Here is a 57,671-nt window from a genome sequence, read left to right on the forward strand (position 1 = left end):
TCGCCATCAACTACAAGGATCTGAGGATCTCTGACGCGCCTGATTTGCCTAGCAGGATACCGCCGGTGAAAACACCCTAGGCGACTTGGGATTAAGATGCTGGATGCCCAAGGATTTAGCTGGAGCTTGGCCATTCCATGCAGGGAAGCAGACCGGCTCGGTGATGCGGTTAAACAGCGCTTGAGCGATTTTTACCTGCTCTCGATCCTGCCGGGATATTTCAAAAAAGGTTTTGTCCACCATCACGCTGCTGCCGCTGCCGGCGAAAGCGCCCGCGTTCAACCCGGTGGAGAACCCCTGGCAATCATGAGGGAGAACTGGATCTCCAACCGGGTGTTCACGTCCTACACGGAGATCCTCGACCACTGCTGCGACGCCTGGAATAAGCTCGTCGACCAGCCTTGGGCCAGCCGCGCTTTCAAGGATGAAGCCAGCCGCCCGAAGCGAGATCTTGCTATTATGCCGTGTTGAAATCCGCGAGTGAGGGCAGGGGAGAATAGGAATATTTCATCTCTCCGCCGCAAGTAGAGATGCGGCCATGGCGTTGCTTGATGCGGCCATCAAGCAGATCACGGCGAAGCTGCATAAAGGCCGCAATATTGGATCGGGGCCTTTATGGATGAAAAGTACGGCTACGCCAAAGCGGAACGCAGATCCTGGATCAGGTCGTCAGCATCCTCGATACCGACGGAGAGGCGCACCAATCCATCGTCGATCCCAAGTTCCGCACGCACATGCGGCGGCACCGAAGCATGGGTCATGATGGCCGGGTGTTCGATCAGGCTCTCCACGCCACCAAGGCTCTCCGCAAGCGTGAAAAGCTGGCAGCGCTCCAGGAAGCGCGTTGCGCCATCGAGCCCGCCTTTGATGCGAGCCGTGATAATGCCGCCGAAGCCACGCATCTGGCGCTTTGCCAGTTCATGCTGAGGATGCGAGGCAAGGCCCGGATAGATCACACCATCCACTTGCGGGTGAGCCTCGAGAAACTCCGCAATCTTCAGGGCCGATGTGCAGTGCCGCTCCATGCGAAGAGACAGCGTCTTCAGGCCGCGTAGCGCCAGGAAACTGTCGAAGGGGCCGGAGATCGAACCGACGGCATTCTGAAGGAATGCGATCTTCTCGCGAACTTCCTGGTTCACGCCTACGATCACGACTCCGCCCACCATGTCGGAATGGCCGTTCAGGTACTTGGTTGTGGAATGCACAACGATGTCGAAGCCGAACTCCAACGGACGCTGCACCCAGGGGCTCGCGAAGGTATTGTCGGCGACCAGCAGCGTGCCGTGGCCGCGCGTTACCTGGGCGATGGCCTCCAGGTCGGCGAGCTTCAGGAGCGGATTGGTTGGCGTCTCGACCCAGACAAGGCGCGTGTTGGGGCGCAAGGCTGCCTTCACGGCATCCGGGTTGCCGAGATCGACATAGGTGATGTCGAGCCCAGCCGATTGCTTGCGTACTTTCTCGAAGAGCCGGCGCGTGCCGCCATAAAGATCGTCCGATGCGACGATGTGAGAGCCCTGTTCCAGCATGTCGAGCACTGTCGCGCTCGCAGCAAGGCCGGATGAGAAGGCGAAGGCGGCCGTGCCTCCTTCGAGATCCGCGATGCAGCGCTCGAAAGCCATGCGGGTCGGGTTCTGCGAGCGTGCGTATTCGAAGCCCTTGTGAACGCCGGGGCTCTCCTGCGCAAAAGTGGAGGTGGCGTAGATCGGCATCATCACCGCGCCCGTCGTAGGATCCGGTGTCTGGCCTGCATGGATGCAGCGGGTAGCGAAGGCGAGTTGGTTGCGGGCGTTCATTATGCCTGGATCCGGAAGTAGTTGATGAGGTCGATGCGGGTGGCGAGACCGACGAAGTTGTCGCCATCCATGATTACCGGCACGAGACCGGCGGCGAAGAGGGGCAAAAGTTCCTTGACCGGCGCCTGAGCAGAAACGGTCTGCAGGCGGGTCACCATGATTTCGCGCACGGGCTTGTTAAAGACGCTCTGCGGAGCATTCTCGGTTGCTACCAGCGCGTCGAGGATATCGCTCTCGTCGATGAGACCGACGACACGGCGATCCTCGATCACCGGCAGTTGCGAAATGTCGGAGGAGCGCATGCGCGCGAAGGCGGAACGAAGGGTCTCGTTCGGGGAGACGAAGATCGTTGCACCTTCACCGAACGGGTTGATCACCACGTCGCGTGCGGTGCCGGTCGGCTTACGATCAAGCCATCCTTCCTGCGCGATGAAGGCATCGTTGAACACCTTCGACAAATACTTGGCACCTGTGTCGCAGACGAGTGTCACCACGCGCTTCGGCTGGCTCTGCTCGCGGCAATAACGCAAGGCCGCGGCCAGCAATGTGCCGGAGGATGAACCGGCAAGAATACCTTCTTTACGCAGAAGTTCGCGAGCAGCGGAGAAGCTTTCCTTGTCGCCGATGGAATAGGCTTTCTTCACGAGAGAAAGATCGCAATTTGCGGGCACGAAATCCTCACCGATGCCTTCGACGGCCCAGGAGCCCGCCTCCGTCATCTCTCCAGTTTCCACGAGCGGGGCGAGAATGGAACCGGCAGGATCGGCGAGGACCATCGTGGTCTTTGGAGAGGCCTTCTTGAGATAGCGCCCGATGCCGGTCAGTGTGCCACCGGAGCCAACGCCGACGACGACGGCATCGACATCGCCTTCCATACCTTCGAGGATTTCAGGGCCTGTGCTCGCCTCATGAGCTGCCGGGTTCGCAGGGTTCTCGAACTGGTTGATATAGACGGCCCCAGGCGTCTGGGTCGTGATCTTCTGGGCGAGGTCCTGATAGTAATCGGGATGTCCCTTGCCGACATCCGAACGCGTGATGACCACTTCGGCGCCGAGGGCCTTTGCATGCAGCACCTTCTCGCGAGACATCTTGTCCGGAACGACGAGGAGGGTGCGATAGCCCTTGCTGGCGCCGACCAAAGCGAGCCCAACGCCCGTATTGCCGGCCGTGGCCTCCATGATGGTACCGCCGGGCTTCAGGCTGCCATTCTTTTCGGCGGCCTCGATCATGGCGCGGGCAGGGCGGTCCTTGATGGAGCCGCTCGGATTGGCGCTCTCAAGCTTCAGGAACAGCCTGCAGGGGCCGGTATCCAGGTGCGTCACCTCAAGGAGAGGCGTTCTGCCGATCAGGTCCAAGGCTCCACGTGCAGCCATTTTTCACGTTTTCCCATGTGAAATGATTTAATGCTTCTATATAGATGTGAAAAAGGCTCCTGCCTATAGGCGTCTCTAAGAATTCTCAGGGAAGTGCGCCTGTTCCTTGTCTCTCAATGCTGGAGAAAGGTTTCGGGGTCCGCTCTTGGACTATTCGGCTTTCCTGCGACTCTGGATTTCTTTCCGAACGACAGGCGCGACCTTCGTTCCGAACAGCTCAATGCTCCGCATGGTCTGGTCATAAGGCATGGTGCCGACGCTGAACTGGGCGAGGTAGCGGTCATGGCCGAAGATCTCATGCTGGAAGAGGATCTTATCGATGACTTCCAGTGGACTCCCGACAGCTGGCGCCACGAGGAGAGCGCATGGCTTCGAAATGTTCACGCGTCGTCGGGCCGCAGCCGCGCTCTTGCCCGAGCTTCGACATCACATCGGCATAGGGCGGGAAGAATTCATCGGCCGCCTGCCGCGATGTGGGCGCCACATAGGCATGAGTGTTGATGCCGACCTTGAGGCGCCGGCGATCATGCCCAGCCCGTCGCGCTGCTTCGCGATGAAGTGAGACGAGAGGGGCGAAGCGTTCCGGCTCGCCGCCAATGATGGCGATTGCAAGTGGAAGCCCAAGCACGCCTGCACGCACCACCGATTGCGATGTGCCGCCTCCTGCGATCCAGATCGGCAGAGGGTTCAGGACAGGACGCGGATAGACAGGCTGGTCGTGAAGCGGCTCACGATGCTCGCCCGACTAGGTGACGCGCTCCTGATCTCAGACCGTACGGAGCAGATCGAGCTTTTCCGCAATGAGCGCGTCGTAATCTTTCGGATCATAACCGAGGAGCGGTAACGACTCGATGAATGAGCCGCGACCTGCCATGATCTCTGCGCGTGCGCCAGACAGAAGATCGAGCCTCGCGAAGCTCTGGAATACACGCACGGAATCGTCGGAGCTCAACACCGTCACGGCGCTGATCAGGCGAATGTGCCCAGCTCCATGGCGACCTCTTCAGGCAATCGGTTCACTTGCTTCGAGCGTATCGGGCCGCTCCTTTATCGGCGATAACCTGAAGCTTCTCGGCAAATGGCAACTTAGGCCCGACAGGCACGATGCCATTCGGATTGAGAGCCTTGATGGAATAATAGCCTCTCTTGATGTGATCGATGCTGACCGTGGCAGCGATGCCTGGGATATCCAGCATGCGATCGAGATAAGTGGAGAGGTGCGGATAGTCCGCGATGCGCCGCAGGTTGCACTTGAACAACCCATGATAGGCTGCATCGAAGCGAATGAGGGTGACGAAGAGTCGGATATCTGTTTCCGTCAGGCGATCACCAAAGAGAAAGACGCGGTCCGACAGAAGACCTTCCAGCCTGTCCAGCGTGGTGAAGACCTGGTGGAAGGCTTCTTCGTAAGCCTCCTGCGTTGTTGCAAAGCCTGCGCGGTAAACGCCATTGTTCAGGCCTGGATAGATGATGTCGTTGAGCGCATCGATGCTGACCCGCAGATCTTCTGGGTAAAGATCGTATGTGTCGTTCGCGAGGCTGCCGAAGCCCGAGTTGAACATGCGGACGATGTCGGCGGATTCATTGTTCACGATGGTCTGCCGTTCCTTATCCCAGAGCACCGGCACCGTCGCACGACCTGTGAAGGTAGGATCGGCCTTTGTGTAGATCTCGTGGATGTAGGTTGCTTCGTTCATCGCATCCTGGGTTGCGCCACCACCCTCGCCGAAACGCCAGCCCTGATCGGTAAGCGCCGGCTCGACAATGGAAACAGAGATGGCGTTCTCCAGACCTTTCAAGGTGCGGGCGATGAGGGTGCGTGAGGCCCAGGGGCAGATCAGCGCGACATAAAGATGATAGCGCCCGGCCTCGGCCTTGAAGCCGGCTTCACCGGTGGGGCCCACGCTGCCGTCAGGCGTGATCCAGTTGCGGAAGCTTGATGTCTGCCGCACGAAGCCGCCTTTGGCATCCTTGGCCTGTACAGGGTGCCATTCAGCCGACCATTTCCCATTCACGAGCATTGCAAAATCCTTGAGAGACCCAGAGCCGTCCTGCTGTGAACGGGGGCCCTGGGAGTGGTTCAGGCTCATCTATACCTCACCTTCTGAGTTGATAATCCTGGCTCTCCGGATAAGACTTCATCTTTAGGGAGTGAGATGCATGCTTGATCGGGTCACCGGAATGCAGATTTTCGTGCGGGTGGCCGCTCTTGGCAGCCTGTCAGCTGCGGCCAGATCCCTTGGCATCTCTCAGACAATGGCGACAAAGCATGTAGGAGCTATTGAGGAGCGGCTTGGCGTCAAGCTCCTTCACCGGACGACCCGGCGTCTCACCCTCACCGAGGCGGGGCGGCGTTATCTTGAGAGCGCCGAGCGCATCCTTGCTGAGGTGGAGGAGGCGGAAGCCGCGGCTTCCGCCGAGCGGGTCGAGGTGAGGGGCATGCTGCGGGTGAATGCTCCGCTGTCCTTCGGCTTTCGCGAGGTCGCGCCTCTCATGGCCGAATTCTCCCGGCTCCATCCCGCCGTAACGATCGATCTCGGATTGAACGACCGCTTCGTCGATCTGATCGAGGAGGGATGGGATGTGGCCGTGCGGATCGGGCGCTTGCGGGATTCCACCATGATCGCACGCAGGATTGCCCCCTGCCGGCTCGTGGTCTGCGGATCTCCGGCTTACTTTCGAGAAAAGGGGGCGCCGAAAACCGTGGCGGATCTCACGGAGCACAATTGCCTCGGCTACACCCTTTCCCGTGCTCTTGGGCCGGACGAATGGGCGTTTGACTTCGAGGGGAGGATAAAGATCCCGATCAAGGGCAACCTTCGCGTCAACAATGGTGATGCTCTTGTGGCCGCTGCTGTTGCGGGACAGGGCCTTATCTATGAGCCCACCTTTGTCGTCAGCGACGAATTGCGGGCAGGGCGGCTTATGGCCCTGAGCCTCGACTATCCGCCGCTCGAGCTGCCGGGGGTTTTCGCGGTTTATCCGGCTAACCGTCATCCGCCGGCCAAGGTACGAGCTTTCGTGGATTTCCTGGCACAACGGTTCGGACCCAACCCACCATGGGATCGTGGGCTCAGGCTGCCGGGCTGACCTCCGAGCGAATAGCTCTCGCTCTGATATTTCATGTCTCCTACACCATCAGATTAACCTTGTTCGGTAAGGGCTGGAAGAAGTCCCATAACCACCACTCGCATCTTGGAACTTATTATGGAGCGCCTACGTTATGGATGGTCGGCTTCCGTCCAGAGGTGGAGAGAGCACCCGTCGGTTTGCCGCACTGCAAGGGGTGCCGGGCTGTTCGCCCGGATCGTGTTACGGGGGGCTTCATGCCACAAGTCGAATCTGCCACATCGCAGCTTGATCCCAGGCTGCTGCTCAAAGTCTTGCGTGCTTTCCGGAAAGGGGACTTTTCGGTTCGCCTGCCAACCGACATGACTGGAGTCGATGGCGAGATTGCAGAAGCTTTCAACGATATTGCCGATTTGAACCAGGGCCTCGCCAGAGAACTCGATCGCGTGGCGAAGGTGGTCGGTAAGGAAGGCCGCATTAGCGAGCGTGGTCGCCTCGATGGAGCGACAGGCTGCTGGAGCGATTGCATTACTTCTGTGAATTCCATGATCGGCGACATCGTTCAGCCGACCATCGAAGTGGCCCGCGTGATCGGTGCCGTGGCTAAGGGCGACCTCAGCCAGACCATTGAACTTGAAACGGAAGGACGTCCACTGCGTGGTGAGTTCCTGCGCATTGGCAAGGTGGTCAACACCATGGTGGGCCAGCTCGGCAGCTTCGCCTCCGAAGTGACCCGCGTGGCACGCGAGGTGGGATCGGAAGGTAAACTCGGCGGTCAGGCCAAGGTGAAGGGCGTTGCCGGCACGTGGAAGGACCTCACCGACAACGTGAATCTCATGGCGGCGAACCTCACCGGCCAGGTGCGTAACATTGCCGAGGTGACCACGGCTGTCGCTATGGGTGACCTGTCCAAGAAGATCACTGTCGATGTGAAGGGCGAGATTCTCGAGCTGAAGAACACCATCAACACCATGGTGGACCAGCTCAATTCGTTTGCGGGCGAAGTGACCCGTGTGGCGCGCGAAGTGGGAACGGAAGGCAAGCTCGGCGGACAAGCGGAAGTGCGCGGCGTCGGTGGTGTCTGGAAGGATCTCACCGAAAATGTGAATATGATGGCCGCGAACCTCACCGGCCAGGTGCGTAACATTGCTGAGGTGACCACCGCCGTTGCCCGAGGTGATCTCTCCAAGAAGATCACCGTTGATGTGAAGGGCGAAATTCTGGCGTTGAAATCCACGATCAACACGATGGTGGACCAGCTCAACTCCTTTGCATCGGAAGTGACGCGCGTTGCGAAGGAAGTGGGTTCCGAGGGTAAGCTCGGTGGTCAGGCGCAGGTGGAGGGCGTCGGCGGTGTCTGGCGCGATCTCACTGAGAACGTGAACATGATGGCCGCGAACCTGACGGGTCAGGTGCGTAACATCGCTGAGGTGACCACGGCGGTTGCGAATGGCGACCTGTCCAAGAAGATCACCGTGGAGGTCAGGGGCGAAATTCTCGAGCTGAAGAACACCATCAACACGATGGTGGATCAGCTCAACTCCTTCGCCTCGGAAGTGACGCGCGTCGCACGCGAGGTGGGATCGGAAGGCAAGCTCGGCGGGCAAGCGCAGGTGCGTGGCGTTGCCGGCACGTGGAAGGACCTGACCGACAACGTGAACCTCATGGCCGCAAACCTCACCGGCCAGGTGCGTAACATCGCTGAGGTGACCACGGCGGTTGCGAATGGCGACCTGTCCAAGAAGATCACCGTGGAGGTGCGGGGTGAGATCCTCGAGCTGAAGAACACCATCAACACGATGGTGGATCAGCTCAATTCGTTTGCAGGCGAAGTGACCCGTGTGGCCCGTGAGGTGGGATCGGAAGGCAAGCTCGGTGGCCAGGCTCGCGTGGAAGGCGTTGCCGGCACGTGGAAGGACCTGACCGACAACGTGAACCTCATGGCGGCGAACCTGACGGGTCAGGTGCGTAACATTGCCGAGGTGACCACGGCTGTCGCCATGGGTGACCTGTCCAAGAAGATCACCGTGGAGGTGCGAGGCGAGATTCTCGAGCTGAAGAACACCATCAATACCATGGTGGACCAGCTCAATTCGTTCGCCTCGGAAGTGACGCGCGTCGCGAAGGAAGTGGGATCGGAAGGCAAGCTCGGTGGGCAAGCCCAGGTGCGCGGCGTGGCCGGCACGTGGAAGGATCTCACCGACAACGTGAACATGATGGCCGCGAACCTGACGGGTCAGGTGCGCAACATCGCTGAGGTGACCACCGCCGTCGCTATGGGCGACCTGTCCAAGAAGATCACTGTGGCGGTCGAAGGCGAGATTCTCGAGCTGAAGAACACCATCAACACCATGGTGGACCAGCTCAATTCGTTTGCGGGCGAGGTGACCCGTGTGGCGCGCGAAGTGGGAACGGAGGGCAAGCTCGGCGGACAAGCCCAGGTGCGCGGCGTGGGTGGTGTCTGGAAGGATCTCACCGACAACGTGAACATGATGGCCGCGAACCTGACGGGTCAGGTGCGTAACATTGCCGAGGTGACCACCGCCGTCGCAAACGGTGACCTGTCAAAGAAGATCACCGTGGATGTCCGCGGCGAGATCTTGGAGTTGAAATCCACGATCAACACGATGGTGGACCAACTCAACTCCTTCGCCTCGGAAGTGACGCGCGTGGCACGCGAGGTGGGTATCGAGGGTAAGCTCGGTGGTCAGGCGCAAGTGCGCGGCGTGGCCGGCACCTGGAAAGACCTGACCGACAACGTGAACATGATGGCGAACAACCTCACCGGTCAGGTGCGCGGTATCGCGAGCGTCGTGACCGCGGTTGCAGAAGGTGATCTCAAGCGCAAGCTCACTGTGGATGCCAAGGGCGAAATCGCAGCGCTCGCTGATACCATCAACGAAATGATCGATACGCTCGCCACCTTTGCAGATCAGGTCACGAACGTGGCGCGTGAGGTGGGTGTCGAAGGCAAGCTGGGTGGCCAGGCAAGGGTGCCGGGTGCAGCGGGCCTGTGGCGCGACCTGACCGACAACGTGAACCAGCTCGCTGCCAATCTCACTACGCAGGTGCGCGCCATTGCGGACGTGGCGACCGCCGTGACGAAGGGCGACCTGACCCGGTCGATTTCGGTGGAGGCATCCGGAGAGCTTGCATCGCTCAAGGACAACGTCAACGAGATGATCCGCAACTTGCGCGATACGACGCTCAAGAATGCGGAACAGGATTGGCTCAAGACCAACCTCGCCAAGTTCACTCGCATGCTGCAGGGCGAGCGTGATCTCACCACGGTGTCCAACATGATCCTGTCGGAGATCGCGCCGCTGGTGAATGCGCAGCATGGTGTGTTCTATACGGTTGACGCGGACGGCGGCGAGCCGATGCTCGAACTCGTTGCTTCTTACGCTTTTACCGAGCGCAAGCATCTCAACAATCGCTTCCGTCTCAAGGAAGGTCTTGTTGGGCAGGTTGCCTATGAGAAGAAACGCATTCTCGTCACCAATGCTCCAGGCGATTACATCACTATCAGCTCCGCATTGGGCGAGGCTCCGCCACTCAACATCATCGTTCTGCCGGTGTTGTTCGAACAGGAGGTGAAGGCTGTCATCGAACTCGCCTCGTTCAGCCGCTTCTCGGAGACGCATCAGTCGTTCCTCGATCAGCTGACCGAGTCGATCGGTATCGTTCTCAACACCATTGCCGCCAACATGCGGACGGAAGGCCTGCTCAAGCAATCGCAGCTCCTTACGATCGAGCTGCAGAGCCAGCAGGAGGAGTTGAAGAACACGAATGATCGTCTGGAGCAGCAGGCAGCAACCCTCCGTCAGTCGGAAGAACTTCTGCGCCAGCAGCAGGAGGCGCTTCAGAAGTCCAATGAGGAGCTTGAGGACAAGGCCCGCTTGCTTGAACTGCAGAAGCAGGAGGTCGAGGCCAAGAACCGCGAGGTTTCTGTCGCCAAGACTGCGCTGGAGGAGAAAGCCGAGCAACTGTCGCTGACTTCGCGCTACAAATCCCAGTTCCTGGCCAATATGAGCCATGAGCTGCGTACACCGCTCAACTCGCTCCTGATCTTGTCGAAGCTCCTCACGGAGAACCCGGAGGGCAATCTCAGCGACAAGCAGAAGGAGTTTGCCAAGACGATCCACGCGGCCGGCTCGGACCTGCTTGCCCTGATCAATGACATCCTCGATCTGTCGAAGATCGAGTCTGGCACGGTGAGCCTCGAAGTCACGAATGTGAGCTTCAAGGATCTCGTAACTCACATGGATCGCACCTTCCGCCAGATCGCCGAGGAGCGGAAGCTCGACTTCCATATCGATGTCGATTCGAAGCTTCCATCCATGATCAGGACGGACTCGAAGCGGCTGCAGCAAGTCCTGCGCAACCTCCTGTCAAATGCCTTTAAGTTCACCGAAAAAGGTGGCGTAAGACTGCGCATCGGCTCGGCTGAAGGTTCACCATTGCGGGCAGGTAGCCAGTGGATCTCGATCGCCGTCACGGATACCGGCATCGGTATTCCGGAGGACAAGCAGCGCATCATCTTCGAGGCGTTCCAGCAGGCGGATGGCACGACGAGCCGCAAATATGGCGGTACGGGTCTCGGCCTTTCGATTAGCCGCGAAATTGCACGTCTGCTCGGTGGCGAGATCGTAGTGTCGAGTGCGCCGGGACAGGGCTCGACCTTCACCTTGTTCCTGCCGCTGGAACCACCTGCGAACCACGGTGTTCAAACATTCACCTCGAGCCCGCGCCCTAATGGAGGCGGCACGACTGGTGCTGCAGAAGACACCTCGTCCACCATCCTGCGTCAGCCGTCGGCACCAATGGCGCTTTCGGCTTCCCTCGATGACAGGCATGCCATCGTATCGGGCGACCGAGTCGTTCTGATCATCGAGGATGATGCAATGTTTGCGTCCGTTCTCCTTGAGCTTGCACGCGAGCAGGGCTTCAAGGGACTGATCGCCATGGATGGTGCTTCGGCTCTTGCGTTGGCGCATCGGTACAAGCCTCATGCAATCACGCTTGATATCGGTCTGCCCGATATGGATGGCTGGGCGTTGCTTGATCTTCTCAAGCACGATCCGAGGACACGTCACGTGCCTATCCACGTGATCTCGGTGGATGATCAGAAGAAGCGCGGTCTCAAGGCAGGCGCCTTCGGCTTCCTTGAGAAGCCAGTCGACCGGGAATCCCTGATGACGGCGTTGAACCGCACCAAGGATTTCATTGATCGGCCTGTCAAAAAACTGATCCTCGTCGAGGATGATGATAACCAACGGATGAGTATGTCCGAGCTCATGAAAGGTGAGGAGGTGGACATCACCGCCGTCGCTACGGCGGAGGAGGCCCTTGAGACCATCCAGGCACGCAAATTTGATTGTGCCGTGGTGGATCTCGGCTTGCCGGATCTTCCGGGGGCAGAGCTCATCGAACGAATCCGCAAGACCAAGGGGGGCGAGGATCTCCCGATCGTCATCTATACCGGACAGGATCTGAGCCGTGCGGAAGAGCGCCGTCTGGAGCAGATGGCCGCAACGGTGATCCTGAAAGGCGAGGGGTCTTCCGAGCGGCTTCTCAACGATACGGCCTTGTTCCTACATCGCTCGATCAGTGCGATCCCGGAGGAGAGCCAGATCATCGTTGAGCCGAAAGGAGAGGCCGCTCTCGAGGGCCGCAAGGTACTTATCATTGACGATGACATGCGCAACATCTTCTCGCTGACGAGCGCTCTCGAGCAATATGGCCTCAGCGTCATCTTTGCGGAGAATGGTCTTGAGGGCATCGAGAAGCTGCGTGAGACACCTGACGTGGACATCGCCCTTGTCGATATCATGATGCCAGAGATGGATGGTTACGAGACGATGCGGGAAATCCGGAAGGATCCTCGCTATCGAGATCTTCCGCTCATTGCCGTCACGGCGAAGGCCATGAAGGGTGACAGGGAAAAGTGTCTGGAAGCGGGCGCGACCGATTATGTCTCGAAACCTGTGGACATCGATCAACTTCTCGCCGTCTTGCGCGTTCAACTGAGTCGAAGCACCTATGTGCCTGAGGGGAGGACACACTCCAATGGTGCAGCAGAGACCGGTCTGAGGACATGATAGAACATATTGGGCAGCGCGGGCCGGAACCCGACCTGAGGCCTCAGGTTGTGGCACGCGCCATGTCTAGCCCTGTGCCAGCAAAGATTCTGGTGGTCGATGACGACCCCCGGAATCTGATTGCTGTCGAGGAGATCCTCAGGGCGCCTGGAATAGAGATCATCACGGCAGATTCTGGTGAGGCTGCCTTGCGGCAGGTTCTGAAGCATGACTTCGCGGTCATCCTTCTCGACGTGCAGATGCCCCGCCTCGACGGTTATGAAGTTGCGGGTCTCATCCGCAACCGGCCCCGCTCGTCACGTGTCCCCATCCTATTCCTGACGGCCTTCAACAAGGACGACATGCACGTCTTCCGCGGGTACTCGGCCGGCGCTGTCGATTATGTTTTCAAACCCATCGAGCCGCTGATCCTAAGGTCGAAGGTCGATGTGTTCGTCGATCTCTACCGCAAGACGGAGGAGATCCGCCGGCAGGGCGAGGAAGAACGCCGCCTGCTGATGGAGAACCTGCGGGTTCGGAGTGAGAAGCTCAAGACTGAGCAGGCCCTGCGACGCCGAGAGGAGCATCAATCCATTGTCCTGGAATCGCTGCCGATTGCGCTCTACACCGCATCGGTGCAGGAAGATCACCGGCAGCTCCATTTCACGAGTGAGAGTATCGAACGTATTACCGGCTTCCCACCCAAGGCGTTCCTGCAATCGCCGGACTTCTGGTCATCTCGTCTTCATCCCGATGACCGGGAGAGGGTGCTTTCACAGCTCCAGGAGCTGACGCACCAAGGCGCTGTCACCCTGGAGTACCGTTGGACTTGTGCCGATGGGACGGAGCGGTTCTTCCTCGATCAGACTATGCTCATGCATGATGACGAGGGACGCCCGCGCGAGTTCTTCGGCATGTGGTTTGACATCACAGAACGCAAGCAGATGGAGCAGAACCTTCTCCATGCCAGCAAGCTCGAAGCCGTGGGGCGCTTGACGGGTGGAATTGCGCACGACTTCAACAACATGTTGAGTGTTGTCATCGGCAATCTCGATCTGCTGCAGAAAGCCATCAAAGGCAATGCGAAGGCGGAGACGCGAGTCAGGATGGCCATGGAGGGGGCGCAAAGATGTGCGGATCTCACGCACAGGCTTCTCGCCTTCTCGCGTCGTCAGCCGCTGCAGGTCTCCGTAATCGATGTGGGCGCTTTGATGCCCGGGCTGTTGGAGCTGATGCGCCGCACCTTGGGCGAGCGGATTAATGTCAGCTTGGATGTGGCAGATAATGTCTACCCGATCGAGGTCGATCGGGCCCAGCTCGAAGCGGCCCTCCTCAACCTTGCGGTCAATGCGCGCGATGCCATGCCGGAAGGGGGCGATCTGTTGATCTCCGTTGGCACACAAACTTTGGAGGAAGGCAAGGTTGAGCACCCTGGTGATTATGTCGTGATTTCGGTCAGTGATACAGGAATCGGCATGTCGGCGGAGGTTCTCCAACGGGTATTCGAGCCGTTCTTCACGACGAAGGAGAGCGGCAAAGGTACAGGCTTGGGCCTCAGCATGGTCTACGGATTTGTTCAGCAATCCCACGGTCATGTGGAGATCGACAGCGCCCCCAGTCAGGGAACGACGATCCGTATCTTCCTGCCTCGCGCTTATGGAACGGCCGAGAGCCTCAACGAGAAGCAGACGGTTTTCGCAAAACCGTTTGGCGAAGGACAGACCGTCCTGGTCGTAGAGGATAATCCTGCTGTCCGTCAGGTTGCCATCTCAACCCTGCATTCACTCGGTTTCGACGTTGTCGAGGCGGAAACCGGCGATGAGGCTGCTCAGGTGCTGAGAACGAACGATCACATTCGTCTTGTCCTATCTGACGTTCGCATGCCCGGCGGTCTAAGTGGAATTGACCTTGCCCGCTTCATCAAGAGCGAAAAGCCGGACGTCCGCGTTCTCCTGACAACCGGTTATGTGGATAGCGCAGAAATGATCGAGGACGTTGAGCTGCTCTACAAGCCCTATCGCGCCACGGATCTCGCCGACAAAATCCAAGCTCTGTTGGAGAAGCCGGAGCCGGTCGGCAGAAATATCGCCCCGAGGCTGGCCGCTGTCTCCGCTTGAAAGCTTATGAGGCCCGAGCTTTTCCTGCGGGCGGGGTGACTTGCTGTTCTTCGGAATCGCCCAGCGGTGTAGGGTCTATGAGGGATCGCACGGAAGCGGGCGATGAGTGACAAGGCAGATATTGTTTTCCTGGATTTTGAAGCCTCCTCGCTGGGAAAGGAAGGTTACCCGATCGAGGTTGCCTGGGTGTTCGCATCGGGAGGTGAGGAGACACACCTCATCAAGCCCGCTCCCTCCTGGACAGATTGGTCCGCAGAGTCGGAAGCGACCCACCATCTCACGCGAGAGCGATTGATGTCCGAGGGGGAGGCGCATGACAAGGTGGCCAAGCGCATGCTGGATGTGCTCTCGGGCCACGCCCTCTATGCGACTGCTCCCTCTTGGGACGGGCAATGGCTCAGCAGGCTGCTGAGGGGCGCGGGCCTCCCGCGGCATGCCTTGCGCCTGCAGGATACTGATGTCGCGCATGAGAGCGCAATTTGCAGGATCCTGCAGGAAGCGGGCGTGTCAGAGAGCGAATGCGCTGATCTTGCGAAGGAGATCCTCGCGCAGGCACGCCGGAAGGATGAGGCGGACGGGGAACCCGTTCACCGCGCTCTCGCGGATGCCAAGCGCGAGCTGCGCGTGTGGCGCGATGTGCAAAGACGCGCAGAAGAATGCGCGAAAAGCCTCATGCCAAGGACCTGAGGCTTTTCATGAAGGGATATGAAGTCGATCAGGCCTCGAGGCGCTCGAGAGCGGCCTTGTCGCGCAGGACGATGGAGCGGCGGTGGGCCGGCAGCTCAATGATGCCCTGGCGTTCGAGCTGCGTGAGCGAGCGCGAGACGGTTTCAATGGTAAGGCCCAGATGATCGGCGATGTCGATGCGCGACATGGGAAGATCGACGTGGCTACCTTCCGTGAGGCGCTCGGAGAGAACGAGCAGGAAGGTTGCAATCTTTTCCAGGGCGTGCTTGCGACCGAGCAGCAGCATGTGATCCTGAGCGCGCTCCAGGGAGCGCATCATGGAGCCGATCACCTGATTGGCGAAGGCCTGATCACGTGAGGCCAGAACGTCCAGGCTGCAGCGGCGATAAGCGATGATGGTCGCATCACCCAGCGCTTCGGCGCTGAAGCGATGCTCGTCGCCCGATTCCACGCCGAAGATGTCGCCAGGAAGATGGAAGGCGTCGATCTGGCGGCGGCCATCGCTCAGGAGCTTGAAGGTGCGCACGGCACCGGAGACTACCTTGTAGAAGTACGCGGCCCGATCGCCCTCGGCAAAGACCTCTTCGTCCTTGGCCACCGTGCGGGCGGTGCCGAGTTCGGGGGTGGTGCGGGATGCAGGGGTATTGCGCAGAAGCGCAGCATTCGGGGCAATCTGGGTGCTGAGGGAAGCGTGCGCGGTCTGCATCGGGGCTCTCGTCTTTTGTGAATGTCTGACGTGAGCTCAGGGTTAACCTGACGCAGCGGAGGGCGAAATTCAGATGCTCTCCTAAGGGATATCCCGGAGGGTGGCCTGAAATGGTCAGGCTGGGGTGCTCAGTACCCCTCGAATGCTGTCGAGTAACGTACTGTCTTCCAAAGGTTTTTCAATGACTTGGCGGAACCCGGAATGGGCTGCGCGCTTGCGCATGTCGTCCGTCGCGCGGGCGGTAATCAAAATGGCAGGGAGCTTCACAAGGCGCCGGCGGAGCCTGTCCATCAACTCGACCCCGTTCATGGACGGCATGTAGTAATCGACAACCAGACAGCCATCGGCGGGCAGTTCCGGTTCCGCAAGCAGTTCGGCGCCGCTTTCGTAGACGCGCACGTTCATCCCCTCGAGTTCGAGAGCGAACTTTAATGATTGTCGAACGGCGGCATCATCATCCACGACGATGACCGGCCCTGGTGTCATGGACATGATGAGGTCCTAATCGGTCCCTGGCTCTAGGGTCACACGAGAACCTAATTCAAGGAAGGGGCCGAGGGCTTGATATGGGTCAAGCCCCTGCCGGCTGACACTTCAGGAATATCCCTTAAGGAGTTTCCCCAGTTCCCGTGGGGCGGATACCTACGAGAAGGGCCATGCGGACGAGTTCGGAAAGGCTGGAAGCCTGCATCTTCGTCATCACATTCGCCCGGTAGATCTCGACAGTGCGGGGACTGATGCCGAGATCGTAAGCGATCACTTTGTTGGCCTTGCCGGCGACAAGTCCTTCGAGAACCTGGCTTTCCCGCTCCGAGAGGGCTTCGACGCGGGCGCGCACCTCGGCGGTCTGCGCTTCGTGATGCGCATGCTCTTGCTGGTGTTTCAGCGCTGCACGGACAGCCGCCAGGAAGAGGTCATCGTCGAACGGCTTCTCAATGAAGTCGATGGCGCCTTCCTTCATGGCTTCCACCGCAAGCGGCACATCCGCATGGCCGGTCATCACGATAACCGGCAGCGTGAAGCCATGACTTTTCAGGCGGCGCAGGAACTCGATACCGTCAATACCAGGCATGCGCACATCTGTGACGATGCAGCCATCGGAGGCGGATTTCACACTGTCCAGAAAGGCGGAAGCCGATTCATGGAGGCGCACAGGCAAACCGTCCGAGGCGAGCAGGAAGGACAGGGACTGGCGCACCGCCAGATCGTCATCCACCACATGCACGATCGCTTCACTCGGCATTCGCTAACTCCTCCTGACTGACAGCACGCAACGTGAATCTGAACGTGGTTCCCCGACCAACTTCCGATTCGATCCAGATCTTCCCGCCATGGGATTCGACGATGGTTCGGCAGATCGACAGGCCTACGCCCATACCATGTTTCTTCGTCGTCACGAACGGCTGGAAGAGACGTTCCAGAACCTCAGGTTCGATGCCGGTGCCCGTATCGGCAACGCTGACCTCGACCAACTCTTCCTTCGGCAGGGATTGGGTGGCGATCGCCAGTTCCCGGCGGGAAGAATCTTCCATGGCCTCGATAGCATTGCGGATGAGGTTCAAAAGCACCTGCTGGATCTGAATGCGGTCTGCCAGCACCATGGGGGCCTCAGGGTCGAAGCGGTATGTGACGCGCACGCCCTTTTCTCTGGCGCCAACGAGGGCGAGGGCGCTGGCCTCCTCGACCAGTTTGGGTAGGCTTTCGAGATGCCGTTCGCTTTCGCCGCGCGCCACGAACTCGCGAAGGTGGCGAATGACCTGACCTGCACGCAGCGCCTGCTCGGCGGCTTGGTTCACAGCTCCCTCAAGCACCGGTACGTCCTGGCCTTCCATGCGCTGGAGAATGCGGCGGCAGCCTTTGAGATAGTTTGCGATGGCTGTGAGGGGCTGGTTGATCTCGTGTGCCAGAGTCGAGGCCATTTCGCCAAGCGCCGTGAAGCGCGACATATGCACGAGTTCGGATTGGAGCTCCTGCAGGCGGGCTTCCGTCTTTTGTCGCTCGGTGAGATCGCGAATGAAGCCGGTGAAGTAGCGCTGGCCCCCCGAGCGCATCTCGCCGACGGCCAGCTCGATGGGGAAGGTAGAGCCATCCTTGCTCTGGCCCACGACGACGCGGCCGATGCCGATGATCCGTCGCTCGCCGGTGGTGAGATAGCGATGCATGTAGCCGTCATGCTGCCCTCGATAGGGCTCCGGCATGAGGATCTTGATGTTCTCGCCGATGATCTCTTGATCCTTGTAGCCGAACAGGCGTTCGGCAGCAGCGCTGAAGAACTGGATGCGCGCCTGCTCGTCGATGACGATCATGGCGTCCGGCACCGTCTCCAGGATCGAGCGCAGATGCGCCTCGCGGGTTCTGAGGGCCTCTTCGGCGGCGACGCGTTCCGTGATGTCACGCATCACCTTGGCAAACCCAAGAAGCTCGCCGGCCTCGTTCTTCAGGGTCGTGAGGCTGACATGGGCGATAAAGCTCGAGCCATCCTTGCGGATGCGCACACCCTGCTCCTCATAACGCCCCGTGTCTCGGGCAACTTCGAGTACCTTCGTAGCCTTGCCGTTTTCAAGGTCTTCAGGCGTGTGAAATATCGAGAAGTGGCGGCCACGGATCTCGTCCTTGCCCCAGCCACCGATGTGCTCTGCACCCGTGTTCCAGCTGATGATCCGCCCCTCTGTGTCGAGCATGCAGATCGCATAATCGGTCACCGCGTCAACCAGCAGCTGAAAGCTGATATCCTGTTGCGACAGAGTAGAGGGAGCAGAAGCCGAGGCAGTCAAAGGAAACTCCAGTCGGGATGGCTTCCCATCAATTGACCAAGATCAATCCAGGGAAAACGGTCGCCGTTCCTGTGGCGTTCCTAGCACAGGCATAGATGGCTTCCTACAGGTGTATAATGTCGCCATAAAATGGAAGCTGTGCTTCTAGTGCACGACACCCGCAGCCAGGGCACCGAGCAGCGCCGATCCGAGAAGGGCTCCATCGTGGAGGCCAAGCAGCCAGCGGGAGGGTTCACCATCCTCGTGAACCCAAAGAGTGGTGCCCATCGTCACGAGGGACCAACCAGTCCCGAGAAGCGCGGCTGAGAGGGTGAAGGCCATTGTCGTGCTGGAAACCAGGAAGACGAGCGCTGCCAAGGTCGTCAGGACACACCCGCCAAGGGCGACCCAGACAGGCCTGATCGACTTGGGCAGTCCAGCCAAAGCCAGAGACGGAGCATACATGGCGATGACATGCCAAGCGATAGCTCCAGACACAGCTTCGCCAAGACCGCAGCCGACCATCGCGATGGGAGTGGCCCCCATCAGAGTAGTCATGGCGAACCAGCCAAGCGCCCCGACAAGGCTCGGCCAGAGAATACGCTGCCATCCCTGCAAGGGCGCGGCTTCCGCCTGAACACGGCGAAGCCGACGATAAGGCAGAGCCGCCGTGGCAAGAAGCGACCCAAGGTGAGCGAGCGCCGCTGCACCTGCCATGCCTGCCAGAGCGTGTGGGGCGGCGAGGCTTTCAGCAAAGGTCGCAACGGTCGGCGCAAAGAGGCCCGCAATGGTGGCAGCTCCAAAGACCAGGAGGGTGGCGCCCGTTCCCTTCGCTCCGAGCGGGGCTGCCGCGTGGCGATAGAACAGGCTGAAGCCGCTGGCGATGCCGAGCCAGAAGGCTCCCAGCACCAAGCCGGTGAACTGCCATTGCAACAGGGACCAGGCCGTCAGCAACCCTCCGGCGACACCGAGACTTGCACCGAGGGAAAAAGCGGCACGACGGCCGAAGGCATCGAGGAGAAGGGAGGCTGGCAGGCTGGCGAGCGCCGCACCGGCATAGAAGGCGGCATAGGGCAGGGTGGCCCAGGTTGCGTTCGGAGCAAGCGACAGGCCTACGAGCGGAAGAATGGTGAGGGTAAGCACCTGCGAGAGCACGGACAATGCGAAGGCAACCGCAAGCAGCGCCGTTCCACCGTAATCCGGTGTGCCGTCGGCTGCTTCAATCGGCTCGCAGAGACAGTCGAGCCGCCCCGCTCGTGGCATGGCAGATGATGTGCTCATGGTGTGATGTCGTCGTCCTTCAGCACGCGAATGGCCGCGCCTTCGACATCGTCATATTGGCCGTTCTTGAGCGACCACAGGAACGCGGCAAGGCCTGTGAGGCCTAAGAGCAGCGCTGTCGGCACAAGATAGATGAGAACTTGCATGGATCAGGCTCCCTGTAGGACCGGAACGGCCGGCGTGGAGTTGGTAGGCGAGGGCCGCCCCTCGGACAAAGCCTTGGCCTTTGTGCCTCGCGCACGCAAAGCGTTCAGGGTTACGAGGCTCGACGAGCCGGACATGGCGAGCGCGGCAATGAGCGGCGTCACATAACCCATGAAGGCCAGCGGAACCGCGATCACGTTATAGACGAGCGCGATCATCAGGTTCTGGCGCATCAACGTGCGTGCGCGGCGAGCGATGCTGAGAGCATCCAGAACAGGAGAGAGCTTGTCGCCGAGGAAGACCGCATCCGCATGCGCCTGGGTGATATCGGCAGCCGTGATCGGCGAGATCGAGACGTCCGCCGTGGCAAGGGCCGGTGCATCGTTGAGGCCATCGCCGATCATGAGCACTTTGCGGCCTTCAGCTTTCAGTGCTTCGATGGCGGCGATCTTCTCCACGGGCTTCGCACCACCGCGCCATTCGCGGATGCCAAGAGCGGCTGCAATGGGAGCTACGGCTTCTGAGCGATCACCAGAGAGGATGCGGCAATCGATGCCGAGATCACGCAGAGCCTTCACGGTCGTCACGGCATCAGGGCGCAGGGCTTGGCGTACCAGCAGGATCGTGCGTTCATGGCCGTGGGCGAAGGCAATCATCGAGACATCCGCCTCTTGACCCACTGCCTCGGGCACAAGAGCGGCGGCACCGCAGAAAGCAGGGCTTCCGAGTCGAAGCTCCACACCATGCACGATGGCCTTCACACCCTGGCCAGCTTCTTCCGTAGCCTCCTCATAAGGACGGCGCTCCTTCGCCTCCTGCGCGACCGCAGCGGCGAGCGGGTGATGGCTCGAGAGAGCGAGGCGCGCGGCAGATTCGAGAAGATCCGGGCGGATCGAGGAGGCATTGGCAACGCGCATTTCCGGCAGGGTCAGGGTGCCCGTCTTGTCGAACACGATGGTATCGGCCGAGGCCAGACGCTCCAGCGCATCGCCGGAATTGAGGAACACGTTCGAGCGGAACAGGGCGCCCGAGGCGACGACCTGCACGACAGGCACAGCAAGCGCCAGTGCGCAGGGGCAGGTGATGATCAGCACCGCGACGGCGGTGATGACGGCATCGTGTACGGTGGCGCCAAGGGCAATCCAAACAGTGGCTGTCAGAGCAGCTGTCAGATGCACCACCGGAGCGTAGGCGCGCGCCACCTTGTCCGCCAATTGCACATAGCGGGATTTGGCTGCGGCAGCGGTTTCGAGAAGCCGCTCCACTTCATCGAGAAGCGTACCTTTGCCGGCAGCCGTTACCCGGAGAGTGAGCGTGCCATCATAGTTCATGCTGCCGGCATAAACCGTGTCGCCAGCCGCAGCGGAGCGCCGCACCGTTTCACCTGTCACAAGGCTCTCGTCGAGTTCGGAACTGCCTGCAATGACAATGCCATCGACAGCGATACGCTCGCCGGGGCGCACGAGAACGCGATCACCTGGATTGAGAGCGGCCGTAGGTACGAGAGCGGCCTCGCCCTTGTCGTCGAGGCGATGCGCAACCTCCGCCTTGAAGGCGGCGAGATTGCCGGCCACCGCGCGGGTGCGGCGGCGCATGGCTTGATCGAGATAACGGCCGCAGAGAAGAAAGAAGAGCAGCATCACAACCGAGTCGAAATAGGTGTGCTCGGCGTGATTGATGGTCTCCACCACCGACATGGTGAGCGCCAGCAGAATGCCGATGGTAATCGGCACGTCCATGTTGGTACGCTTCGCCTTCAGCGCGCTCAAGGCGCTGCGGAAGAACGGTTGGCCCGCATAGGCCACAGCCGGAAGCGCGATGAAAGCGGCAAGCCAGTGGAAGAAGTCGCGGGTTTCCGGCGTGATGTCGGTGACGTTGCCCGACCAGACGGAGACCGCAAGCAGCATGATGTTCATGGAGGCAAAGCCCGCCACCGCCAGGCATTTCAGAAGCCACTGAGAGCGACGTGTTTCTTCCTCTTCCACCAGGCGTGACTGATAAGGATGAGCGCGATAGCCAAGACGCTGCAATTCCTCGACCACGGCAGAGGGCGCGATGGCTCCCTCCTGCCACTGCACCGCAAGACGGTGCGTGGTGTAGTTGAGTCGCGCATCCACGATGCCATGAAGCCGCCACAAACCGCCCTCGATTTCGTCGATGCAGGCAGCGCAATCGATGCCCTCGATGGCAAGATCGAGATGCGCCGTTCCATCGTCCTGACGCTTGACGAAGACTGAGAGATCGAGGGTTTCGGCCATGGCCTTATCCTTTTCCTTTAGAGCGAAATGCGGCTCTTGGAGCGGAAGACGGTTTCACCGGAACGCTGCAAGCCAATCACCAGATCCCAGCTACCCTCTGGAAGCCGAGTGAGGCTCTGGAACCGGCCGGCGGTGATTTCCACGAATTCGACGACAACATCGCGACGCTTGTCCGTCGGATGCGCGAGACGCACCTCGGCCGTGAGGCCGGAGAGGGCTTGCGCCTTCGCATCCCGTGCCGTGATGAGGATGCGACTCGCATCGCCGCGCTGGATGTTCGCATCCACTGCCCAATGGAGTGCGTCCTGCGCGTGAGCTGCCGCCACGTCGTTCTTGAAGGTAAGTCCGGCCTTGTAGGAGCTTTCCGTCTCGACGCCGCTGAAGCTCGACAAGGCGAAGCGGATCAGCACGAAATTCATGGCAAAGATAATACCGAAGAACGCGATGAAGTAGATGAGAACCGTGCGTCCGGTAATGACGCGAGGAGGACGGCCAGCTGTTGTCGTGGACATAGAGATATCCTCTTAAGGCGCCTTGAAGTGATCGTTCATCCGACTGGCGTCGCCGGTGGCAAGATCGGTGAGCGTAAAGTGAATGTCGGTTGACGAGGGAACGTCCGAACCCTCCGAGCTGACAAGAACGCGGGTTTCCAGCGTCTGGTCGGGGCCGACCTTGACGATGGCGCGGTCCTGCTGATCGATCTCGCCGCCGACGATATCGAGCTTCGCATTCGGCAAGCCATCCACCGTGAGAGCGTAGACACGCTCATTGAGGTTCTTGTTGGCCACGCGAACGGTGAAGCCATTGCGGATCGAGCCGTCGGACAAGCGCACGAAGAGCGGGTTACGGTCATGCATGACGCTCAGATAGATTGTCTGGCGCATGGCGAGCGAGCCGATCATGGTTACGCCGACGATGGCGATGATGCCGGTATAGAAGAGCGTACGCGGGCGCACGATGCGGCGAACCTCCGTGCGACCCTCCATGCGGGCCTTCACGTTCATTTCCGTGTCGTAGGCAATGAGGTTCAGCGGGCGGTTGATCTTCTCCATCACCGCATTGCAGGCATCGATGCAGAGGCCGCACTGGATGCAGTCCATCTGCAAGCCTTTGCGGATATCAACTCCGGTTGGGCAGACGTTGACGCACTGATTGCAGTCGATGCAGTCGCCAGCAGGCAGCCCCTGTAGCTTCAAGACCTCGTTCTTCTTCATCGAGCCGCGCGGCTCACCACGGTCATAGCGGTAGGTGACGTTGAGCGCGTATTCGTCAGTGAGCGCAGCCTGAATGCGCGGCCATGGGCACATGTAGGTGCAGACCTGTTCGCGCATGAAGCCGGCGAGCGTGTAGGTGGTGAAGGTGAGAATACCGATCCAGATATAGGCGATCATCGGGGCCTGGAACGTCGCGAGCTCATAAACAAGGGGCGGCGCATCGGCGAAGTAGAGCACCCAGGCGCCGCCGGTCCACCAAGCGATCATCAGCCAGATGAAGTGCTTCAGGCCTTTCTGAGCCGCCACTTTCAGGGTGAGCCTTTCCTTGTCCTTGCGCATCCGGTCGCGGCGGTCGCCTTCGATCCAACGCTCGACGGCATAGAACAGATCAGTCCAGACCGTCTGCGGGCAGAGATAGCCGCACCAGACGCGGCCTGCGACGGCGTTCATGAGGAAGAGGGTCAGCGCTGCCAGAACCAGGAGGCCTGTGATGTAATAAACTTCCTGTGGCCAGATCTCGATAAAAAAGAAATAGAAGCGGCCATTCGCGAGATCGACCAGAACAGCTTGATCAGGGGCGTTGGGGCCGCGGTCCCAGCGAATGAAGGGAACGAGATAGTAGATACCCAGGGTAACAAGCAGCACGATCCATTTGATCGTGCGGAAGCGGCCTTTCACGGCCTGCGGATAGATCTGCTTGCGCGGTGCAAAAAGCGGGGCGTCATCGGCCTCTGCGGTCGCAAGGGAAGGGGAAACAGGAGCGTCAGCCATCGAATCCGTCGCGGGTTCTCGATCAAGAGTGACCCTGGGATAGGCTGCGAGGCGGGAAGCCGCCTTGATTTGAGTCAAGCCAGCGGCCGGGGGGAGGCCCCGGCCATCGTGGCATGCTTAAGCTGAGGCGCTTTGGCGCAGCTTAACGGTTCTGATCGCCACCCAGCGAGTGGACGTAGAGGGTCAGAGCCTTGATGGTCGTGTCATCAAGGCGGCCGTGCCAAGTCGGCATCACGCCGCCACGGCCGTTGTTCAGGCCCTCCATGATGGTGACCTTGTCGGAGCCGAACAGCCAGATCTTATCCGTGAGGTTCGGGGCACCCATCTCCTGCATGCCTTGGCCCTTGTCGCCATGGCAGGATGCGCAGTTGTCGGTGAAGATCTTGGCACCGGCGGCAACATCGACGCCCTTCTCCAAAGGCAGGCCCGACAGGGAGCGCACATAGTCCGCCACCTGCGAGATTTCCTCGCGCTTGAGCAGACCGTCACGGCCGAAGGCTGGCATGCTGCCGGTGTGACCTTGATCGCTGGTGGAGCGAGCGCCGTACAGGATCGTCTGCTGGATCTGCTCCAGCGAGCCACCCCACAGCCAATCGTCGTCGTTCAGGTTCGGGTAGCCCTTGGCGCCACCGCCGCCTGCGCCATGGCAGGGTGCGCAGTTGTCGCCGAAGGACGCCTTGCCTTGAGCGCGAGCGAATGCGAACAGCTCGGGATTCTTCTTGATGTCCTCGAGCGAGGCTTCGGCGAGCTTCGCTGTCATGCCCGAGCGCTGGTCCTTGAGGGCAGCAAGATCGACCTCGATGGCATCGCGGGACTGCCAACCGAGCACGCCCTTGGTGTAGGACGAGACCATCGGCCAAGCCGGATAGGCGATACTGTATGCAATCGCCCAGACGATAGTGAAGTAGAAGGTCCACAGCCACCAGCGCGGCAGCGGATTGTTGAGTTCCTGGATGTCGTCCCAGCTATGCCCGGTTGTGGTCACGCCGGTGACGGCATCGACCTGTTCATGAGTTTCGTGGGCCATAGGATCAATCCTCCTGGAGAGGCATGCGGGCGGCCGCGTCGAAGCGGTCCTTCCGCGAGGGAGCGAGGGCGTAGACCAGCACCACCAAGAAGACGGCGACGAAGTACAACAATCCCCAGGTCTGGGCGAATTCTGCGAAAAATTTGTATGCGGCTGGCATGATCGTTCGTCCTCAGCGCACGTTGGCCTTGTTGTCGTAGAGCTTGAAGTCGACCTGCGTTCCGAGCATCTGCAGATAGGCAATCAGGGCGTCCGCTTCAGTGACCTTCTGCGGGTTGCCGTCGAAATTGCGCGACTGAGCGTTCGGGTAGCGCTTGGCGAGATCGACAGCATTCGGATCGTCGGCATTGGCCTGGATGCGAACGTCGCTTTCGGCCTTCTTCAGCATCTCCTCGCCGTAGGGCACGCCGAGCAGAGCCTGGACTTTCATGTCCTCGGCAATGGCGGCCATATCGAGCTCGTTCTTCTCGAGCCAGGGATAGCTCGGCATGATCGAACCGGGCACGCCGGCGCGGGGATCCTTCAGGTGATCACGGTGCCAGTCGTCGGAGTACTTGTTGCCGACGCGGGCGAGGTCCGGACCGGTACGCTTGGAGCCCCACTGGAAGGGGCGGTCATACATGCTCTCTGCAGCGAGAGAGTAGTGGCCGTAACGCTCCACTTCGTCGCGCAACGGACGTACCATCTGGCTGTGGCAGTTGTAGCAGCCTTCACGCACATAGATGTTGCGGCCGGCGAGCTCGAGCGGGGTGTAGGGCCGGATGCCCTCCACCTTCTCGATGGTGCTCTTCAGGTAGAAGAGCGGCACGATTTCCACGAGGCCACCGATGGAGATGACGATCAGCACACCGATGATGAGGATGATCGAGTTGGTCTCGAAGATCTTATGACGGGACCAGAGTGACATGATCTTTTCCTTTACTCCGCAGCAATGAGCGCGGGCTGGGCCGGAAGGACTTCTTCCTCGGCAGCTTCAGCCGTGGTGATCGTCTTCCAGACGTTCCACGCCATGATCAGGCTGCCGGCCACGAAGAGAGCGCCGCCGAGTGCACGGATGATGTAGAAGGGATGCATCGCTTCGACGGTCTCGATGAACGAGTACTCAAGGAAGCCGAGGCTGGTGTAGGCGCGCCACATGAGGCCCTGCAGGATGCCCGCAACCCACATCGACGAGATATACAGCACAATGCCGAGGGTGGAGATCCAGAAATGCCAGGAGACGGCCTTCATGGAGTAGAGCTCCTTCTTGTTCCACAGCCAAGGAACGAGGCAGTAGATTGCGCCGAAGGATACGTAAGCCACCCAGCCGAGAGCTCCGGAGTGAACGTGACCGATGGTCCAGTCCGTGTAGTGCGAGAGGGAGTTCACGGCCTTCACCGACATGAGTGGGCCTTCGAAGGTCGCCATGCCATAGAACGCGACCGACACGACCATCAGGCGCAGCACAGGATCCGTACGGAGCTTGTCCCAGGCGCCAGAGAGAGTCATGAGACCGTTGATCATGCCGCCCCATGAGGGCATCCACAGGATGACCGAGAAGACCATGCCGAGCGTCTGCGCCCAGTCGGGCAGGGCGGTGTAGTGCAGGTGGTGCGGGCCTGCCCAGATATACGTAAAGATCAGGGCCCAGAAGTGAACGATGGAGAGGCGGTAGGAATAGACCGGCCGCTCTGCCCGCTTCGGGATGAAGTAGTACATGATGGCGAGGAAGCCGGCAGTGAGGAAGAAGCCAACCGCATTGTGGCCGTACCACCACTGCACCAGCGCATCCTGCACGCCCGACCACACGATGTAGCTCTTCGGCGAGAAGATCGAGACCGGGATCGTCGCGTTGTTACCGAGGTGCAGAACCGCGATCGTCAGGATGAAGCCGAGATAGAACCAGTTCGCCACATAGATGTGCGGCTCCTTGCGGCGCATGACCGTGCCGAGGAACACGAGGAGATACGTCACCCACACGATCGTCAGCCAGAGGTCCGCATACCATTCGGGCTCAGCGTATTCCTTGCCCTGGGTAATGCCGAGCAGATAGCCTGTGCCGGCAATGATGATGAAGAAGTTGTAGCCCAGCACCACGAACCATGGCGCGATGTCGCCGGCGAGGCGCGCGCGGCAGGTGCGCTGCACCACATAGAACGAGCTGCCGATCAGCACGTTGCCGCCGAAGGCGAAGATCACCGCCGAAGTGTGCAGCGGCCGCATGCGCCCGAACGACAGCCAGGAGGTGTCAAAGTTCAGCGCCGGAAATGCCAGCTGAGTCGCGATCAGAAGACCGATGGTGAAGCCCGCAACGCCCCAGAAGACAGACGCGATGGTCGCAAACTTCACGGGGCCCAGGTTGTAGTTGGGCTTGCCGTTGATCGTCTGCGCCGGCAGGGCGGCAGGGCGCTCGTAGTAGCGATTGACGATCGCAAACACAGCCGCGACGCTCGCGGCCGCGAAGAGATAGGCGTGGAAGGCGTATTCAGGCGCGTAGGCCTTCGCCGCGATGATAATGCTCAGGAGAGCCAGAGCTGCGAAAGCAAGAGCGGAGCCAGCTTCGCCAATGGTCATTCCTTTAGGAGATGTTGCCGTTTGAGCCATAGGTCTCGACCGTTCTAAAGTTTGGCGAGGCCGTGAGCTTCGCCATCAGTGTTCCTCACTAGGGGTGGGGTGGGGAAGGGGCATTGATGCAAATCAAACGGGGCTATCGCCTCGACCAGTGGCCCACGAAAGGCTTAGACAGCACGGGGGTGCCGTGCGGCGCCGCTTTCGAGATAGCGGTCGAACGCTGCGCAGACATTCCGGACCAGGAGGCGGCTGTCCTCGGGGATCTCAATGGACAGGCCATCGCGCTTCACAAGGCCGTCGCGGGCCAGTTCGTCGATGGCCGCAAGCTCAGTCTTGAAGTCAGGCTTGCTACCGTCGGGAGCGATTCGTTCGAGATCGACCGAGAAATCGCACATCAGGCTCTCGATGATGCTCCGACGCAGGCCGTCGTCGTCCGTCAGGGCCACGCCGCGCGCGGTGGCGAGCCGGCCATTCGTGATTTCCTCGCGATAGGCAACGGTGCTCGACACATTCTGGATGTAGCCCTGTGGAAGGGAGCCGATGGCCGAGGTTCCGAAGCCGATCAGGGCTGTGGCTTCATCAGTCGTGTAGCCTTGAAAGTTCCGGTGCAGGCGCCCTTCGCGCTGGCGCACGACCATGGGATCAGACGGCTGGACGTAGCCTGCCTCAAGGAGGGCCGTGGCCGCGGCGGTATTCTGCCCGACGCGCTGGATAGCGTCCGGCATGGTCTCCTCCGGCAGGAGCGCCTGATGACGCTTCATCCAGGGGACGTGGGCATAGCCAAAGAGGGCGATACGGTCCGGATCGAGCTGCAGGGCCTGCTCGATGGTGCACAGCACGCTCTCCGTGGTCTGGAAGGGAAGGCCATACATCAGGTCGAGGTTGAGCCCTGTCACCTCGGCATGGCGCAGCCAAGTGGCCACCTTGGCGGTCAGCTCGAAGGATTGGATCCGGTTGATGGTCCCTTGAACCTTGGGATCCAAATCCTGGACGCCCAGGCTCGCCCGGGTGAGGCCCGAGGCGGCAAGCGGCTCCACATGTTCCAGCGTGAGGGTGCGTGGGTCGATTCCGACGGCGATCTCGGCGGTCGAGTGGATGCCGAAGGAGCGCTCGAGAAGGCTCATGGTGCGCCTGAGATCGTCCCCAGACAGGATCGTCGGCGTGCCGCCACCCCAATGGATATGGGTGACACCCGTACGGCCCGGCAGATGCTGGGTTACCAGCTCGATCTCCCGCTCAAGAAGCTCCACGTAAGACGCAATCGGGCTGTAGGTGCGGGCCACAGTCATATGGCAGCCGCAATAGAGGCACAGCTCCTGGCAGAACGGGACATGGAGATAAGGCGAGAGCGCCGCCGGGCGATAGCTCAGAGAGCCACTTCGCATAGGTTTCCGAGTCGACCTCCGGCTTGAAATGCGGAGCGGTGGGATAGCTCGTATAGCGCGGGACGGGCCGGTCGTAGCGGGCGATGAGTTCTGGCGTCATGCCAGCTCATTGCTTTGTTCCGAGGCAAGCAGCCTTGATTTAGGTCAAGCCCTTGTGCGCTCCCTCTCTTCGCACGCGAGACGCATGGGTTGAACGTCCGACTTTTTCCGCCATCTTGATTGTATGGATCGTCTTCCTCTCGGCCTGGGCTCTCAGGTCGGGACAGGCGGGGTTAAGGAGTGTTCCGATGCAGTCACCGGAGGAATGGCAGATCCCGCCCGAGTTCCAGCCCGATCAGGACGCACTCGCCTATGATCTCCGAGAAGCCCTGAACTCCATCGTCTCGCTTCGGGCCCGGGTGCCTGAGGATGCCTTCACGGCAGAAGCCCTTGGCATTGAGCGAGCCGGGCAAGGCGTGGTCATCCGGGCCGACGGCCTCGTGGTGACCATTGGATACCTGATCGCGGAAGCCGAGGAGGTTTGGCTCACGACCAACAAGGGGCGCACGGTCGGGGCCCATGTGATCGCCTATGATTATGACAGCGGCTTCGGTCTGGTTCAGGCTCTTGAGCCGCTCGGGTTGCCGGTGATGGCACTTGGCAATTCCAGGCGCCTCTCGCCGGGAGATCAGGTAGTCATGGGCGGCAGCGGCGGGCGCACCCATTCGCTCGCGGCCCAGGTGGTCGCCTGCCAGGAGTTTGCGGGCTATTGGGAATACCTCATCGATAACGCCATCTTCACGGTGCCAGCCCATCCCAATTGGGGCGGCACGGCCCTGATCGGAGCGCGCGGGGATCTTGTCGGCATCGGCTCGCTTCAGCTCCAGCATCAGGCTCAGGGCGGTGCCATCGTGCCCTTGAACATGAGTGTACCCATCGATCTCCTGAAACCGATCCTCGACGATTTGCTGACCCTGGGCCGCGTCGGTCGGCCGCCGAAGCCATGGCTCGGCTTCTATGCCTCGGAAACCGAAGAGGATCAGATCTCGATCATCGGCCTTGCTGGCGATGCTCCGGCACAGCGGGCCGGGTTGCGGGCCGGAGACAATGTTCATGCCGTCGCGGGCCAAGCCGTAACATCGCTCGCCGAGTTCTATCGTGCCATTTGGGCTTTGGGGCCTGCGGGCGTGGATGTGCCGCTGACTCTGGAGCGTGAGGGTGATACCTTCGACGTGACGATCCGCTCCGCCGACCGAGGACGCTTCATGAAAACGCCACGCCTGCAATAGCTTGCGGCAAAGGATCCGAGCTGATCCTCAATAGGTGCAGCCTTCGCCATTTTCTTTTTTCTCAAGGTGCCGCTATGAGCCGATACGTCACGCTGCCAACAGGCGAGACTGTTCCTGCGTTGGGGCAGGGAACCTGGCAAATGGCCGAGGTGCGCGGCAAGCGCGCTCAGGAGATCGAGGCGCTGCGCTTGGGCGTCGAATTGGGCATGACGCTGATCGATACCGCAGAGATGTATGGTGAAGGCGCTTCCGAGGAACTCATCGCTGAGGCTCTCGGTTCGGAGCGCGACCGTCTGTTCCTCGTCAGCAAGGTCTATCCGCATAATGCTAGCCGCAGGGGTGTCGTTGAAGCATGCGAGCGAAGCCTGAAGAGGCTCAAGACGGATCATCTCGATTTGTATTTGCTGCATTGGCGCGGCAGCGTGCCGTTGGAAGAGACGGTGGCGGGTTTGGAGGAATTGCGTCGCTCCGGCACAATTCGCCACTGGGGCGTCAGCAATTTCGACACAGACGATATGGAAGAGCTGTTCTATATCGAGGGCGGCACAGACTGCACCACCAATCAGGTGCTCTACAATGTGACGCGGCGCGGGCCTGAATATGATCTGATCCCCTGGATGGTGGAGCGCCGCATGCCACTCATGGCCTACAGCCCTATCGAGCAGGGACGCCTCCCGAAAACTGGCATCCTGCAAACCATCGGGCGAAATCATGGAGCAAGCCCCTATCAGGTCGCTTTGGCCTGGCTTCTGCAGAAACGCGGTATCATCGCCATTCCCAAGGCGTCGAGCCCCGCTCATGTTCGAGACAATCAGCGTGCTCTCGAAATCCGGTTGAGCCCTGAAGAGCTGGACGCCATCGACGCAGAGTTTCCAGCGCCTAAGCGCAAGCGTCCGCTCGAAATGATCTGATATTCTTTCTTCGGCAAAACGTGAGCACGATGACCTTTTCCAAAACCGATGCCCTCAAAGTTGCAGAGATCCTCAGAAACGCCGCGCAGACGGAAATCCTGCCTCGCTTCAAGAACCTGTCCGCCGGTGCGATCCGCACGAAGACATCGCAGCTCGATCTGGTGACGGACGCAGACGAGGCGGCGGAGCGCGTGATTGAAGCCGATCTTCTGCGGGCCTTTCCGAATGCGCTCGTGATTGGCGAAGAGGGCGTCAGTCGCGATCCAAAGCTGCTCGATGGGCTGGGCGATGCCGATCTGGCCTTCATCCTCGATCCTGTGGACGGCACCTTGAACTTCGCATCAGGTCTCCCGCTGTTCGGTGTCATGGCATCCGCCGTCATGAAGGGGGAGGTGGTTTGCGGCGTCATTCTCGACCCGATCTCAGACGATTGGGCCGTGGCCGTGCGCGGAGAGGGCGCATGGCAGCAGCGACCTGATGGGAGTACCAGTCCTTTGCGTGTAGCTTCGCCCGTCCCGCTCTCGCAAATGGCAGGCAACGTGTCGTGGCGCTATCTGCCGGAGGAGCTTCGGCCTGTCGTGACCGGCAATCTGCCGCGCATCGCCATGGCTGCGGATTTGCGGTGCGCAGCGCACACCTACCGCCAGATCGCCGGCGGCCATCTCCATTTCGCCTTCTCGTCGAGCGTGATGCCTTGGGATCATGCGGCGGGTTGGCTGATTCATCGCGAGGCTGGCGGTTATACGGCGCATTTCGACGGCTCGCCCTACAAGCCCGTCAATCGTGGAGGTGGCCTTATCAGCGCGCCGGACAAGGGCAGTTGGCGGGCATTGCGCGATGCGCTCCTGCCGCCTCAGATGTGAGATTTTTGAGCTCTAGGTTCGATCATCGCGTCGATCTCCGCAATCCTGGCAAGCCGCTTCTTGCATTGCTGATCGAGATACTAGGACCGACCGATGCCGAGAGCGAGAATGGGCAGGGTCCATAAGAAGTCAATGGCTCTGAGCAGAACAAGTGCCAGAGCCGCAATCGATACAATCCAAGTCTCAACTCGTCCGAATCCTTCGGTGACCTCGTTCTTCAGAACAAGTTGATGCCGTTCAAGCCGCAAGTCTACATGCATAGGCTCCGCGCGGCTTTGCCTTGAAGCGCTTGCTGCCTGGCTGCGAAGCTCCTTAAGAGTGTCCTGGAGAAGGGCGAGCCGCTCGGCACGGTTCTCGGACGCAAGAGAAGTTTGAGCAGGCGAGAACGCTTTGATGAGGCGCTTGCGCAGAGCAAAAATTGCCGGGGAGCATTATCCTGCTCGGACCCTGGCTTTACATGCTGAAACCGATCTGTGATGCGGCTGCGGATTTGTGCTGCCGTGTTCTCTGACTTGCTGATCTGTCCCTTGTTGAAGGAAACGGCAACTTGATCCGCAATGACGTTCTCGACCGAGACGTGAGCCCTTTCCACTGGCATGAACCGCTTCCTTCCCTGGAGGTGCCGCCAACGGTCGCATCTCGGCAGAGCGCAGGTTCAGGGTGCTCACACCTGATGACTGTCTACATGAGCCGACAGCAAGCCCGGGAATGAATGGTCAGGGTTAATGGATGCTTAAAGAAGGCTCATTATCAGCGCGAATGAGGAAAGTGTCCCTATGCACTGGGTTCGGTATCTGCATGTCCAGGAACCATCTTGGCGAGGTCTTGGAGAAAGGCCACGGATTCCTTGGGTCGTCCTTCCTGCTCGGCGATCTTGCTGATGTTTTGCAGCAAAGCGGCAACGTCGGTCGCTTTCGCCACCCGCCCAACCGAGAGCACATGAAAGAACGCGGAGAAAGCCACCATGATGGCCTGGTTGTGCTCTTCGAGCCTTCGGCATTGCTCTCTGAGAGCTTTGATATCCTTTTCCTGAGCGGAAACAATATCCACCAGAGTCAGCATCTGTTCGGCGAGTGTGTCGACGGAGGCGCTCATGTCTGTCGAAGATTCCGGCTCTTTGGGAGTGATGTAGGGTCGAGAGGATGAATTGCCCGCACGATGTCGTGTTTGAAAGTTGGGAGGCTGATCGGCGCCGAGGGTCACTTTGGTGTCCTCAGTGACGACCGCGGGCCGACGTGCGACCTCAGCAAGGCGTGATGCTGTTTGCTGGAGAAGGCTGCGGATTCGTTCCTGAACGCGGGCGATCATGCGGCGATCCAAGCATGGCTTCACGCTTTAGGAAAGTGCCAATGCAGGATCGTGCGATGCCTGATCAGCCGAGGGCGTAGAGCAGGCGGGCCCGGATCGTGCCTTCCAGTGCGCGGATCTCCCGGAGCGTCTCCCGGCTCTGTTCAGGCTGCCCCTCAACCTCGATCACCACATAACCGATCTCGCCATCGGTCTGCAGGTGCTGTGCTGTAATGTTAAGACCGCGCTTGGAGAATGCCTGGTTGAGACGGCCCAGCATGCCGGGCACGTTGCGATGCACGTGAATGTAGCGCGTGCCCGTGGCGCGTGACGACAATTGCACCTGCGGGAAGTTGACCGCGCCGATGGTCGAGCCCACGTCGGAATAGTCGACCAGTTTCTTGGCAACCTCGGCGCCGATGCGCTCCTGCGCCTCTTCCGTGGAGCCGCCGATGTGCGGAGTCAGGATCACATTATCGAGGCCCTGGAGCGGTGTCACGAAGCGCTCCTTGTTGGAAGCAGGCTCGACGGGAAACACGTCGACGGCGGCGCCGCGCAGATGTCCGCTCTTCAGCGCCTCAGCCAGTGCGTCCAGATCCACCACGGTGCCGCGGCTGTTATTGATGAGGTAAGCGCCTTTCTTCATAGCAGCGATCTCGGCAGCCCCAATCATGCCATGCGTCGCGGGCGTTTCGGGAACGTGCAGGCTAACCACATCACTCTGACTAAGCAGATCATGCAGGTTCTCGACGGGCTCCGTGTTGCCGTGGCGCAACTTGTCGGTCTGATCGTAGAAGATCACGCGCATACCCATGGACTCGGCAAGATACGACAGCTGCGAGCCGATATTGCCGTAGCCGATGATGCCGAGCGTCTTGCCGCGAACCTCGTGACTGTCGATGGCCGATTTATCCCAGGCACCGACGTGAGCCGCCGTCGATTTCGGGAAGATACGCCGCAACAGCATGACGATCTCGCCGATCACGAGTTCAGCGACGCTGCGAGTATTGGAGAAGGGAGCATTGAAGACAGGAATGCCCGCATGGCGGGCGGCGTCGAGATCGACCTGATTCGTGCCCACGCTGAAGCAGCCGACAGCGATGAGGCGGTTGGCCGCCGCGAAGATCTCAGGCGTCAGCTGGGTTCGGGAGCGAATGCCCAGAATATGGACTCCCTGCAAAGCTTCGATCAGCTCCTTCTCATCGAGAGCCGTCTTCAGATAGGTCAGGTTCGTGTAGCCCGCCGATCGGATAAGCTCGATGGCACTCTCGTTGACCCCCTCGAGCAGAAGCACCCGGATCTTGTCTTTCTGAAGAGAGAACTGCTCGCTCATATCGGCTCCATTCACCTGTCGCGGCATGCCCGTAGCTTGTTGAGTCCGCAAGGAAAATCCCTGTTGCCGTCTCGCCCAAGGCAGGTCTGCTCGCCCAAGGCAGGTCTGACTGACAGGTATGGTCAGTGCCCCAGGCTGGTGGTGTTTCGCAAGAGGGGGGGCCCCTCGAAGGAGGCAATTTCATACCTCCTATGCGTCACCGCCATCAGCACGCTTTGGGCGTATCTTGAATGAATCCAGTCGCTCGGGCGGCTGGTCAGAAAGGCGGGAGCCAGTGCCGGATGTACGCACGGCTCCCGTTCTTTTGGGCAGAATAGGCGTGCTTCAGGCGTTGCCCTGGAGGCGCCGATAGAGGGTGCTGCGGCTGACCCCGAGTCTGCGGGCGGCAAGGGAGACATTCCCTTTTGCTGCCTCAAGGGCCTCTCGCATGGCTGCTATGGTCATTGAATCGAGCGTCGTCGGGGGCGGTTCGGGCTTTGCCGGGGCAGGGCTCTGCACCGGTGACGCATTCCTCACATCCGGGGGGAGGGCGTCGGTCCCCAGCCGGTCTCCCGGCTCGCACAGCGCCAGCATGGCCCTCAGGCAGCCGACCAACTGGCGGAAATTGCCGGGCCAGTCGTAACTGGAGAGCCGCTCACGGCATTCCGGCTCCAGAACGATTTCTTGAGAGGCTGCGCCAAGAGACTCCCAGATGGCATCGATCAGCTGCACCCTATCAGCCCGATGCCTCAACGGTTGCAGTTCGATGCTGTATTGCGCGATCCGGAAATAGAGGTCGGAGCGGAACCCGCCGGTCTGGACGAGTTCCGAGAGATTGCGGTTCGTGGCGCAGATGAGGGTGAAATCCACCGGCACCGCGCGGCTGCCACCGAGAGGCACGACTTCCCGCTCCTGGAGCACGCGCAGCAGCTTGGCCTGGAGAGAGAGCGGCATGTCGCCGATCTCATCGAGAAACAATACGCCGCCATCGGCTTCGCGCAGATGGCCTTTCGATCCGCCAGGACGCGCACCGGTGAACGCTCCCGCCTGGTAGCCGAACAGCTCCGCTTCCATCAGCGTCTCGGGTAAGGCGGCACAGTTGACGGCCACGAATGGCTTGCCCGCCCGCGCGCTCCTGCCGTGAACGGCACGAGCGAAAACTTCCTTGCCCGTTCCCGTCTCGCCCCACACCAGAACCGGAACGTCCGCATTGAGCAGCCGAACGGCGCGGTCCACTGCCCTTTGTGTTTCGGCATTGAAGATAGGGCCGATATTCGCGGGCGGGAGCGCCTGTGCGCGTTGAAGCACTGATGAGAGAGTGGGTTTGCGATGTTCCAGACGTCCCAGAAGGGCGACACCATCAGTGCGCTTCAGGCTGCCCTTATCAGCAAGGGCCGTAACACCGTTCTGGAAAAGGTCTGCCCATGTGACTGTTCCAAGCGCCTCGAAGTTGCGGCCGATGAGCTTCAGGCCATATCGGTTGGCGGCTTTGAGGCAACCATCTTCGAAAACGAGAACGCCCTCACGAGGTGTTCCCAGCATGGTCGGGTCCGTGTGGAGGCGTACGATATCAGCGTGCTCGAAACCACGGTCGAACAGGCGATGCTCGATCTGCTCAGCAGCAAACCGCACGAGACCAAGTGCATGGGCGTGATGCACTTCAGCCGGACCTGAGAGATCGAGAACTCCCAGCACCTCTCCATGGGGCCCGATGATGGGAGCGGCGGAACAGCTCAGGATCCGGTTGCATTCGAGATAGTGCTCAGCTCCCCGAACTTCGATGGGGCATCCTTCCTCAAGAGCAGTCCCGATCGCATTGGTGCCGACCGTCTGCTCGCTCCAGGGTACGCCAGGCATGAGGGCGACGCGTGCTGCGCGCTGGGCGAAATCAAGGCTGCCGACAGTGTCGAGAACGAGCCCGCGCGCATTGGTGAGGATGACGATGCTGTCGGTGGCTTCAGCATCCGCATAGAGGGCCTCGATCTCGGGCCGGCAGAGACGCTTGAATGCTTCCGCTTCTTCCGCGGAGATGGCGAATTCATGGGAGGTGAGGGGCTCGGGTAGGGAATTGGCACGTCCTTCAAGACCCAGCGCCGCGCAGCGGGTCCAGGAGCGAATAATGGGTTGCGAGATCAACCCACCGGGGACGCTGCCCCTGGAAAAGAACGATTGACGCGCATGCTGAATCTTATCTGACGACACGGCTTCCTCCTGTCCCGGTGTCGCAAATTGCAACAGCTGTCGCAGATGCGTTTCTTTACGTGACGCAAAACATCATAACTGAACTTCCGGTAAAGCGAAGCGGTCAAAAATGCACACGGTCAAGTATCGCCGATCTCATGATCGCGGACAGTGACTTACCGCGCCGCGCGGACGATTGCTGCTTTGCAAAACAGTGATTTGGCACGGAAATTGCTGATCTGGCGACGTTCATCCAGGGAGGAAACCAAATGAACAAGCCAGAATTTCTCTCGACCGCAAAAGCACCCTTCAAGGCCCGTTATGGCAACTATATCGGTGGTGAGTGGAGGGAGCCTGTCGCCGGAAAGTACTTCGAGAATACTTCGCCCGTGAACGGTAAGGTGATCTGCGAAGTGGCCCGCTCCGACAAGGACGATATCGAGAAAGCCCTCGATGCGGCGCATGCGGCAAAGGACGCCTGGGGCAAGACCGCACCTGCCGAGCGTGCGCGCATTCTCAATGAGATCGCAGACCGGATGGAGGAAAACCTCGATCTTCTCGCATTGGCCGAGACTTGGGACAACGGCAAGCCGATCCGCGAGACGACAGCTGCCGACATTCCGCTCGCCATCGACCACTTCCGCTATTTCGCGAGCTGTATCAGAGCGCAGGAAGGCTCCGCGGCCGAGATCGATCATGACACGGTCGCCTATCACTTCCATGAGCCGCTCGGCGTGGTCGGACAGATCATTCCCTGGAACTTCCCGGTCCTCATGGCGACCTGGAAACTCGCACCTGCTCTTGCCGCCGGTAACTGCGTCGTGCTGAAACCTGCCGAGCAGACTCCTGCTTCGATCCTGGTCTGGGCGGAACTCGTTGCCGATCTGCTGCCGGCAGGTGTGCTCAACATCGTGAATGGTTTTGGTCTCGAAGCCGGCAAGCCGCTGGCATCGAGTTCGCGCATCGCCAAAATCGCCTTTACCGGCGAGACGACGACCGGCCGGCTCATCATGCAATATGCGAGCCAGAATCTCATTCCGGTCACGCTGGAACTCGGCGGTAAGTCGCCGAACATCTTCTTCTCCGACGTTCTCGCGGAAGATGATGCCTTCTTCGACAAGGCCATCGAAGGTTTCGTGATGTTCGCCCTCAACCAGGGCGAGGTCTGCACCTGCCCGAGTCGTGCGCTGATCCAGGAATCCATCTATGATCGGTTCATGGAGCGAGCGCTCAAGCGCGTCGAAGCAATCAAACAGGGAAGCCCGCTCGATCCCACCACGATGATCGGCGCTCAGGCCTCCGGCGAGCAGCTCGAAAAGATCCTCAGCTACATCGACATTGGCAAGCAGGAGGGTGCGCAGGTGCTCACCGGGGGCGAGCGCAACGTGATGCCGGGCGATCTCGCCGGTGGTTATTATGTTAAGCCCACGGTGTTTCGCGGCCATAACCGCATGCGCGTGTTCCAGGAGGAGATCTTCGGACCCGTCGTTTCCGTCACCACCTTCAAGGATGAGGACGAAGCGCTGCACATCGCCAATGACACACTCTATGGCCTCGGCGCAGGTGTGTGGACGCGCAACGGCAACCGCGCCTATCGCTTCGGTCGCGCCATCCATGCGGGTCGTGTTTGGACCAACTGCTATCATGCCTATCCGGCCCATGCGGCTTTCGGCGGCTACAAGCAGTCGGGCATCGGTCGAGAGACGCACAAGATGATGCTCGATCACTACCAGCAGACCAAGAACCTGCTGGTCAGTTACAGCGACAAGGCTCTCGGCTTCTTCTGATGCCTTCGGAGCCCGACGCGGACGAAGGGGCAATCGTCTGAGGAGATCGGGCTCCAACAAAGGCCGGGGTGCACTGCGCCCCGGCCCGATTTCAAAGGGAGGGAGAAGGAATGGATGACGGCATTCTGCGCGTGACGGCAACGCCTGCGGCGCTCGACCTGATCGCGACGTTGCAAAACGAGTACGGGCCCGTCCTGTTTCACCAATCCGGCGGATGCTGCGACGGGTCATCGCCCATGTGCTATCCGCAAGGAGACTACATTGTCGGCGATACCGATGTTCTCCTCGGCGCCATTGGCGGCGCACCGTTCTACATGAGTCCCTCACAGTACGATTACTGGAAGCACACTCAGCTCATCATCGACGTGGTGCCAGGCCGGGGAGGGATGTTCTCTCTCGAGAACGGTCGCGACGTCCGCTTTCTCACGCGTTCCCGTCTCTTCTCCAATGAGGAATCCGCGCTACTCGGCCTGAGCGGTTGAGCGCTGCGTGCCCTCGTTTCTGGAATAGGGTTGCGCCTTTCGGAGCGCGGCAGGGAAATTCTACGCCGCTCGTGGGTTAGTGCTGCTGAGGCTGCCGTTCCGCAGATCTGCCTGCACATGCAAAAACTCCCATGAAAGGAGGAGAGGTGCTGCGTATCCTGACCTATAACGTGCGCCGCTGCCTGGGTACGGACGGTCGGCTCTCGCCGGGGCGCATTGCTGATGTGATTGCTGCTTACGAACCGGACGTAGTGGCCCTCCAGGAACTCGACGTGAGGCGGGCACGCACCGGTGGGGTCGATCAGGCCCATGCCATCGCGCAAGCTCTTGGCATGCAAATGCATTTTCATGCCAGCTTGCGCGTGCTGGAAGAGGAATATGGGAACGCCATTCTCACCCATCGCCCCTCGCAACTGATCAAGGCGGGCCCCCTCCCGGGTAGAACCGGACGCTTGGCACCGGAGCCACGAGGGGCGCTTTGGGCGTCAGTCAATCTCGGTGGAACAGCTGTGCAGGTGATCACGACCCACCTGGGACTGCGCCGAAACGAGCGGCTGGCGCAGGTGGATTGCCTTCTCGGACCGCAATGGCTGGGGCATAGGGCCTGCCGCGAGCCTGTGATTCTGCTCGGTGATTTCAATGCGTCCCCCCGTTCGCGGGCCTATCAGCGCTTGGCGTCGCGCCTGCGTGATGCGCAAGATACCGTTCCTCGCCATCGCACGAAGCCGACATTTCCGTCCCGGCTACCCATGCTGCGGATCGACCATGCGTTCGTCAGCCGTTCGATCCATGTGGTCCGCGTCGAATCCATCCGTTCGCCCGTGGCACGCATTGCATCGGATCATTTGCCTTTGATGATCGAGTTTCAGGTAATGCCGGTGAGGACACTCAAGGCTGGTATGGAGCACGTTAGCGATTAGAGGTGGAACCAGTCTCCTCAAGGATCGCTTGTCCAGAAATCAGCTCAGAAAGACCGGGAGAATCGATGCGGAAGATCTGGAAGCCTTTGATTGCGGTTGTCGCCATTGGCCTTGCAGCTTTCCTGCTCTATCGTACGCTCAGCCGCTACAGCATCGACCAGTTGCTGGAGGCGGTCCTTGCCATACCTGTGGCACGATTGGGGGCCGCGGGCGCGTTCGCAGCGGCGAGCTACGTTTGTCTGAGCGGTTTCGATTATTTCGCCTTACGCTATGTCGGTCGGCCTCAGCCTTACTACAGAGCGGCGTGGGCCTCCTTCACGAGCCTATCGCTCGGCCACAATATCGGCCTCGCTTTCCTGAGCAGCGGCGCAGTGCGCTATCGCTTCTACGCCCGTTGGGGCCTGAGTGCCGAGCAGGTGGCGAAAATCATCCTCTTCTGCGGCATCACGGTCGGGCTCGGCCTGATGGTCCTGGGGGGCGCAGCGCTTCTGTTGCGCTCGAGCCTGGCAATTGAGATCACTGGCCTCTCGAAACCTGTCGTGATCGTGCTTGGGCTTGCCTGCTTGGCCATACCGGCGCTCTATCTGGTGCTCTCCGCCTTCGTGCGGAAGCCTCTCAGGATACGCCGCTGGGCGTTGGAGATGCCGCCCCTCCGCCTTGCCATTGGACAAATCATCATCGGTTCCGTCAACTTCGCCTGCGTAGCTGCATGTCTTCATCAGGCGCTCGCGGCGGTCACGGATGTCGCCTATATGGGCGTGGCGTCCGTCTATGTGATTGCCAACACCACGGCCCTCATCAGCCATGTACCCGGTGGCCTCGGCGTCATCGAAAGCGTGGTCATGTATCTTCTGCCAGGGCAGGATCTCATCGGGCCGCTTCTCGTCTTCCGGTTCGTCTATTTCCTCATCCCGCTCTGCATTGGCAGCGTTGTTTTCGGGCTGACGGAACTGCTCTATCGCCGGAGGAACCAAGCGCACGCGAGCAGAAGCGAGGCCCCTGTGAGGGCATGAACCTTAGCCTTTCAGCCGCTTCAGGAACCAGAGCGGTTCGAAGGGCTCCAGCGGATCGAGAAGACCCGTGCCTATGGCGGGGTCAGCTGGCCCTTCATCGAACATCGCCCCGAAGGCGTGAAGACGGCGTTCGTTCACGTTCAGGCGCTCGATGGCGGCAATCAGCGAGCCACGCTCTTCCGAAACCGTATCGGAGAAGACGTCAGGGTCAGTGCCCAGATGCTCGCCCAACAGCCGATTTCGCAGGCTCACGATGGTCCGGCGCATATCGTCATTGGTTGCCTCGATGGCGAGGTCGCATTCCGTGTCGAGACCAATCGAGCGGTTGTTCAGGTTCGATGACCCGATGCGTAGGAACGTATCATCTACGATGATGAGCTTCGAATGGATCAGCACTTGGCAAAAGCCGCTTTCCGCCGGTACGACGGGGTAGTAAACACGCAGGCGATCATACCCGTCCGCCTTGCGCAGTCGCCGAATGAGACGGTCGCGGTTGGTGCCCATTACCTTCTTTTCGGCCCAGCCATGGGATTCATGAGTCTGGATAACGACGATCTCCGGGCCGTAAGAGTTGGCAAGGTGCTGCTCAAGAACATCACCGATGTAAGGCGCCGTCATGTATTGCGCTTCGATGTAGATGGATTGTCTCGCTGCGGAGAGAGCGGCCAGATTGAGCGCTGCCGTCTCCTGCACGGCGGAATGCTCGCCCCACGCCGGAAAGGTCCGGGCGATGGCAATAGGCGTGTTGGTGAAATGCGGTGGAAGATTCACCGGCCAGGGATCCAGTGCGGGCTCGGGCAGGGGTGTCACCTCCTCACCCGTCGCAATCCTCCAGCGTGCATAGGCCAGTTCTGCGAGGGAATGTGCGGCAGGCCCCGTCACGACCATCTGGATGTCATGAACCGGATCGTAAATCGTGCCGTCGTCTCTGAGACGGTAGGGATTGTCGCAGGAGTGGTCTTTCGTGTCCCAGCGCCTCACGGTCAAATCCATGCCGCCGACAAAGGCAAGGTTGTCGTCGATGCAGACGATCTTCTGGTGATGCGCGGCATAAAGCGGGTGGTGCTTGTCGAGGCGCAGCTTCAGGCGAGGATGGTTCTGCCATTCGGCGCCGAAGATCAGCGGGCCCGGTGCGCCCGGAGCATGGACGACGGCGACGCTCCAGACGAGGATGCGAATGTCAAGTTCAGGCTTCTCCTCCACAAGCGAGCGCAGGAGAGGACCGAGCGGGGGCGATATCTGCGGATCGGCATCGGGACGCAGGCGAATGCTGCCGTCGAAGTCCCAACCGACGATCATGATCGAGCGTTGCGCTTGGCGCAGGGCGGCTTCGAGCTGGGTAAAATATTCTGCCCCATCAATAAGGACCGAAGCGCGGTTCGCACACACGACGCGCCAGCAATTGCTGCCAGGCTGGAGGATCGGGCGCGACATCGCGCGCGCCAGCTCGAAGCCAACGGCCCTTCCGGTCAGCCCACTTGTCTCTTCAAAGAAATGCACGTTGCTCATGGTCATGAAACTGCATCGGCAACTCAGGTAAGAGGCCAAGGTTCCAATTTCAGAAATGTTGTAACATAAACGCGCTGGGCTCTTTCTACCAAGCCTAAAAATTAATCCTCGAACGAGGCTTAAAACCTCAAGCTTGCTCACCCGAGCCGTTGTAATTCCCGAACGCCGCCTAATAACTTATGCAGCTTGCGGGCGTTGATTATGAAGCTTGATGAGTGGCCATCCGGCTCACTGTTTCCCAGGCGAGATCAGGCGTGAGGACAAAAGGGTGATCATGGACAAGGAACTTGAACACAGAATCCGGGAACGGGCGTACGAATTGTGGATGCAGCACGGAAGCCAGCCCGGCCGCGCTGATGAATACTGGTATCAGGCAGAACGCGAAATTCTGGGACAGCAAGACGACGAGGCCGGCAGTACCTCGTATCCTGTCATTGGCAGCGATGAAGAAGCTCCAGTCGAAACGAATCCAGCTCCCCTTGGGATGACGAGCGAGACTCTGGACGAGGTTCTGGGTAGCCCTGCCGCTCCCAAGACGAGAAGGCGCAAAAGCACTGCCGCTGAGGCAGCAGAGACTGTCGCTGAGGTGAATGAGGCTGTCGGCGGGACAGTTGCTGCTCCGAAACGGAGGCGATCTACAAAAACGGCCATATAACGCAAGAAGCGTTCTAGCCTTCGCGTAATGGGACGCGAAGGTTGCGGGGGCAGGAACTCCCTCTGAAATCCGGAACAGGCAAGAGAACTTCCGGCCGGGTTCAGAGTCTACAAGCAGGGCACACACCGCCCTTGATATGAGGACCTTACCTTGCCAAGCCCGAGCGTTGCTTCCGCGCCTCTTGCCCGCCATGCCATGGCTTACATTCTTGCGGGAGGTCGCGGTTCCAGGCTCATGGAGCTGACCGATATTCGCGCAAAGCCCGCCGTCTATTTCGGCGGCAATACGCGGATCATCGATTTTGCCCTCTCCAATGCGCTCAATTCTGGCATTCGGCGCATTGGGGTGGCAACACAGTACAAGGCGCACAGCCTCATCCGGCACTTGCAGAGAGGCTGGAATTTCTTTCGCTCCGAGCGCAATGAGAGCTTCGACATTCTGCCCGCAAGCCAGCGTGTTTCCGAGACCATGTGGTATGAGGGAACGGCGGATGCGGTGTATCAGAACCTCGACATCATCGCGAGCATCGATCCCGAATACATCATCATTCTGGCAGGTGATCACATCTACAAGATGGATTACGAGATCATGCTCCGCCAGCATGTCGATTCCGGTGCGGATGTGACCGTCGGCTGCCTGGAGGTTCCGCGCATGGAAGCAACGGGCTTCGGTGTGATGGCTGTTGATGAAGCGGACCGCATCGTCTCGTTCCTGGAGAAGCCTGCCGATCCACCTGGCATGCCCGACAAACCTGACATGGCTCTCGCCAGCATGGGGATCTACGTTTTCAACACGCAGTTCCTGTTCGACCAGTTGAGGCGGGATGCGGCTACCCCAGGCTCGAGCCGGGACTTCGGCAAGGACATCATTCCCTATCTCGTCCAGCACGGAAAAGCGGTAGCGCATCGCTTCACCAATTCCTGCGTTCGCTCGGGAGCAGAGGCAGGCGGAAGCGATGCGCTGGCCTATTGGCGCGATGTTGGAACGGTTGATGCCTATTGGGAGGCTAATATCGACCTGACTGCCATCGTACCGACTCTCGATCTCTACGACCGTGACTGGCCGATTTCGACCTTTTCCGAAACCTGGCCACCCGCCAAGTTCGTGCATGATGAAGACGGGGGACGGCGTGGCTATGCGATCAACTCCCTCGTGTCCAGCGGCTGTATCGTCTCCGGCGCATCCTTGCGCCAGTCCCTTGTCTTTACTGCCGTGCACCTTCATTCCTACGCCCACGTGGAGGGCGCGGTCATTCTTCCCTATGCCGATATCGGTCGGGGAGCGCGACTGAAGAACGTGGTGATCGACCGCGGCGTGCGTATTCCGGATGGCTTGGTGGTAGGTGAGGATCCTGAGGAGGACGCCCGGCGGTTCCGGCGCACGGAGCGCGGGATCTGTCTTATCACGAAGCCGATGATCGACAGGCTCTCTGGATGAAGTCTCTGAGCGTTCTGTCCGTCACGTCGGAGCTTTTTCCCATCATCAAAACAGGCGGCTTAGCCGATGTGGCCGGCGCGTTGCCATTCGCGCTGGCCCGTGAGGGGGTGGACGTCATTTCCCTTCTTCCCGGCTACCCCGCCGTTCTGAAAACGCTAAGTCATACTGAAACGGTTCGCGAATACCCGCATCTTTTCGGCGGCTCGGCTCGCCTCCTCTCGGCGACGGTGAAGGGGCTCGATCTCTTCATCATCGATGCGCCGCATCTCTACGAGCGGCCAGGCTCGCCGTATCTGACGCCTGATGGGCGAGACTGGCCGGACAATGCGCGGCGCTTCGCGGCTCTGGGACGTGTGGCTGCCGATATCGGACAGGGCCATGTGTCCGGCTTCATTCCCGATATCGTCCATGCCCATGACTGGCAGGCAGGTCTCGCTCCAGCCTATCTGCATTACAGCGATATGCCTCGACCGGGCACGGTCGTGACGATCCACAACATCGCCTTTCAGGGAATCTTCCCTGCCGATCTGCTCTACGAACTGGGCCTTCCGCCGCATGCCTTCACGGTGGACGGAATTGAGTATTACGGACAAATCGGATTCCTGAAGTCAGGCTTGCGGCTTGCAGACCGCATCACGACGGTGTCTCCGACTTATGCGAAAGAAATCCAAACGCCTGAAGGTGGAATGGGTCTCGACGGTCTTCTGCGCTCCCGGTCAAAGGATGTGTCCGGCATTCTCAATGGAATTGATGAGGACGTCTGGAATCCTGCGAAGGACCCTTCTCTTGATGCGACATTCACCCGTGATACGCTGAACCAGCGCGACGCCAACAAGCTGGCTCTGCAGCAACGTCTTGGACTCGATGAGAATCCTGACGCGATGCTCTTCGGCGTGGTGAGCCGCTTGTCGGAACAAAAGGGACTGGATCTCGTGCTCGCGGCATTGCCTGCACTTCTGGCCGATGGAGCGCAGCTTGCTCTCCTGGGTGCCGGTGAACGGATGCTTGAGGAGAGCTTTCGGGCCGCCTCCATCGTCTATCCGGGACAAGTGGGCTGTTTCTTCGGCTATGACGAAGGCTTGGCGCACCTGATCCAGGGTGGGAGCGATGCGTTGTTCGTGCCCTCCCGTTTCGAACCCTGCGGGCTGACACAGCTCTGCGCCTTGCACTACGGCAACGTGCCTATCGTCTCCCGTGTCGGAGGCCTCGCCGACACGGTGATCGATGCCAATGAAATGGCCGTGGCGGCGGGTGTCGCCACAGGCTTCCAGTTCTCGCCCGTCAATCTGACGGGCCTCATTGATGCGACCAACCGGGCCAAGATCCTCTGGTCTGACGTGGAAGTCTGGCGCCGGGTGCAAAGAAACGGCATGGCAGCGGAGGTTGGATGGGACAGGCCTGCTCGCCAATATGCCCATCTCTATCGCTCATGTCTCGAGGATGTCTGAGAACGCCTATCGGGTGCTCCGCTTCTTCTTCGGTTGCTCCTCCGGCTGGAGTTGGAACAGTAGCAGCGAACGACCGGTCACCGTGTATACCTTATCGAAATTGAATAGTGCCGGGAAATTCAAGTCCGGCCTGTTCGTGTCGACGAGGCATGCCCATGCCTGACCGCCGGTAACGGTAGGGAGCTTGCACCTTACCACGTCATGATGGGCGTTGAGGATCAGGAGCAAGGTGACGTCCGTACCACGTTTGCGGATACCTGTCGGCTGAGCGCGACCGTCAAGCAGAATAAGGATACAGCGGGCGTGAGGATCCTCCCAATGCTCGGGAGTCATTTCGTCGCCTAGAGGAGTGAGCCACGTCACATCCTTGACGTCGAGTTCCTCGTTATAGACCCCTGAGAGGAAGCGGCCGCGACGAAGGATCGGCAGGCTCTGGCGCAGTTGGATCAGCTTACGGGTGAACTCGAAGAGTTCAGCGCCATCCTCGTCGACTCCCTCCCAGTCGATCCAGGAGATGTCGTTGTCCTGCGCATAGGCATTGTTGTTGCCGTGCTGCGTGCGGGCAAATTCATCGCCTGCCAGCAACATGGGTGTGCCTTGGGAGAAGAGCAGAGTGGCAAGCATGTTGCGCATCTGCCGGCAGCGCAAGGCGCGGATCTCGGGATCGTTCGTCTCGCCTTCGACGCCGTGGTTCCAGGACAGGTTGTGGTCGTGCCCGTCCTTGTTGTCCTCGCCGTTCGCCTCGTTGTGCTTGTCGTTATAGGAGACGAGGTCGCGGAGCGTGAAGCCGTCATGGGCTGTGATGAAGTTCACTGAGGCCCAAGGCTTGCGACCACGCTTGTTGAAGAGATCGGCGGAGGCGGTCAGTCGGGAGGCAAGCTCAGGCAGCTTCCCGTCCTCGCCTTTCCAATAAGCGCGGACCGTATCGCGATAGCGATCATTCCATTCGGCCCAGCCAGGAGAGAAGCGCCCGACCTGATAGCCGCCCGGGCCGCAATCCCACGGCTCGGCGATCAGCTTGACGCGACTGAGCACAGGATCCTGCCTCACGGCGTCGAGAAAGCGTCCGTCCTCCTCGAATCCATGTGGCTCACGGGCGAGGATGGTGGCGAGGTCGAAACGGAAACCGTCCACACGGACCTCCTGCGCCCAATAGCGCAGGCTGTCGGTGACCATTTGCAGGATCCGCGAATGGCTCAAGTTGACCGTGTTCCCAGTGCCGGTGTCGTTGATGTAGTAGCGCTTCTCGGGAGCAAGCCTGTAGTAGGAGGCGTTGTCGATGCCCTTGAAGGAAAGAGTTGGGCCCAACTCATTCCCTTCAGCCGTGTGGTTATAGACAACGTCGAGGATCACCTCGATACCGGCATCGTGAAAATGGCTGACCATTTCCTTCAGTTCGTTCACGAATGGGGTCGCGAGATAACGCGGCTGTGGGGCAAAGAAACTAATGGTGTTGTAACCCCAGTAATTGCGTAGATTTTTCTCGATCAGGTAACTGTCATCCACGAAGGCGTGGATCGGCAGGAGCTCGACGGTAGTGACGCCAAGGCTCTTGATGTAGTTGATCGATTCATGATGCATCAGGCCCGTGAAGGTACCACGGAACTCTTTCGGGATCGCGGGATGCTTCATGGTGAAACCGCGCAGATGCGCCTCATAGATGATCGTGCGCTCCCATGGAATCTGCGGCCTGCGTTCATTCCCCCATGTGAAGGCCATATCGATCACCCGACATTTGGGCATGAACGCTGCGCTGTCACGCTCATCGAAAGATAGATCCGCGTCGGGCGAACCGACCTTATAGCCGAACAGGGCAGGGTCCCACTTCAAGTTGCCGATGATGTGCTTGGCATAAGGATCGAGAAGCAGCTTGTTGTGATTGAAGCGATGTCCGGCATCGGGCTCGTAAGGCCCATGTACACGATAGCCATAGGTGGTGCCGGGACGCGCATCCGGTAGGTAACCGTGCCAGACTTCGTCTGTGTATTCAGGCAATTCGATCCGCTCCAGCTCGCGCTTGCCCTCAAGGTCGAAGAGGCAGAGCTCGACCTTGGTGGCATTGGCAGAGAAAAGGGCAAAGTTCACGCCGAGACCATCCCAGGTTGCTCCCAGAGGATAGGGCAGTCCCTCTCGGAGGCGGGATGTCCGCCGGACAGTTGGGGTAACGAGCTCGACTGGGGCTGGCTCTCGTGTCTCGACTTTGTCGTTCATCGTGGGTCTCAGGAAGCGGAGCAGATCGGTTCATATCTTCAACGCGCCAGAAGGCAGGAAGTCCCCTGAAGCTCGACAATCTGCTTCCGCCAATCAGGCGCGCTCAAGAACAAGGATGAGAGTGGCCAGAGGTGGGATGGTGAGGCAGAGGGAGCAGGGGCGTCCATGACTCGGCGTCTCCTCTGCCGACACTCCGCCGAGATTGCCGACATTGCAGCCACCATAAATGGAGGCATCCGTATTCACGACCTCCCGATAGAAACCGGGCAATGGCACGCCGATGCGGTATTCCTCCCGCGGAACAGGGGTGAAGTTCGAGACAACCACCGCGATGGAATTCTCTGCATCTCCCCGCCGCAGCCACGCGATGACGCTGTTGTCTCGGTCATCGGAAACGATCCATTCGAAGCCTTTCCACTCGCAGTCCCGCTCATGCAGCGCCGGAATGGAGCGATAGGCAGCGTTAAGATCGCGGATGAGCGTTTGGACTCCTTTATGGTACGGATCATCCAGTAGGTGCCAGTCGAGGCTCTGGTCGTGGTTCCATTCCTGCTCCTGGGCAAATTCTCCGCCCATGAACAGCAGCTTCTTTCCCGGATGTCCCCACATGAATCCGAAATAGGCACGAAGGTTTGCAAAACGCTGCCATTGGTCGCCGGGCATCTTTCCGATGAGTGAGCCTTTGCCATGAACGACCTCGTCATGGCTGAGCGGCAGAATGAAGTTCTCCGAAAAAGCGTAGAGAAGACCGAAAGTCAGATCATGATGGTGATACCGGCGGAAGATCGGATCCTTGCTGATGTAGCGAAGGGTGTCGTGCATCCACCCCATATTCCACTTGAAGCCGAAGCCAAGACCGCCGGTATAGGTCGGCTGCGAAACGCCGGGCCATGCGGTGGATTCTTCAGCGATGGTGATGGCACCTGGAGCCGTGGCATAGGCAACCTCGTTCATGCGACGCAGGAAGTCGATTGCGCCTAAGTTTTCGTTGCCACCATAGCGATTGGGGATCCACTCGTCAGGTTTGCGAGAGTAGTCGAGGTAGAGCATCGAGGCCACAGCGTCGACACGCAAGCCATCGAGGTGGTAGAGCTCCAGCCAGAAGCGGGCATTAGCGACGAGGAAAGTGGCAACCTCCTGCCGCTCGTAATTGTAGATGTAGGTGCCCCAGTCCTGATGGAAGCCGAGACGCGGATCGGCATGCTCATAAAGATGCGTGCCGTCGAAATAGCTCAGGCCATGCGGATCGTTCGGAAAATGGGCCGGAACCCAATCAAGAATGATGCCGATCCCTGCAGCATGGGCCGCCTCCACGAAAGCTGCAAAATCCTCAGGCGTGCCGAAGCGGCTTGTGGGTGCATAAAGAGAGATCGGCTGATAGCCCCAGGAGCCATCGAAGGGATACTCGGTGATCGGCAAGAGTTCGATATGCGTGAAACCCAAATCTTTCACATAAGGGATGAGCCTGACGGCCAGCTCGCGATAGGTGAGATAGCGGTTGCCTTCCTCTGGCACGCGCGCCCAGGAGCCGAGATGGCATTCATAGATGGACATGGGCGCCTTGCGCTGGTTCTGTGCGGCGCGAGCCCTCATCCATGCTCCATCATTCCACTCGAACTCCGGAGTATTCTTGAGAATAGAGGCAGTGGCGGGAGGGTGCTCAGCCGTGAAGGCGAGTGGGTCGGCTTTGAGCGCCAGCAGATTCCCGTGAAGGCCGATGATCTCGAACTTGTAGCGCTGGCCCGCTATGACGTCGGGAATGAAGAGCTCCCAAACGCCGCCTTCATGACGCCGCCGCATCGGGTGGCATCGTCCGTCCCAGTTGTTGAACTCGCCGACGACGCTCACACGTCGCGCGTTCGGAGCCCACACGGCAAACAGAAAGCCTTGGATGCCCCCCAGATCCAAATGATGGGCACCGAGCTTTCGGTAGATTGCATCGCTGCCCGGATCTCGGAGCTGTGCGATATCGTGATGGGAAAGGAAAGTTCCGAAGCTATAGGGATCGTGCCGGATCTCCACGTGATCCTGGCTTTCGACCTGAAGCCTGTAATCTGGACGTTGCGAAGCGTTCAGAGTGCCGACGAACAGCCCATCGGCGAACCTCCTCTCCATGGGGGCGAGAGTGGTCTGTCCGTCACGCGCGACGACAGTGACCGTATCCGCATGGGGAATGATGGCTCTAACTTCCCAGGTGCCCGGTAGAATCTCGTGGGGACCGAGCATGGAAAAGGGGTCACCGGATGCAATGATGTCAGCAACCGATTGCGGCTCGACCGAACGCTCCTTCACGCTCTGCGATCCACCCCTGCGCTGGGCCATGCTGACTTTCCCTTGGTCTTTCTTCCGCTGCCATGAATGAATCTTCCCGGCGGCGTTCTTGCATCATGAGAGAACACCATTATGGGGCGGACCCGACCCGCGACCAGACGGAAGAGGGCAAAGGGAGGTGAGGGCAGCGCTGGGCGGCGGAAGCCCTCATGGGGACTGATCCTGCTTCAAGACAGCAAAGGGGAAAGAGGACAAGAGCTCGCCCAATATCAGTCCACCGGTCATAATGGTGCTAGTTTGATATGTTATGACATTACTCCACTGACCGCTAGGCAAGGCGAGACCCAACCCGCTCCAACTCGCAGGATCGACCTTGAGGTGGTCCGTACTGATGAGACTGTTCCAAAGGCGGGGAACAATGACAGCGCGTTTGTCGTCACCATGCTGCCTCATGAAGGCAATCACATGGGAGGCATGCTCGCCCTCGACCGATATCGCCTGATAATCACCATCGGCATAGAGGCTGGGGGCTGAGGCACGATCCTGCAGAAGGCGTGCCAGGATATACTGCTTAACGTGGCCACCCTGCCATTCGGATAGGAGCGCTTCCAAAGACGGCGTCTCAGCAAGTGCCTGAGCGCGGGCATCATAATCGACGGGCCTGCGGTTGTCGGGATCGACAAGAGAAAAATCCCAGAACTCCGTTCCCTGGTAGATATCCGGCACGCCCGGCAAGGTCATTTTGAGGATGGTGCGCGAGAGACCATTCAGCATACCGAGAACGGAAATACGCCGAGCAAGGGGACGCAGTCGATCAAGGACTCCGCTCCTCGGATCGAGCACGGCCTGCAACACGCTCAGCGCTGCTTCTTCGTACTCGGTATCTGGACTGACCCAACTCGTCTGCCGTTTTGCCTCCCGAAGAGCTTTGGTGACATAGCCTTTCATGCGCTCATGGAAGAATGCCAGCTGCTGGTTGTCGTCACCATCGAGAAGCTCTAGTGGCCATGCGCCGAGGAGTGCCTGAAGCAGGATCACTTGATCATTCGCATCCGGGGCAGGGGAGCCGTTTATGTCAGAGAGACGGGGGGAGATGGACTCACGCCAGAGGCTGACGGCTTCTTCCCATTGCTCCGGCATTTCCGAGAGCGCCAGCAGACGGGCGCGGGCATCCTCGCCGCGCTTCGTGTCGTGAGTGGCGGTCGCAATCATGGCATAGGGCCAGTCGCTCGCCCTTTTGGCATTGGCCTCGTGGAAGTCTTGCAGGGTGAGGCCGAAATGCCCCGGATCGCCACCGACCTCGTTCAAGGCAATGAGGCGTCCATAGCGGTAGAACAGAGTGTCCTCCAGGCTCTTGGCCATGACCGGGCCGGTCAGTTGCTGAAAGCGCCGGCGGAAGCGTCGGACGTCAGCCGGATCGGCAGCTTCCGTTCTACCGAATAGTGCCGCAGCAATGAAGTCATGCACGCTTTGATCGGGCAGAGTGCTGGACTGCTTGGCCGCTTGGACGGCTCCCTCGACAAGATACAAATCCGCGGGTGAAGGCTCGCCTTCACCAAGATAGCTGCGATAGACCGGGAATACGGTGATGATCTCCGTCAGAGCCCGGCGCAGGGCATAAGCCGTGTAGTCCCGGGTGTGGCGACTGGCGTCCGCAATCGCCTTGATGTCGGAGACCAGGACCTCGAGTTCACTGGCGAAATTCGACTGTGTAACTTCGAGCTTCGCCTGCTTCAGCAGATCATCATATTCATCCGTAAGGCCGGATCCCTCGCGGTAGATGCGTTCGAAGGCTTCGCCCGCCTGCTCATTGAGAAGAACGCCATCGATCAGGTTGAGAACATCATACCCGGTCGTGCCGGCAGCAGGCCAAGGACGCAGTTCCTCTCCGGGTTCCAGAATTTTCTCGACAACGACGTAGAAGCCGGGGCCTAATTCACGCTGCAGCGCGCGGGCATATCCTTCCGGATCGGCAAGGCCGTCGATGTGATCAATTCGCAGGCCATGGATCCGATTCTCCTTCACCAGACGCAGGATGAGCTCATGCGTCCGTTTGAAAACCTCCGGAATCTCGACCCGCATGCCTGCGAGATTGTTGATGTCGAAGAAGCGGCGATAGTTGATATCGCTCGATGCAACCCGCCAATAAGCCAGGCGGTAGGATTGAGCCTCGAGAAGGCGGTGCAGGGCATCGAAGCTATCAGGAAGGCCCTGAGTACCATTGATGGTCTTCAGGGCATGGTCGATGGCTTTCCTGATCAATGGCTGGTCAGCCGCAATGCGCGACAATTGCCGCTTCATATGCTCGCCTTCTTCGGGAAGAGAGGAAAGATACTCCGGTGATTTCCTCCCTCTCATGCTGCGCAGGCGCTCCGTCAGCGCAAGCAAGTCACCGGCCGTTTCTCTTTCATCGAGAGCAGCCAGAGCGTGGTCGAGCACCATGGGATAGGTTGTTGGGCAGATGGGCAGCCGGTGCTCCCAATGCCAGACGCTGAAGCTGCCTTCATCAGCATCGAACTTCAGTGTCAGCTCGCCCTTTTCCAGGGTCTCGCCGTAGAGACTGCCGAGGACGGGCACGATCAGCTTGCCCCGAGCCCCGGACCTCGCCCAATCGATATCGAAGGCATCAGCCGCAGGCGAGAGTCGGCCCCATTCCAGAACTGACAACCACCAGCCATTGGTGCTCCCGCCAACGCCCATATGATTAGGCACGATATCGAGCAGAAGCTTTAGGCCGTTGGCCGTCAAAGCATCCGACAAGCGCCGGAAACCCTCCTCGCCGCCAAGTTCCGGATTGATGGCAGAGTGATCAACGATATCGTAGCCATGCGTCGAGCCAGGGATGGCTGCGTGAATGGGTGACGAGTAGACATGGCTGATGCCGAGTTTGGCCAGATATGGCACGATCTTTACGGCATCATCAAAGGTGAAGTCCTTATGAAACTGCAGCCGGTATGTGGCGCGAGGTGGTGGAGAAGCGAGGGCATTTCTTCGGGGCCGCACGTCCCGTCCCTCTTCCGCGAGAGCGACGGATAACTTCGCCATAAGGTGACCGGGAGCCGTAATGTTTTCGATCGTGTTCGAAAGACGCCGGCGCCAGTTGGGATGACCTGTATCCTGGCCGGGCATGTTTGGCTGGTTCAGCTCACCCGAAGCATCCTCAATTTGTAAGGCCGTAAGCACACATGATGTCCGCGCGAGATAGCGCATGGCTCCTTCGAGCGGCGGTTCATCCGGCGTGCTTGGTGATGAGAGCAGGCCTTCTTCGGCAAGAGCCTTCGTGAAGTGCTGCTTATCCGCTTGGCGTACGGCACGTTCATTCGCTGCTGTCTTGGGGTCGAACACACCGAGCGTCTGACGCAGGTCGATATCGAGCCCTCGCCACCACCCTCTGAATGTGGGAAGATCATGGGTCGTCAGAACGGAAAGGGCTGAGCGTGGATAATCTTCCGGCTTCTTGAAATCGGCTTCGTCACGCTCGAAGGGCATGACGCGATAGCTGAGAAGCCCTGATGCCATAATGGCATCCGAAAAGCCCTTTGGTGCCGTTCCAAGATCTTCCGCGATGACGAGACAGCGGGCACGATGACTTTCCACGCGCAGAACCGCGAGCATGGCTTCGAACGGATAATCGACATAGGCCCCTTGCGATGCCGGCGCTCCGGATGGAATGAGGAAGAGACGCTGCAGCTGGAAGGCGTGGTCGATGCGGATCGCACCGGCATGGCGCATATTCGCCGCCACAAGATCGCGGAACGCTGCCAAGCCTTGCTCTTCCAACGTCAGAGGATTGAAGGGCGGCAAGCCCCAGTTCTGACCTTGCGGTCCAAGAGGATCGGGAGGCGCTCCAACGGCAAGTCCAGGCGCAAATCGATCGGGTGTTGCCCAGATTTCAGAGCCACCGCCGTCAGCCCCGACGGCAAGATCCCGGTAGAGGCCGATCGTCAGGCCAGCTGCCCGTGCGCGCTCGGCGGCTTGTGCGAGTTGACAATCGGCCAGCCATTGAAGCCACACATAAAACGAGATGCGTTCCTGATGGTCATTGCGGAAGCGGCCGACCTCGGTTGACCGGATATCGCGATAGGCCTCAGGCCACTCCCCGACCCACACGTGTCCTTTCTCATGAAAACACTCGGAGAGTGCCTCGAATGTTGCATGCGCTTCAAGTGCTTCTCCTACTACCCGTCTGAAGGCTTCGAACGCAGCATGGTTGCCGGATTTTTGAAAGTGCCTCCACAAGGCATCAAGCATTGGACGCTTGATCGCCCAGGCCTGCGCATAATCAATGAGCTGGGCGCCCTGAAGGTGGGACAAACGCTCCTGAACATCCGCTTGCTGCAGGATCTGCTTGGCCCCGCTCTCGGCAAAGCCCTCCACACTGGTCGGGTCAATATAAAGTGCTTCTAGGAAAAGACGGGAGGAGGGCGAATAGGGTGAGATCTTCGTGCGGTCGGCTGAGAAGAGCGCGTGAACGGGACTGAGACCTAAGAAGGCGCCGCCAAGTGCTCCGACACCTTCAGCGAGGAGAGCAACGTCGACATAATCGCCGATGCCGAGGTCGTGTGTCGAGCGAAGAGAGTAGATCTGAGCAGTGGCTCCCCACAGACGCTTCTGACCTTCGAATGCTTGAGGCCGCCAGCAGGCGTCTGGTGCTGAGATGATCGTCGCTTCAAACTCCCCGAGCTGCAGGCGATGATAGCCCATGGGCAGGACAGGGAGCTTCAGCGCCGCTTCGCCTTTGGGGAGAGTTCCTTCATGCGTTGTTCCTGTCTCTTCCGTGATCAACCAGCTAGTCTGTTCGACTTTGCCGCGCAGCGGGATGGTTGCTGGACGATCAGAGGAAAACGAAATGACGGCGGGGATCGGACCTGCTTTCAATCCTTCCAGCCGGGCAAGGCTCTGCTGCGCTTCATCTTCGGAGCTGATCCTGAGACCAAGAGCCGTTAGAAGGGCGTTGCGGGTTTCCAGGCTCGTCTTGATGCTTCGCCCGAATGCATCTGCGTAGTCCCGTGAAATGCCGACCAGTTCAGCCATGCGCTCCAGGAGAGCATCCAGCTTGCTCATGCCGATGCCTCTTTTACGATGATGCCCTTCCAGGGTTCGAGCTGCACGCTTCCATGGACGGGTAGAGCGTCTGCATTTGACCAGAGCACCTGAGCGCTGTTTCCGACGTCAATCGGCATAGGCCGATCTCCGAAGTTCGCGAGAAGGCGGAGTTCTGCGCCTGCGAATGCCCAAGTTACATCAAGCATGTTTTCTGATGAGATCGTGTAGCGAGAGCCACGATATTCGCTTCTGAGCAGCGGAAGGACCGCGTCTTTCCGTAGCTGCAGCAGGCGCTTTGTCTCCAAAAGGGCTTCCCGATGCGGAGAACGCTTGAGCTCCCCCCAGTCAATCCTGGAGCACTCGAAAGTCGCATCCTCCGTCGGATCAGGAATGCTCTGTGCTGTGTCAGGATCGGAGAACGCTTTGAAGTGCTTGAACTCTCCCCGGCGTCCCTCGCGCACGGCCTTGGCGAGATCGGGCTCTGAATCGAAGTCGACGAAGAACTGGAATGGGGCTGATGCTGACCATTCCTCGCCCATGAAGATCAGCGGAATGTGAGGGGAGAGAAGAAAGATGGCCTGCGCCAGCGCAAGGCGATCCTGGGGAATGAGATGGGAGAGGCGCTCCCCGAAAGCACGGTTGCCGACCTGATCATGATTCTGAAGAAAGGACACGAAAGCTGTCGGCGGCAGATGAGCGGAGGGTTCCCCGCGGATGACGCCCGGCTTATGAGCCGATGGATCACCCTGATAGGCAAAGCCCTCGGCGAGCGCGCGGCCGAGACGTTTGAGAGGCTCGTCCGCATAATCCTGATAGTAACCTTCGTTCTCCCTGGTCAGTAAGGCATGCCAGGAATTGTGGATGTCATCTGCCCATTGCGCTGTGTGGAGGCGAGGGCTTCTGTCGGGGTGCCGCTCGAGCCATTGCGCCTGGTTGGCCTCGTTCTCCAGTACGAGATGGATGTGGCGGTCCGGAATAGCCTGACGGATACGTGTGGCAAGCTCCTCAAGAAAGTGCGGCTTGCTGTCATCGACGATAGCATGAACTGCGTCGAAGCGGAGCCCGTCGAAATGATACTCCTCCAGCCAGTAGAGGGCGTTATGAATAAAGAAGTCGCGCACGATGGGGCTGCCTTCGCCGTCCACATTAATGCCGGCCCCCCAAGGCGTCGGGTGCCGTTCCGTGAAGAAGGATTTGGCATAGGCGTGGAGGTAATTCCCGGATGGGCCGAAGTGATTGTAGACGACGTCGAGGAACATCATCAGGCCAAGCTCGTGCGCATGGTCGATGAGCCGCTTCAAGTCTTCAGGGCTACCATAGGTAGCATCTGGGGCGTAGGGAAGGGTGCCGTCATAGCCCCAGTTCCGGCGGCCAGGAAATTCGGCAACCGGCATCAACTCGATAGCCGTGATGCCCAGATCTCGCAGCGCATCGAGTTTTTTCATGAGGCCTGCATAAGTGCCTTCGGGCGTTGCCGTGCCCACATGCACTTCATAGAGGACGGTCTCTTCCCAAGGCCGTCCGTTCCAAAAGGCGTCGGACCATTCATAGGAGCGTGGATCGACAACAAGGCTCAACCCATGCACGTCGTCTGGCTGGAAGCGAGAGGCGGGATCCGGCACCAAAAAATTTCCATCGATCCTGTAGCCATAACGGCTGCCTGCCTGAGCATTGGATGAAACGAGGCGATGCCAGCCGTCCTCGTGGATTTCCATAGCCTGATCTGTCCCGTCAAGCACAAGCTTCACCTCACCTGCGGTGGGTGCCCAGAGGGCAAAGCGAACACCGTCTGTCGTGACCTCTGCCCCAAAAGGCATCCGGTGAATACGCTGCATGGGCTCTCCAAATAATCAGGGCACTTG

At 59.7% G+C, this 57,671-nt stretch carries 39 protein-coding genes and 2 pseudogenes; 15 read left to right on the top strand and 26 right to left on the bottom strand.

What is annotated here, in order from left to right:
• Positions 1-229: 229 nt before the first annotated feature.
• Positions 230-471 (top strand): annotated as a pseudogene (locus AA309_RS17910) (hypothetical protein); the annotation flags it as partial.
• Positions 472-632: 161 nt separating this feature from the next.
• On the opposite strand, the gene AA309_RS17915 reads toward AA309_RS17910, so the two are convergent.
• The 4 genes and pseudogenes from AA309_RS17915 to AA309_RS17930 form a co-directional block, all read right to left on the bottom strand.
• Entirely contained in the window at positions 633-1,793 is a 1,161-nt protein-coding gene (locus AA309_RS17915; protein ID WP_047190387.1) for a cystathionine gamma-synthase, read from the bottom strand.
• Positions 1,793-3,166 (bottom strand): pyridoxal-phosphate dependent enzyme, encoded by a 1,374-nt coding sequence (locus tag AA309_RS17920; protein WP_047190388.1) that lies wholly within the window; start codon positions 3,164-3,166, stop codon positions 1,793-1,795. The genes AA309_RS17915 and AA309_RS17920 overlap by 1 nt, the downstream gene beginning before the upstream one ends.
• Before the next feature lie 150 nt (positions 3,167-3,316).
• Positions 3,317-4,145, bottom strand: a pseudogene (locus AA309_RS33240) (LLM class flavin-dependent oxidoreductase); the annotation flags it as partial.
• 37 nt (positions 4,146-4,182) lie between these two features.
• Entirely contained in the window at positions 4,183-5,187 is a 1,005-nt protein-coding gene (locus AA309_RS17930; protein ID WP_047190453.1) for a glutathione S-transferase family protein, read from the bottom strand.
• 139 nt (positions 5,188-5,326) lie between these two features.
• On the opposite strand from AA309_RS17930, the gene AA309_RS17935 reads away from it, so the two are divergent.
• The 4 genes from AA309_RS17935 (at position 5,327) to AA309_RS17950 (ending at position 15,119) form a co-directional block, all read left to right on the top strand.
• Positions 5,327-6,256, top strand: a complete 930-nt coding sequence (locus tag AA309_RS17935) for a LysR family transcriptional regulator (RefSeq protein ID WP_047190389.1) — start codon at positions 5,327-5,329, stop codon at positions 6,254-6,256.
• A 236-nt stretch (positions 6,257-6,492) separates the two neighbouring features.
• A complete protein-coding gene (locus AA309_RS17940; protein ID WP_047190390.1) occupies positions 6,493-12,336 on the top strand; it encodes a HAMP domain-containing protein in 5,844 nt (1,947 codons plus the stop codon).
• Positions 12,333-14,432, top strand: a complete 2,100-nt coding sequence (locus AA309_RS17945) for a response regulator (protein WP_052954805.1) — start codon at positions 12,333-12,335, stop codon at positions 14,430-14,432. Before AA309_RS17940 ends, AA309_RS17945 begins: the two co-directional genes overlap by 4 nt.
• A gap of 102 nt (positions 14,433-14,534) precedes the next feature.
• Entirely contained in the window at positions 14,535-15,119 is a 585-nt protein-coding gene (locus AA309_RS17950) for a 3'-5' exonuclease (protein ID WP_047190392.1), read from the top strand.
• A 28-nt stretch (positions 15,120-15,147) separates the two neighbouring features.
• On the opposite strand, the gene AA309_RS17955 is transcribed toward AA309_RS17950, so the two are convergent.
• The 14 genes from AA309_RS17955 to hemN all read right to left on the bottom strand — a co-directional run bounded on the left by AA309_RS17955 (position 15,148) and on the right by hemN (position 29,208).
• Positions 15,148-15,825, bottom strand: coding sequence for a helix-turn-helix domain-containing protein (locus AA309_RS17955; protein WP_047190393.1), 678 nt, complete (start codon positions 15,823-15,825; stop codon positions 15,148-15,150).
• Positions 15,826-15,939: 114 nt separating this feature from the next.
• The gene (locus tag AA309_RS17960; protein WP_047190394.1) at positions 15,940-16,317 is read right to left on the bottom strand and encodes a response regulator transcription factor; all 378 of its coding nucleotides are present in this window, start codon (positions 16,315-16,317) and stop codon (positions 15,940-15,942) included.
• A 115-nt stretch (positions 16,318-16,432) separates the two neighbouring features.
• A complete protein-coding gene (gene fixJ / locus AA309_RS17965; protein WP_047190395.1) occupies positions 16,433-17,068 on the bottom strand; it encodes a response regulator FixJ in 636 nt (211 codons plus the stop codon).
• Complete coding sequence (locus AA309_RS17970) at positions 17,058-18,599, bottom strand: PAS domain-containing sensor histidine kinase (RefSeq protein WP_047190396.1); 1,542 nt, start codon at positions 18,597-18,599, stop codon at positions 17,058-17,060. The genes fixJ and AA309_RS17970 overlap by 11 nt, the downstream gene beginning before the upstream one ends.
• A gap of 144 nt (positions 18,600-18,743) precedes the next feature.
• Positions 18,744-19,859 carry an MFS transporter gene (locus AA309_RS17975; protein WP_047190397.1) on the bottom strand — a complete coding sequence of 372 codons (1,116 nt, stop codon included), beginning with the start codon at positions 19,857-19,859 and terminating at the stop codon, positions 18,744-18,746.
• Positions 19,856-20,005 carry a cbb3-type cytochrome oxidase assembly protein CcoS gene (gene ccoS / locus AA309_RS33245; RefSeq protein WP_084731364.1) on the bottom strand — a complete coding sequence of 50 codons (150 nt, stop codon included), beginning with the start codon at positions 20,003-20,005 and terminating at the stop codon, positions 19,856-19,858. Before ccoS ends, AA309_RS17975 begins: the two co-directional genes overlap by 4 nt.
• Before the next feature lie 3 nt (positions 20,006-20,008).
• Positions 20,009-22,261: a heavy metal translocating P-type ATPase gene (locus AA309_RS17980; protein ID WP_047190398.1), complete on the bottom strand. Its 2,253-nt coding sequence runs from the start codon at positions 22,259-22,261 to the stop codon at positions 20,009-20,011.
• 17 nt (positions 22,262-22,278) lie between these two features.
• Positions 22,279-22,773, bottom strand: coding sequence for a FixH family protein (locus AA309_RS17985; protein WP_047190399.1), 495 nt, complete (start codon positions 22,771-22,773; stop codon positions 22,279-22,281).
• Positions 22,774-22,785: 12 nt separating this feature from the next.
• Positions 22,786-24,246: a cytochrome c oxidase accessory protein CcoG gene (gene ccoG, locus AA309_RS17990; protein ID WP_047190400.1), complete on the bottom strand. Its 1,461-nt coding sequence runs from the start codon at positions 24,244-24,246 to the stop codon at positions 22,786-22,788.
• Between the two features lie 142 nt (positions 24,247-24,388).
• Positions 24,389-25,273 (bottom strand): cytochrome-c oxidase, cbb3-type subunit III, encoded by an 885-nt coding sequence (ccoP, locus tag AA309_RS17995; protein ID WP_047190401.1) that lies wholly within the window; start codon positions 25,271-25,273, stop codon positions 24,389-24,391.
• A gap of 4 nt (positions 25,274-25,277) precedes the next feature.
• Entirely contained in the window at positions 25,278-25,433 is a 156-nt protein-coding gene (locus AA309_RS18000; protein WP_047190402.1) for a cbb3-type cytochrome c oxidase subunit 3, read from the bottom strand.
• Between the two features lie 12 nt (positions 25,434-25,445).
• The gene (ccoO, locus tag AA309_RS18005; protein WP_047190403.1) at positions 25,446-26,180 is read right to left on the bottom strand and encodes a cytochrome-c oxidase, cbb3-type subunit II; all 735 of its coding nucleotides are present in this window, start codon (positions 26,178-26,180) and stop codon (positions 25,446-25,448) included.
• 11 nt (positions 26,181-26,191) lie between these two features.
• Entirely contained in the window at positions 26,192-27,856 is a 1,665-nt protein-coding gene (ccoN, locus tag AA309_RS18010) for a cytochrome-c oxidase, cbb3-type subunit I (RefSeq protein ID WP_047190404.1), read from the bottom strand.
• 134 nt (positions 27,857-27,990) lie between these two features.
• Positions 27,991-29,208, bottom strand: a complete 1,218-nt coding sequence (gene hemN, locus AA309_RS18015) for an oxygen-independent coproporphyrinogen III oxidase (protein ID WP_342027959.1) — start codon at positions 29,206-29,208, stop codon at positions 27,991-27,993.
• Between the two features lie 287 nt (positions 29,209-29,495).
• Here hemN and AA309_RS18020 point away from each other — a divergent pair, with 287 nt between their 5' ends.
• The 3 genes from AA309_RS18020 to AA309_RS18030 all read left to right on the top strand — a co-directional run bounded on the left by AA309_RS18020 (position 29,496) and on the right by AA309_RS18030 (position 32,250).
• Positions 29,496-30,476 carry a S1C family serine protease gene (locus tag AA309_RS18020; RefSeq protein ID WP_047190405.1) on the top strand — a complete coding sequence of 327 codons (981 nt, stop codon included), beginning with the start codon at positions 29,496-29,498 and terminating at the stop codon, positions 30,474-30,476.
• Positions 30,477-30,550: 74 nt separating this feature from the next.
• Positions 30,551-31,387, top strand: coding sequence for an aldo/keto reductase (locus AA309_RS18025; protein ID WP_047190406.1), 837 nt, complete (start codon positions 30,551-30,553; stop codon positions 31,385-31,387).
• 29 nt (positions 31,388-31,416) lie between these two features.
• On the top strand, positions 31,417-32,250 hold the full coding sequence (locus AA309_RS18030) for an inositol monophosphatase family protein (protein ID WP_047190407.1): 834 nt from the start codon (positions 31,417-31,419) through the stop codon (positions 32,248-32,250).
• A 774-nt stretch (positions 32,251-33,024) separates the two neighbouring features.
• Here the strand turns inward: AA309_RS18030 and AA309_RS18040 are convergent.
• The 3 genes from AA309_RS18040 to AA309_RS18050 all read right to left on the bottom strand — a co-directional run bounded on the left by AA309_RS18040 (position 33,025) and on the right by AA309_RS18050 (position 37,051).
• Positions 33,025-33,558 carry a hypothetical protein gene (locus AA309_RS18040; RefSeq protein WP_150117625.1) on the bottom strand — a complete coding sequence of 178 codons (534 nt, stop codon included), beginning with the start codon at positions 33,556-33,558 and terminating at the stop codon, positions 33,025-33,027.
• A 64-nt stretch (positions 33,559-33,622) separates the two neighbouring features.
• Positions 33,623-34,870, bottom strand: a complete 1,248-nt coding sequence (serA, locus tag AA309_RS18045; protein WP_047190410.1) for a phosphoglycerate dehydrogenase — start codon at positions 34,868-34,870, stop codon at positions 33,623-33,625.
• Between the two features lie 324 nt (positions 34,871-35,194).
• Positions 35,195-37,051: a sigma-54-dependent Fis family transcriptional regulator gene (locus tag AA309_RS18050; protein ID WP_244470409.1), complete on the bottom strand. Its 1,857-nt coding sequence runs from the start codon at positions 37,049-37,051 to the stop codon at positions 35,195-35,197.
• A gap of 248 nt (positions 37,052-37,299) precedes the next feature.
• Between AA309_RS18050 and adh the strand changes: the two genes are divergently transcribed.
• From adh to AA309_RS18070, 4 genes are all read left to right on the top strand, one after another.
• On the top strand, positions 37,300-38,817 hold the full coding sequence (adh, locus tag AA309_RS18055) for an aldehyde dehydrogenase (RefSeq protein WP_047190411.1): 1,518 nt from the start codon (positions 37,300-37,302) through the stop codon (positions 38,815-38,817).
• Between the two features lie 110 nt (positions 38,818-38,927).
• Positions 38,928-39,299 carry a DUF779 domain-containing protein gene (locus AA309_RS18060; RefSeq protein ID WP_047190412.1) on the top strand — a complete coding sequence of 124 codons (372 nt, stop codon included), beginning with the start codon at positions 38,928-38,930 and terminating at the stop codon, positions 39,297-39,299.
• A 146-nt stretch (positions 39,300-39,445) separates the two neighbouring features.
• Positions 39,446-40,219, top strand: coding sequence for an endonuclease/exonuclease/phosphatase family protein (locus tag AA309_RS18065; RefSeq protein WP_047190455.1), 774 nt, complete (start codon positions 39,446-39,448; stop codon positions 40,217-40,219).
• A 65-nt stretch (positions 40,220-40,284) separates the two neighbouring features.
• Entirely contained in the window at positions 40,285-41,232 is a 948-nt protein-coding gene (locus tag AA309_RS18070) for a lysylphosphatidylglycerol synthase domain-containing protein (protein ID WP_047190413.1), read from the top strand.
• Between the two features lie 3 nt (positions 41,233-41,235).
• On the opposite strand, the gene AA309_RS18075 is transcribed toward AA309_RS18070, so the two are convergent.
• The gene (locus tag AA309_RS18075) at positions 41,236-42,747 is read right to left on the bottom strand and encodes a phospholipase D-like domain-containing protein (protein ID WP_244470410.1); all 1,512 of its coding nucleotides are present in this window, start codon (positions 42,745-42,747) and stop codon (positions 41,236-41,238) included.
• A 268-nt stretch (positions 42,748-43,015) separates the two neighbouring features.
• On the opposite strand from AA309_RS18075, the gene AA309_RS18080 reads away from it, so the two are divergent.
• The 3 genes from AA309_RS18080 (at position 43,016) to glgA (ending at position 46,281) form a co-directional block, all read left to right on the top strand.
• Positions 43,016-43,396: a DUF2934 domain-containing protein gene (locus AA309_RS18080; RefSeq protein ID WP_084731379.1), complete on the top strand. Its 381-nt coding sequence runs from the start codon at positions 43,016-43,018 to the stop codon at positions 43,394-43,396.
• 150 nt (positions 43,397-43,546) lie between these two features.
• Positions 43,547-44,833 carry a glucose-1-phosphate adenylyltransferase gene (gene glgC, locus AA309_RS18085; protein ID WP_084731366.1) on the top strand — a complete coding sequence of 429 codons (1,287 nt, stop codon included), beginning with the start codon at positions 43,547-43,549 and terminating at the stop codon, positions 44,831-44,833.
• Complete coding sequence (gene glgA / locus AA309_RS18090) at positions 44,830-46,281, top strand: glycogen synthase GlgA (RefSeq protein WP_047190415.1); 1,452 nt, start codon at positions 44,830-44,832, stop codon at positions 46,279-46,281. The genes glgC and glgA overlap by 4 nt, the downstream gene beginning before the upstream one ends.
• A 6-nt stretch (positions 46,282-46,287) precedes the next feature.
• Here the strand turns inward: glgA and glgX are convergent, their stop codons facing one another.
• From glgX to treZ, 4 genes are all read right to left on the bottom strand, one after another.
• Positions 46,288-48,492 carry a glycogen debranching protein GlgX gene (glgX, locus tag AA309_RS18095; RefSeq protein WP_047190416.1) on the bottom strand — a complete coding sequence of 735 codons (2,205 nt, stop codon included), beginning with the start codon at positions 48,490-48,492 and terminating at the stop codon, positions 46,288-46,290.
• 93 nt (positions 48,493-48,585) lie between these two features.
• Positions 48,586-50,814, bottom strand: a complete 2,229-nt coding sequence (gene glgB / locus AA309_RS18100; protein WP_047190417.1) for a 1,4-alpha-glucan branching protein GlgB — start codon at positions 50,812-50,814, stop codon at positions 48,586-48,588.
• 156 nt (positions 50,815-50,970) lie between these two features.
• The gene (locus AA309_RS18105; RefSeq protein WP_047190418.1) at positions 50,971-55,827 is read right to left on the bottom strand and encodes a malto-oligosyltrehalose synthase; all 4,857 of its coding nucleotides are present in this window, start codon (positions 55,825-55,827) and stop codon (positions 50,971-50,973) included.
• The gene (treZ, locus tag AA309_RS18110; protein ID WP_047190419.1) at positions 55,824-57,644 is read right to left on the bottom strand and encodes a malto-oligosyltrehalose trehalohydrolase; all 1,821 of its coding nucleotides are present in this window, start codon (positions 57,642-57,644) and stop codon (positions 55,824-55,826) included. Before treZ ends, AA309_RS18105 begins: the two co-directional genes overlap by 4 nt.
• Positions 57,645-57,671 lie beyond the last annotated feature (27 nt).

Source organism: Microvirga vignae (assembly GCF_001017175.1).
In the GTDB taxonomy this organism is placed as follows: Bacteria; Pseudomonadota; Alphaproteobacteria; order Rhizobiales; family Beijerinckiaceae; genus Microvirga; species Microvirga vignae.

Bases quoted from the DNA above. Each gene is read 5' to 3' on its own strand.
- AA309_RS17915 (WP_047190387.1), bottom strand. From the start codon at position 1,793: ATGAACGCCCGCAACCAACTCGCCTTCGCTACCCGCTGCATCCATGCA.
- AA309_RS17920 (WP_047190388.1), bottom strand. From the start codon at position 3,166: ATGGCTGCACGTGGAGCCTTGGACCTGATCGGCAGAACGCCTCTCCTT.
- AA309_RS17930 (WP_047190453.1), bottom strand. From the start codon at position 5,187: ATGCTCGTGAATGGGAAATGGTCGGCTGAATGGCACCCTGTACAGGCC.
- AA309_RS17935 (WP_047190389.1), top strand. From the start codon at position 5,327: ATGCTTGATCGGGTCACCGGAATGCAGATTTTCGTGCGGGTGGCCGCT.
- AA309_RS17940 (WP_047190390.1), top strand. From the start codon at position 6,493: ATGCCACAAGTCGAATCTGCCACATCGCAGCTTGATCCCAGGCTGCTG.
- AA309_RS17945 (WP_052954805.1), top strand. From the start codon at position 12,333: ATGATAGAACATATTGGGCAGCGCGGGCCGGAACCCGACCTGAGGCCT.
- AA309_RS17950 (WP_047190392.1), top strand. From the start codon at position 14,535: ATGAGTGACAAGGCAGATATTGTTTTCCTGGATTTTGAAGCCTCCTCG.
- AA309_RS17955 (WP_047190393.1), bottom strand. From the start codon at position 15,825: ATGCAGACCGCGCACGCTTCCCTCAGCACCCAGATTGCCCCGAATGCT.
- AA309_RS17960 (WP_047190394.1), bottom strand. From the start codon at position 16,317: ATGTCCATGACACCAGGGCCGGTCATCGTCGTGGATGATGATGCCGCC.
- fixJ (WP_047190395.1), bottom strand. From the start codon at position 17,068: ATGCCGAGTGAAGCGATCGTGCATGTGGTGGATGACGATCTGGCGGTG.
- AA309_RS17975 (WP_047190397.1), bottom strand. From the start codon at position 19,859: ATGAGCACATCATCTGCCATGCCACGAGCGGGGCGGCTCGACTGTCTC.
- ccoS (WP_084731364.1), bottom strand. From the start codon at position 20,005: ATGCAAGTTCTCATCTATCTTGTGCCGACAGCGCTGCTCTTAGGCCTC.
- AA309_RS17980 (WP_047190398.1), bottom strand. From the start codon at position 22,261: ATGGCCGAAACCCTCGATCTCTCAGTCTTCGTCAAGCGTCAGGACGAT.
- AA309_RS17985 (WP_047190399.1), bottom strand. From the start codon at position 22,773: ATGTCCACGACAACAGCTGGCCGTCCTCCTCGCGTCATTACCGGACGC.
- ccoG (WP_047190400.1), bottom strand. From the start codon at position 24,246: ATGGCTGACGCTCCTGTTTCCCCTTCCCTTGCGACCGCAGAGGCCGAT.
- ccoP (WP_047190401.1), bottom strand. From the start codon at position 25,273: ATGGCCCACGAAACTCATGAACAGGTCGATGCCGTCACCGGCGTGACC.
- AA309_RS18000 (WP_047190402.1), bottom strand. From the start codon at position 25,433: ATGCCAGCCGCATACAAATTTTTCGCAGAATTCGCCCAGACCTGGGGA.
- ccoO (WP_047190403.1), bottom strand. From the start codon at position 26,180: ATGTCACTCTGGTCCCGTCATAAGATCTTCGAGACCAACTCGATCATC.
- ccoN (WP_047190404.1), bottom strand. From the start codon at position 27,856: ATGGCTCAAACGGCAACATCTCCTAAAGGAATGACCATTGGCGAAGCT.
- hemN (WP_342027959.1), bottom strand. From the start codon at position 29,208: ATGCGAAGTGGCTCTCTGAGCTATCGCCCGGCGGCGCTCTCGCCTTAT.
- AA309_RS18020 (WP_047190405.1), top strand. From the start codon at position 29,496: ATGCAGTCACCGGAGGAATGGCAGATCCCGCCCGAGTTCCAGCCCGAT.
- AA309_RS18025 (WP_047190406.1), top strand. From the start codon at position 30,551: ATGAGCCGATACGTCACGCTGCCAACAGGCGAGACTGTTCCTGCGTTG.
- AA309_RS18030 (WP_047190407.1), top strand. From the start codon at position 31,417: ATGACCTTTTCCAAAACCGATGCCCTCAAAGTTGCAGAGATCCTCAGA.
- AA309_RS18040 (WP_150117625.1), bottom strand. From the start codon at position 33,558: ATGATCGCCCGCGTTCAGGAACGAATCCGCAGCCTTCTCCAGCAAACA.
- serA (WP_047190410.1), bottom strand. From the start codon at position 34,870: ATGAGCGAGCAGTTCTCTCTTCAGAAAGACAAGATCCGGGTGCTTCTG.
- adh (WP_047190411.1), top strand. From the start codon at position 37,300: ATGAACAAGCCAGAATTTCTCTCGACCGCAAAAGCACCCTTCAAGGCC.
- AA309_RS18060 (WP_047190412.1), top strand. From the start codon at position 38,928: ATGGATGACGGCATTCTGCGCGTGACGGCAACGCCTGCGGCGCTCGAC.
- AA309_RS18070 (WP_047190413.1), top strand. From the start codon at position 40,285: ATGCGGAAGATCTGGAAGCCTTTGATTGCGGTTGTCGCCATTGGCCTT.
- AA309_RS18075 (WP_244470410.1), bottom strand. From the start codon at position 42,747: ATGACCATGAGCAACGTGCATTTCTTTGAAGAGACAAGTGGGCTGACC.
- AA309_RS18080 (WP_084731379.1), top strand. From the start codon at position 43,016: ATGGACAAGGAACTTGAACACAGAATCCGGGAACGGGCGTACGAATTG.
- glgA (WP_047190415.1), top strand. From the start codon at position 44,830: ATGAAGTCTCTGAGCGTTCTGTCCGTCACGTCGGAGCTTTTTCCCATC.
- glgX (WP_047190416.1), bottom strand. From the start codon at position 48,492: ATGAACGACAAAGTCGAGACACGAGAGCCAGCCCCAGTCGAGCTCGTT.
- glgB (WP_047190417.1), bottom strand. From the start codon at position 50,814: ATGGCCCAGCGCAGGGGTGGATCGCAGAGCGTGAAGGAGCGTTCGGTC.
- AA309_RS18105 (WP_047190418.1), bottom strand. From the start codon at position 55,827: ATGAGCAAGCTGGATGCTCTCCTGGAGCGCATGGCTGAACTGGTCGGC.
- treZ (WP_047190419.1), bottom strand. From the start codon at position 57,644: ATGCAGCGTATTCACCGGATGCCTTTTGGGGCAGAGGTCACGACAGAC.